The organism is Arthrobacter humicola (genome assembly GCF_022803015.1).
GTDB lineage: Bacteria > Actinomycetota > Actinomycetes > Actinomycetales > Micrococcaceae > Arthrobacter > Arthrobacter humicola_A.
The window spans coordinates 115,344-172,226 of sequence record NZ_JAFKON010000006.1 but is presented as its reverse complement, the minus strand read 5'-3'; the positions used below and the strand labels follow the sequence as shown (position 1 = coordinate 172,226).

General features: G+C 65.4%; 57 protein-coding genes (2 of these 57 running past the window's edge). 29 read left to right on the top strand and 28 right to left on the bottom strand.

The window, feature by feature from the left end; genetic code table 11:
• The 9 genes from map to truA form a co-directional block, all read left to right on the top strand.
• Positions 1–774, top strand: the 3' portion of a protein-coding gene (map, locus tag ARTB_RS13580; RefSeq protein WP_243181086.1) for a type I methionyl aminopeptidase. 54 nt of this gene lie to the left of the window's left edge; only the last 774 of its 828 coding nucleotides appear in the window; the start codon falls outside the window, past its left edge; its stop codon occupies positions 772–774.
• Between the two features lie 119 nt (positions 775–893).
• Entirely contained in the window at positions 894–1,844 is a 951-nt protein-coding gene (locus ARTB_RS13575; RefSeq protein ID WP_243181085.1) for a P1 family peptidase, read from the top strand.
• Between the two features lie 188 nt (positions 1,845–2,032).
• Positions 2,033–2,254, top strand: a complete 222-nt coding sequence (infA, locus tag ARTB_RS13570) for a translation initiation factor IF-1 (RefSeq protein WP_009358723.1) — start codon at positions 2,033–2,035, stop codon at positions 2,252–2,254.
• A 69-nt stretch (positions 2,255–2,323) separates the two neighbouring features.
• Positions 2,324–2,437: a 50S ribosomal protein L36 gene (gene rpmJ, locus ARTB_RS13565; protein ID WP_009358722.1), complete on the top strand. Its 114-nt coding sequence runs from the start codon at positions 2,324–2,326 to the stop codon at positions 2,435–2,437.
• A 174-nt stretch (positions 2,438–2,611) separates the two neighbouring features.
• Positions 2,612–2,986, top strand: coding sequence for a 30S ribosomal protein S13 (rpsM, locus tag ARTB_RS13560; protein WP_028275004.1), 375 nt, complete (start codon positions 2,612–2,614; stop codon positions 2,984–2,986).
• A 100-nt stretch (positions 2,987–3,086) separates the two neighbouring features.
• Positions 3,087–3,488 (top strand): 30S ribosomal protein S11, encoded by a 402-nt coding sequence (gene rpsK / locus ARTB_RS13555; RefSeq protein WP_018773682.1) that lies wholly within the window; start codon positions 3,087–3,089, stop codon positions 3,486–3,488.
• A gap of 133 nt (positions 3,489–3,621) precedes the next feature.
• Positions 3,622–4,632, top strand: coding sequence for a DNA-directed RNA polymerase subunit alpha (locus tag ARTB_RS13550; RefSeq protein WP_018773683.1), 1,011 nt, complete (start codon positions 3,622–3,624; stop codon positions 4,630–4,632).
• A 76-nt stretch (positions 4,633–4,708) separates the two neighbouring features.
• A complete protein-coding gene (gene rplQ / locus ARTB_RS13545) occupies positions 4,709–5,281 on the top strand; it encodes a 50S ribosomal protein L17 (protein ID WP_028275005.1) in 573 nt (190 codons plus the stop codon).
• A gap of 31 nt (positions 5,282–5,312) precedes the next feature.
• The gene (gene truA / locus ARTB_RS13540; protein ID WP_243181084.1) at positions 5,313–6,203 is read left to right on the top strand and encodes a tRNA pseudouridine(38-40) synthase TruA; all 891 of its coding nucleotides are present in this window, start codon (positions 5,313–5,315) and stop codon (positions 6,201–6,203) included.
• A 19-nt stretch (positions 6,204–6,222) separates the two neighbouring features.
• Here the strand turns inward: truA and ARTB_RS13535 are convergent, their stop codons facing one another.
• Positions 6,223–7,290 carry a sensor histidine kinase gene (locus ARTB_RS13535; protein WP_243181083.1) on the bottom strand — a complete coding sequence of 356 codons (1,068 nt, stop codon included), beginning with the start codon at positions 7,288–7,290 and terminating at the stop codon, positions 6,223–6,225.
• A 464-nt stretch (positions 7,291–7,754) separates the two neighbouring features.
• Between ARTB_RS13535 and ARTB_RS13530 the strand changes: the two genes are divergently transcribed.
• On the top strand, positions 7,755–8,525 hold the full coding sequence (locus ARTB_RS13530) for a response regulator transcription factor (RefSeq protein ID WP_243181082.1): 771 nt from the start codon (positions 7,755–7,757) through the stop codon (positions 8,523–8,525).
• Here the strand turns inward: ARTB_RS13530 and ARTB_RS13525 are convergent.
• The 19 genes from ARTB_RS13525 to ARTB_RS13435 all read right to left on the bottom strand — a co-directional run bounded on the left by ARTB_RS13525 (position 8,522) and on the right by ARTB_RS13435 (position 24,614).
• On the bottom strand, positions 8,522–8,983 hold the full coding sequence (locus tag ARTB_RS13525; RefSeq protein WP_243181081.1) for an Hpt domain-containing protein: 462 nt from the start codon (positions 8,981–8,983) through the stop codon (positions 8,522–8,524). The genes ARTB_RS13530 and ARTB_RS13525 overlap by 4 nt on opposite strands.
• 130 nt (positions 8,984–9,113) lie before the next feature.
• Positions 9,114–9,998 (bottom strand): type II secretion system F family protein, encoded by an 885-nt coding sequence (locus ARTB_RS13520; RefSeq protein ID WP_243181080.1) that lies wholly within the window; start codon positions 9,996–9,998, stop codon positions 9,114–9,116.
• Positions 9,999–10,004: 6 nt separating this feature from the next.
• Entirely contained in the window at positions 10,005–10,940 is a 936-nt protein-coding gene (locus ARTB_RS13515; RefSeq protein WP_279294251.1) for a type II secretion system F family protein, read from the bottom strand.
• Positions 10,941–10,947: 7 nt separating this feature from the next.
• Positions 10,948–12,300, bottom strand: a complete 1,353-nt coding sequence (locus ARTB_RS13510) for a CpaF family protein (RefSeq protein ID WP_243181078.1) — start codon at positions 12,298–12,300, stop codon at positions 10,948–10,950.
• A 134-nt stretch (positions 12,301–12,434) separates the two neighbouring features.
• Positions 12,435–13,628: an AAA family ATPase gene (locus tag ARTB_RS13505; RefSeq protein ID WP_243181077.1), complete on the bottom strand. Its 1,194-nt coding sequence runs from the start codon at positions 13,626–13,628 to the stop codon at positions 12,435–12,437.
• Positions 13,625–14,398, bottom strand: coding sequence for a Flp pilus assembly protein CpaB (gene cpaB, locus ARTB_RS13500; protein ID WP_243181076.1), 774 nt, complete (start codon positions 14,396–14,398; stop codon positions 13,625–13,627). The genes ARTB_RS13505 and cpaB (ARTB_RS13500) overlap by 4 nt, the downstream gene beginning before the upstream one ends.
• A 2-nt stretch (positions 14,399–14,400) precedes the next feature.
• Positions 14,401–15,324: a pilus assembly protein TadG-related protein gene (locus tag ARTB_RS13495; protein ID WP_243181075.1), complete on the bottom strand. Its 924-nt coding sequence runs from the start codon at positions 15,322–15,324 to the stop codon at positions 14,401–14,403.
• A gap of 35 nt (positions 15,325–15,359) precedes the next feature.
• A complete protein-coding gene (locus tag ARTB_RS13490; RefSeq protein ID WP_243181074.1) occupies positions 15,360–15,752 on the bottom strand; it encodes a TadE/TadG family type IV pilus assembly protein in 393 nt (130 codons plus the stop codon).
• A gap of 135 nt (positions 15,753–15,887) precedes the next feature.
• Complete coding sequence (locus ARTB_RS13485; protein ID WP_243181073.1) at positions 15,888–16,106, bottom strand: Flp family type IVb pilin; 219 nt, start codon at positions 16,104–16,106, stop codon at positions 15,888–15,890.
• 269 nt (positions 16,107–16,375) lie between these two features.
• Positions 16,376–17,266 (bottom strand): type II secretion system F family protein, encoded by an 891-nt coding sequence (locus ARTB_RS13480; protein WP_243181072.1) that lies wholly within the window; start codon positions 17,264–17,266, stop codon positions 16,376–16,378.
• A gap of 10 nt (positions 17,267–17,276) precedes the next feature.
• A complete protein-coding gene (locus tag ARTB_RS13475) occupies positions 17,277–18,194 on the bottom strand; it encodes a type II secretion system F family protein (protein ID WP_243181071.1) in 918 nt (305 codons plus the stop codon).
• 26 nt (positions 18,195–18,220) lie between these two features.
• Positions 18,221–19,672: a CpaF family protein gene (locus tag ARTB_RS13470; protein WP_243181070.1), complete on the bottom strand. Its 1,452-nt coding sequence runs from the start codon at positions 19,670–19,672 to the stop codon at positions 18,221–18,223.
• Entirely contained in the window at positions 19,672–20,865 is a 1,194-nt protein-coding gene (locus tag ARTB_RS13465) for an AAA family ATPase (protein WP_243181069.1), read from the bottom strand. The genes ARTB_RS13470 and ARTB_RS13465 overlap by 1 nt, the downstream gene beginning before the upstream one ends.
• Entirely contained in the window at positions 20,862–21,575 is a 714-nt protein-coding gene (gene cpaB / locus ARTB_RS13460) for a Flp pilus assembly protein CpaB (RefSeq protein WP_243181154.1), read from the bottom strand. Before cpaB (ARTB_RS13460) ends, ARTB_RS13465 begins: the two co-directional genes overlap by 4 nt.
• Positions 21,576–21,659: 84 nt before the next feature.
• Positions 21,660–22,694: a pilus assembly protein TadG-related protein gene (locus tag ARTB_RS13455; protein WP_243181068.1), complete on the bottom strand. Its 1,035-nt coding sequence runs from the start codon at positions 22,692–22,694 to the stop codon at positions 21,660–21,662.
• Entirely contained in the window at positions 22,682–23,125 is a 444-nt protein-coding gene (locus tag ARTB_RS13450) for a TadE/TadG family type IV pilus assembly protein (protein ID WP_243181067.1), read from the bottom strand. Before ARTB_RS13450 ends, ARTB_RS13455 begins: the two co-directional genes overlap by 13 nt.
• Positions 23,125–23,328 (bottom strand): Flp family type IVb pilin, encoded by a 204-nt coding sequence (locus ARTB_RS21610; protein ID WP_308197243.1) that lies wholly within the window; start codon positions 23,326–23,328, stop codon positions 23,125–23,127. The genes ARTB_RS13450 and ARTB_RS21610 overlap by 1 nt, the downstream gene beginning before the upstream one ends.
• A 129-nt stretch (positions 23,329–23,457) precedes the next feature.
• Positions 23,458–23,649, bottom strand: coding sequence for a Flp family type IVb pilin (locus ARTB_RS13440; RefSeq protein WP_223980166.1), 192 nt, complete (start codon positions 23,647–23,649; stop codon positions 23,458–23,460).
• A gap of 269 nt (positions 23,650–23,918) precedes the next feature.
• Complete coding sequence (locus tag ARTB_RS13435; protein WP_243181066.1) at positions 23,919–24,614, bottom strand: prepilin peptidase; 696 nt, start codon at positions 24,612–24,614, stop codon at positions 23,919–23,921.
• Between the two features lie 319 nt (positions 24,615–24,933).
• On the opposite strand from ARTB_RS13435, the gene rplM reads away from it, so the two are divergent.
• Together rplM and rpsI are read left to right on the top strand one after the other, a co-directional pair.
• Positions 24,934–25,377: a 50S ribosomal protein L13 gene (gene rplM / locus ARTB_RS13430; protein ID WP_015937805.1), complete on the top strand. Its 444-nt coding sequence runs from the start codon at positions 24,934–24,936 to the stop codon at positions 25,375–25,377.
• Between the two features lie 36 nt (positions 25,378–25,413).
• The gene (rpsI, locus tag ARTB_RS13425) at positions 25,414–25,923 is read left to right on the top strand and encodes a 30S ribosomal protein S9 (protein WP_018773707.1); all 510 of its coding nucleotides are present in this window, start codon (positions 25,414–25,416) and stop codon (positions 25,921–25,923) included.
• Between the two features lie 83 nt (positions 25,924–26,006).
• Here rpsI and ARTB_RS13420 read toward each other — a convergent pair whose 3' ends face one another.
• Both ARTB_RS13420 and ARTB_RS13415 read right to left on the bottom strand, forming a co-directional pair.
• Positions 26,007–27,758, bottom strand: a complete 1,752-nt coding sequence (locus tag ARTB_RS13420; protein WP_243181065.1) for a glycosyltransferase family 39 protein — start codon at positions 27,756–27,758, stop codon at positions 26,007–26,009.
• Positions 27,759–27,931: 173 nt separating this feature from the next.
• On the bottom strand, positions 27,932–29,149 hold the full coding sequence (locus tag ARTB_RS13415) for a glycosyltransferase (protein WP_439954131.1): 1,218 nt from the start codon (positions 29,147–29,149) through the stop codon (positions 27,932–27,934).
• Positions 29,150–29,306: 157 nt separating this feature from the next.
• On the opposite strand from ARTB_RS13415, the gene ARTB_RS13410 reads away from it, so the two are divergent.
• The 3 genes from ARTB_RS13410 (at position 29,307) to glmM (ending at position 31,973) form a co-directional block, all read left to right on the top strand.
• Complete coding sequence (locus tag ARTB_RS13410) at positions 29,307–30,230, top strand: hypothetical protein (RefSeq protein ID WP_243181063.1); 924 nt, start codon at positions 29,307–29,309, stop codon at positions 30,228–30,230.
• A gap of 148 nt (positions 30,231–30,378) precedes the next feature.
• A complete protein-coding gene (locus tag ARTB_RS13405; RefSeq protein ID WP_243181062.1) occupies positions 30,379–30,516 on the top strand; it encodes a hypothetical protein in 138 nt (45 codons plus the stop codon).
• Between the two features lie 95 nt (positions 30,517–30,611).
• Positions 30,612–31,973 (top strand): phosphoglucosamine mutase, encoded by a 1,362-nt coding sequence (gene glmM, locus ARTB_RS13400; RefSeq protein ID WP_243181061.1) that lies wholly within the window; start codon positions 30,612–30,614, stop codon positions 31,971–31,973.
• 175 nt (positions 31,974–32,148) lie between these two features.
• On the opposite strand, the gene ARTB_RS21780 is transcribed toward glmM, so the two are convergent.
• On the bottom strand, positions 32,149–32,718 hold the full coding sequence (locus ARTB_RS21780) for a M15 family metallopeptidase (protein ID WP_308197242.1): 570 nt from the start codon (positions 32,716–32,718) through the stop codon (positions 32,149–32,151).
• Between ARTB_RS21780 and ARTB_RS21775 the strand changes: the two genes are divergently transcribed.
• Positions 32,708–33,097 (top strand): hypothetical protein, encoded by a 390-nt coding sequence (locus tag ARTB_RS21775; protein WP_308197241.1) that lies wholly within the window; start codon positions 32,708–32,710, stop codon positions 33,095–33,097. The two genes, ARTB_RS21780 and ARTB_RS21775, sit on opposite strands and share 11 nt — an antisense overlap.
• 10 nt (positions 33,098–33,107) lie before the next feature.
• Here the strand turns inward: ARTB_RS21775 and coaA are convergent, their stop codons facing one another.
• Positions 33,108–34,073: a type I pantothenate kinase gene (gene coaA / locus ARTB_RS13390; RefSeq protein ID WP_243181059.1), complete on the bottom strand. Its 966-nt coding sequence runs from the start codon at positions 34,071–34,073 to the stop codon at positions 33,108–33,110.
• A 145-nt stretch (positions 34,074–34,218) separates the two neighbouring features.
• Here coaA and glmS point away from each other — a divergent pair, with 145 nt between their 5' ends.
• The 8 genes from glmS to ARTB_RS13350 all read left to right on the top strand — a co-directional run bounded on the left by glmS (position 34,219) and on the right by ARTB_RS13350 (position 47,024).
• Positions 34,219–36,111 carry a glutamine--fructose-6-phosphate transaminase (isomerizing) gene (glmS, locus tag ARTB_RS13385; protein WP_243181058.1) on the top strand — a complete coding sequence of 631 codons (1,893 nt, stop codon included), beginning with the start codon at positions 34,219–34,221 and terminating at the stop codon, positions 36,109–36,111.
• A gap of 4 nt (positions 36,112–36,115) precedes the next feature.
• Positions 36,116–36,463, top strand: coding sequence for a holo-ACP synthase (locus ARTB_RS13380; protein WP_018773713.1), 348 nt, complete (start codon positions 36,116–36,118; stop codon positions 36,461–36,463).
• 68 nt (positions 36,464–36,531) lie between these two features.
• The gene (locus tag ARTB_RS13375; protein WP_243181057.1) at positions 36,532–38,070 is read left to right on the top strand and encodes an NAD(P)H-hydrate epimerase; all 1,539 of its coding nucleotides are present in this window, start codon (positions 36,532–36,534) and stop codon (positions 38,068–38,070) included.
• Positions 38,071–38,162: 92 nt separating this feature from the next.
• Complete coding sequence (glgX, locus tag ARTB_RS13370; RefSeq protein ID WP_243181056.1) at positions 38,163–40,529, top strand: glycogen debranching protein GlgX; 2,367 nt, start codon at positions 38,163–38,165, stop codon at positions 40,527–40,529.
• Positions 40,526–42,850, top strand: coding sequence for a malto-oligosyltrehalose synthase (gene treY / locus ARTB_RS13365; RefSeq protein ID WP_243181054.1), 2,325 nt, complete (start codon positions 40,526–40,528; stop codon positions 42,848–42,850). The genes glgX and treY overlap by 4 nt, the downstream gene beginning before the upstream one ends.
• Before the next feature lie 51 nt (positions 42,851–42,901).
• On the top strand, positions 42,902–44,707 hold the full coding sequence (gene treZ / locus ARTB_RS13360; RefSeq protein ID WP_243181052.1) for a malto-oligosyltrehalose trehalohydrolase: 1,806 nt from the start codon (positions 42,902–42,904) through the stop codon (positions 44,705–44,707).
• A gap of 15 nt (positions 44,708–44,722) precedes the next feature.
• Positions 44,723–45,763 (top strand): L-glyceraldehyde 3-phosphate reductase, encoded by a 1,041-nt coding sequence (gene mgrA / locus ARTB_RS13355; RefSeq protein WP_243181051.1) that lies wholly within the window; start codon positions 44,723–44,725, stop codon positions 45,761–45,763.
• A gap of 175 nt (positions 45,764–45,938) precedes the next feature.
• Positions 45,939–47,024 carry an inositol-3-phosphate synthase gene (locus ARTB_RS13350; protein ID WP_018773719.1) on the top strand — a complete coding sequence of 362 codons (1,086 nt, stop codon included), beginning with the start codon at positions 45,939–45,941 and terminating at the stop codon, positions 47,022–47,024.
• 84 nt (positions 47,025–47,108) lie between these two features.
• Here ARTB_RS13350 and ARTB_RS13345 read toward each other — a convergent pair whose 3' ends face one another.
• The 3 genes from ARTB_RS13345 to mshA all read right to left on the bottom strand — a co-directional run bounded on the left by ARTB_RS13345 (position 47,109) and on the right by mshA (position 51,217).
• The gene (locus ARTB_RS13345; RefSeq protein ID WP_243181050.1) at positions 47,109–48,026 is read right to left on the bottom strand and encodes a DUF559 domain-containing protein; all 918 of its coding nucleotides are present in this window, start codon (positions 48,024–48,026) and stop codon (positions 47,109–47,111) included.
• Between the two features lie 123 nt (positions 48,027–48,149).
• A complete protein-coding gene (locus tag ARTB_RS13340) occupies positions 48,150–49,862 on the bottom strand; it encodes a formate--tetrahydrofolate ligase (protein ID WP_243181049.1) in 1,713 nt (570 codons plus the stop codon).
• A gap of 89 nt (positions 49,863–49,951) precedes the next feature.
• On the bottom strand, positions 49,952–51,217 hold the full coding sequence (mshA, locus tag ARTB_RS13335) for a D-inositol-3-phosphate glycosyltransferase (protein WP_243181048.1): 1,266 nt from the start codon (positions 51,215–51,217) through the stop codon (positions 49,952–49,954).
• A gap of 132 nt (positions 51,218–51,349) precedes the next feature.
• Between mshA and ARTB_RS13330 the strand changes: the two genes are divergently transcribed.
• The gene (locus ARTB_RS13330) at positions 51,350–51,877 is read left to right on the top strand and encodes a GNAT family N-acetyltransferase (RefSeq protein WP_243181047.1); all 528 of its coding nucleotides are present in this window, start codon (positions 51,350–51,352) and stop codon (positions 51,875–51,877) included.
• Positions 51,878–51,938: 61 nt separating this feature from the next.
• On the opposite strand, the gene ARTB_RS13325 is transcribed toward ARTB_RS13330, so the two are convergent.
• Positions 51,939–53,363, bottom strand: coding sequence for a family 4 glycosyl hydrolase (locus ARTB_RS13325; RefSeq protein ID WP_243181046.1), 1,425 nt, complete (start codon positions 53,361–53,363; stop codon positions 51,939–51,941).
• Positions 53,364–53,456: 93 nt separating this feature from the next.
• On the opposite strand from ARTB_RS13325, the gene ARTB_RS13320 reads away from it, so the two are divergent.
• The 4 genes from ARTB_RS13320 to tsaB form a co-directional block, all read left to right on the top strand.
• Positions 53,457–54,548, top strand: coding sequence for a carbohydrate kinase family protein (locus ARTB_RS13320; RefSeq protein ID WP_243181045.1), 1,092 nt, complete (start codon positions 53,457–53,459; stop codon positions 54,546–54,548).
• A gap of 435 nt (positions 54,549–54,983) precedes the next feature.
• On the top strand, positions 54,984–56,204 hold the full coding sequence (alr, locus tag ARTB_RS13315) for an alanine racemase (RefSeq protein WP_243181044.1): 1,221 nt from the start codon (positions 54,984–54,986) through the stop codon (positions 56,202–56,204).
• Positions 56,201–56,863 carry a tRNA (adenosine(37)-N6)-threonylcarbamoyltransferase complex ATPase subunit type 1 TsaE gene (tsaE, locus tag ARTB_RS13310; protein WP_243181043.1) on the top strand — a complete coding sequence of 221 codons (663 nt, stop codon included), beginning with the start codon at positions 56,201–56,203 and terminating at the stop codon, positions 56,861–56,863. The genes alr and tsaE overlap by 4 nt, the downstream gene beginning before the upstream one ends.
• Positions 56,863–56,883, top strand: partial view of a tRNA (adenosine(37)-N6)-threonylcarbamoyltransferase complex dimerization subunit type 1 TsaB gene (gene tsaB, locus ARTB_RS13305; RefSeq protein ID WP_028275754.1) — the beginning only. The gene runs 651 nt beyond the window's last position; 21 of the gene's 672 nt are visible here — the first part of the coding sequence; its start codon is at positions 56,863–56,865; the stop codon falls past the right edge of the window. The genes tsaE and tsaB overlap by 1 nt, the downstream gene beginning before the upstream one ends.

Genomic DNA, 56,883 nt, shown 5'->3' with positions numbered 1-56,883 from the left:
ATGCACGAGGCCGGACTGGTCCTGAGCCGGGCACTGGATGCAGCGGTGGCCGCCGCGGCCCCCGGCGTCACCACGGCCCGGCTGGACGAGGTTTTCGCCGCTGTGCTCCAGGACGCCGGCGCCAAGTCCAACTTCCTCGGCTACCACGGGTTCCCGGCCACGATCTGCACCTCGGTGAACGAAGAGGTGGTGCACGGCATCCCCGGCGGCCGGGTCCTGGCGGACGGCGACATCATCTCGATCGACGGCGGCGCGATCGTGGACGGCTGGCACTCCGATTCGGCGCGGACTGTGGTTGTCGGCACCGCCGATCCCGAAGACGTACGCCTCTCCGAGGTTACCGAGGAGGCCATGTGGCGTGGCATCGCAGCCCTGGCCACCGGGAAATTCGTGGGCGATATCGGCAACGCCGTGGACGACTACGTCTCCTCCGTGCCGGGCAAACCGCTGGGCATCCTGGAGGACTATGTAGGGCACGGAATCGGCTCCGAGATGCACATGGCTCCGGACGTGCTGAACTACCGCACCGGCCACCGCGGGCCGAAGATCCGCCCGGGGCTGTGCCTCGCAATCGAGCCCATGCTGGTCCGGGGCAGCATCGAGACCGCAATCCTGGACGACGACTGGACCGTCGTCACCACGGATGGCAAGCGCTCCTGCCAGTGGGAGCACTCGGTCGCTGTGCACGAGAAGGGGATCTGGGTCCTCTCGGCACCTGACGGGGGAGCGGCGAAACTGGCGCCGCTCGGCGTCGTGCCCGTCCCGATTCCCTAGGCCCGAACTACACGGCGACTCGCGGGTTTTCTGGCGACGCGCAAAATCCCTGGCGACGGAAGACCCATAGCGCCAGGGATTTTGCGTGTCGCGGGTCAGCGGGGGCGCACAATGGAGCCATGGGAGCAACGGGAGCCATCACAGACGTGGCCGGGATCCGGGTGGGGCATGTCCAAAAGTCCGGCGACGGCTGGCTGAGCGGAGTGACTGTGGTTCTCCCGCCGCCGGGCACCGTCGGCTCGGTCGACGTCCGGGGCGGCGGGCCCGCGACGCACGAGACGGACTCACTGGATCCCACTACGCTGTCCCAGACCGTGGACGCCGTGGTCCTGACCGGGGGCAGCGCCTTTGGCCTTGCAGCCGCGGGCGGCGCCATGCGCTGGTGCGAGGAGAACGGCCGAGGCTTCACGGTCCCCGGCGGGCTTGTTCCGATCGTGCCGGCGGCCGCGATTTTCGACCTGGGCCGCGGCGGCGATTTCTCCGCCCGCCCCGGAGAGGCGATGGGCTACGCGGCGACGGCCGCCGCCGCCGGGCAGCCGGAAGGGCACGACGTCGAACGCGGCAACGTCGGCGCCGGCACAGGAGCGGCAATCGGCAGGGGCACCTACAAGGGGGGAGTGGGCACAGCCTCCCTCACCCTAAACAACATCTCCAAAGACGGGCCGGTGGTGGTAGGAGCCATAGCGGTAGTCAACGCGCTGGGGTTACCTTTTGGGGCGAAAGCCGCGCAGGTCCCCGAGCCGGCGCCGCCGCTCAACACCACACTTGTCGTCGTCGCCACGGATGCCGTCCTGGACAAGGCGGACTGCAAACGCACCGCCTCCGCGGCCCATGCCGGACTGGCCAGGGCTTTGAATCCAAGCCACACCCTCGCCGACGGCGATACCGTGTTCGCGCTGGCGACGGGCGCCGTCGCGCTTGACCGCAGCACCCCGGCAGCCCGGCAGATCAGCCTCATTACCCTGCAGAGCGCGGCCGCCGACGTCGTCCGGCTGGCCATCCTCGACGGGATCTCGCGGGCGGAGGCAGTGACGACGGCGGCCGGGACGCTAGGTGCGTACGGACGCTGAGTGCGCTACGATGGGCGGATTTAACTTCGGATTTAACAATCGGGCCGCGATGGCGTAGTGTTGTCTGTTGGTTGTCTGCCCCGTTGTGCCCTTTTGGGGTCGGGTGGCACCAACCAATCAATCAAAAACGTCCGCGGTCATGACCGGTGCAAACCGGGAGGCTGCGGCAACAACAGTTAGCGGAGGGTATGGCCAAGAAGGACGGGGTCATTGAGATCGAGGGCGTTGTGACCGAGGCGCTGCCCAACGCGATGTTTCGCGTTGAGCTCACCAACAAGCACATCGTTCTGGCACACATCTCTGGAAAGATGCGCCAGCACTACATCAGGATCCTCCCCGAGGACCGCGTAGTGGTGGAGCTGAGCCCTTACGACCTGACACGTGGTCGTATCGTCTACCGCTACAAGTAAACACTGGGCGGCCAGGGCGACAGCCGAGGGCCGGTCCAGCTGACCAACTGCAACACGCAAAGGAACGCCATGAAGGTCAAGCCGAGCGTCAAGCAGATCTGCGAAAAGTGCAAAGTGATCCGCCGTAATGGCCGGGTCATGGTGATCTGCGAGAACCCGCGCCACAAGCAGCGCCAGGGCTAATTTCCTTCACAGGAAATCCTGGGTTGCTAACCCACGCAAGTAAATAAAGGCAGCACAAGCTGAACTGGGACGTATTGAGCCCGGACAGCTAACCCCCGGTCGGAGGCTGGGGCCGCACTGTAAGTGCGGGTGTACTGCCTACGACCTCCGGTTTATACAAGGAGTACTGCCAATATGGCTCGTCTCGCTGGCGTAGACATTCCCCGCGAAAAGCGGTTGGAAATTGCGCTTACTTACATCTACGGCGTGGGCAAGACCCGTGCACACGAAACCCTGGCTGCTACCGGCATCAGTGCAGACGTTCGGGTCAAGGACCTGACCGACGCACAGCTGGTTGAGCTGCGTGACTACATTGAAGGCAACTACAAGGTTGAGGGTGACCTTCGCCGCGAAGTGGCCGCTGATATCCGCCGCAAGGTTGAAATCGGCAGCTACGAAGGTATTCGCCACCGCAAGGGCCTGCCAGTGCGTGGACAGCGTACGAAGACGAACGCGCGTACCCGCAAGGGTCCGAAGCGCACCGTCGCAGGCAAGAAGAAGGCCCGCTAAACCCCAGTTGCCCCCTAGGATCGCTTACGCGATTTCTGGGAACCCGGCAAGTGTGGGCCAAGCGTAGGCTTTCCCCCAATAACTTTCTGTAGGAGAAAAAATGCCCCCGAAGACTCGTGGCGCGGTTCGCAAGCCGCGTAAGAAGGACAAGAAGAATATCGCGCTGGGCCAGGCGCACATCAAGAGCACCTTTAACAACACCATCGTGTCCATCACGGACCCGAACGGTGCTGTCATCTCCTGGGCTTCGTCCGGTGAGGTTGGCTTCAAGGGCTCGCGTAAGTCCACCCCGTTCGCTGCCCAGATGGCCGCCGAAGCCGCCGCAAAGCGTGCACAGGAGCACGGCATGCGCAAGGTTGACGTGTTCGTCAAGGGACCGGGTTCCGGACGCGAAACCGCCATCCGCTCGCTGCAGGCCGCTGGCCTCGAGGTTGGCTCCATCCAGGACGTCACCCCCAGCGCCCACAACGGCTGCCGTCCGCCGAAGCGCCGCCGCGTCTAAGGCTTTCCAGCGCCCAGGAGCTTGCCCGGACCCTCACCGGTCCGGGCAGGCCCGGCCGCGTTAAGTCTTCAGACCGATCTTTCCACCACCTGTGTTGCGTCATATAGCGGATGCTCGCCGAAAGGAAACCTAAGTGCTCATTGCACAGCGCCCCACCCTCTCCGAAGAGGTCGTCTCCGAAAACCGCTCACGGTTCATCATCGAACCGCTGGAGCCGGGCTTTGGTTACACCCTCGGAAACTCCCTCCGCCGTACCCTGCTCTCCTCCATCCCCGGTGCCTCTGTAACGAGCATCCGGATCGATGGCGTGCTGCACGAGTTCACCACGGTTCCGGGTGTCAAGGAAGATGTCACTGAGATCATCCTGAACATCAAGAACCTGTCGGTTTCCTCCGAGCACGACGAGCCGGTTGTTGCTTACCTGCGCAAGCAGGGACCGGGAGTCGTCACCGCCGCGGACATCGCTCCGCCGGCCGGCGTCGAATTCCACAACCCGGATCTGCACATTGCCACGCTGAACTCGAAGGGCAAGTTCGAACTCGAACTGACCATCGAGCGCGGTCGCGGCTACGTTTCGGCAGCTCAGAACAAGTCCGGCGACTCCGAGATCGGCCGCATCCCGGTCGACTCGATCTACTCGCCGGTCCTGAAGGTTACTTTCCGCGTGGAAGCTACCCGTGTTGAGCAGCGCACTGACTTCGACAAGCTCATTGTCGACGTCGAGACCAAGCAGGCAATCGCCCCGCGCGACGCCGTTGCTTCGGCAGGTACCACCCTGGTGGAACTGTTCGGTCTGGCCCGCGAGCTGAACACCGCAGCTGAAGGTATCGAGATCGGTCCGTCGCCGACGGACGCTGCCCTGGCAGCCGACATGGCACTGCCGATCGAGGATCTGGACCTGACGGTCCGTTCCTACAACTGCCTCAAGCGTGAGGGCATCCACACCGTGGGTGAACTCGTTGCCCGCTCCGAGGCTGACCTCATGGACATCCGCAACTTCGGCGCGAAGTCCATCGATGAGGTCAAGGCCAAGCTGGTCGAACTGGGCCTGTCCCTCAAGGACTCCCCTCCCGGTTTCGATCTCGCAGCACGTGCCGCAGCCATCGAAGAGGACGACGCCGCGTTCAGCGACGACGAGCTCTAACCAACAGATCTTGGCCGGCTGGCTGGATGCACCCTGGTGTGCGCAGCCCAACGGCTTCCAATGAGGAGAAACTATAATGCCTACCCCCGCTAAGGGTCCGCGCCTCGGAGGCGGAGCGGCTCACGAGCGTCTTATGCTCGCGAACCTGTCCGCCGCACTTTTCGAGCACAAGCGGATCACCACCACGGTGACCAAGGCCAAGCGCCTGAAGCCGTACGCCGAGCGCCTGGTGACTTTCGCCAAGCGTGGCGACCTCGCGTCCCGCCGTCGTGTACTCGGCCTGATCAGCAACAAGGGCGTCGTCCACGAGCTGTTCACCGACATTGCACAGGCAGTGGAAAACCGCGATGGCGGCTACACCCGCATCACCAAGATCGGCAACCGCAAGGGCGACAACGCTCCCATGGCTGTCATCGAACTGGTTCTCGAGCCGGTTTCGGCAAAGCAGGCCGTGGTAGCAGAGGCTACCTCTGCTGCCAAGCGCGACGCCGACAAGAAGGACGCCGAAAAGGCCGAAGCAGCTCCGGTTGCCGAGACCGAAGAGGCTGCTGAGACCGAAGAGGCTCCGGTCGCTGAGACCGAAGCCGCTACCGAAGAGGCTCCGGCCGCTGAGGAAGCAGCCGCTGAGTCCGAGAAGGACGCGAAGTAATTCGCTAAGTCTTTCTTATAGACTTAAGTCTATGAACGAGCTCAAACCCGCTGCCCCCGTCTTGGGGGGCGGCGGGTTTTTGCGTATCCGGCTGGATGTGGCGTACGACGGCGGCCCGTTCAGCGGGTGGGCCGTGCAGCCGGGACTGCGCACCGTCCAGGGCGTCCTGGAGGAGGCCCTCGCGCTGCTGATCCGCCGCCCCGTCCGGGTCACGGTTGCCGGGCGCACCGACGCCGGGGTGCACGCCCGCGGCCAGGTAGTCCACCTGGACCTCAGCGAGGCGGAGTGGCTGGGCCTGAACCGGGGCGCCGAACTGGATCCCGCCGTCGCCCTTCTCCGCCGCATCCGCGGTGCCTTGAGCCGTGGCCTGGGCGACCTCAGCGGCGCCATCGAGGTGCACCGGGTGAGCGTGGCACCCGTTGGCTTCGATGCCCGGTTCTCCGCCCTCTGGCGCCGCTATTCCTACCGGATCGCGGACGGCCCCGCGCTGTGGGACCCGCTGGGACGCGCCTCGACCCTGTGGCACAAGGTGCCGCTGGACGTCGGTCTCCTCAACGAGGGCGCCGCGCCGCTGCTGGGCCTGCAGGACTTCCGCTCGTACTGCAAGCCCCGCGAGGGGGCCACGACCATCCGTGAACTGCAGCGCTTTGAATTCGCGCGCGGCACGGACGGGGTCATTGTCGTCACCGTTCAGGCTGACGCGTTCTGCCACAACATGGTCCGCTCCCTGGTGGGCTCGGCGTTGTACGTGGGGGAGGGCGAAGAGGCCCCGGAATGGCTCTACGAGCGGCTCCTCGCCCGGCAGCGCGACGCCCGCTCCGTGCTCGCAGCCCCGCACCCGCTGGTCCTCGAGGAAGTGGCCTACCCGACAGAGAGCGGCATGCTGGCCCGGGCCGAACTGACGCGGGCACTGCGGGCCTAAATCCAGACCTGGAACGCGGCTATGGGAACGCCGGCTGGGAGTAAGCCGGCGCGGTGCCTTTCGCAGGGAGCTCCAGCGTGAAGGTGCTTCCGGATCCGAGGAGGGTGTTGCAAGAGATGGAGCCGCCATGGCGCTCCACGATCGCCTTCGTGATCGACAACCCGAGCCCGGCCCCGGGGATGGAACCGTCCCGCACCGCAGGGCTTCGGAAGAACCGTGTGAAGACTCGTTCGGCGTCGGTGGCTGTCATCCCCAATCCGTCATCTTCCACGTGCAGCAGCACCCGGTCTCCCTCGGTGCTGGCGGAGACGCGCACATTGCCGCCATTGGGGGAATATTTGATGGCGTTGGAAATGAGGTTATCCAGCGCCTGGCTGATCCGGAGCGGGTCTACGTGCGCCCATAGCGGCGCCGGCACCTCCATCGAGAGCGTGACCTGGGAAGCCTGGGCGTGTGCGTGAGCCGAACCCAGGCTCGCCTCCACGAGGCTCGCCAGGTCGGTCCGCAGGGGATGGACATGGACAGCCGAGTTGGCGGACATCAGCAGATCCGAGACAAGGGCGAGGAGTCGTTCGGCGTTTCGTTGCGCAACTTCGAGGCGGCGGAGGGCCTGAGCGGACAAATGTTCCGAGTCGCTGAGGGCTAGATCCAAATTGCCGATAATCGATGTCAAGGGGGTCCGGAACTCGTGGGAGACGGTGGAAAGCACGTCGTCCTTGGCCGCCAGGGCATCGATCAGGCCGGACACTTCGTCATTGAGCAGTCGTTCGCGTTCGCAGCCGGCGTGGAGTTGGGTTGTCAGGCGCCCAGTCAACTGTTGCCGAGTAACCCGCAGAGCAATGGCCACTGCCAATGTGATGAATGGCAGGAGAACGGCGGCCGCGATTCGGTCCGGGGTTGAGCCGCCGTTGAGCAACCACGGCAGGCCGGTCAGCAGGGGCCCGAAGAAGCTGATCGAGAGGATCGCCGGACCGGACAAACGGGAGGCCGTGACCCAGAGGACCGGAAGGACGGCCAAGATGCCGAGATCGGGCAGGCCTTCGACGCTGCCACTGCGGACGAGGCAGATCGCGGCTAAGTCGAGCACAGGGATTGCGAGCGGAGCATAGGGCCCGAACCGCTGCCAAGGCACCAGAAGGCAGGCCATGAGGAGGGCCAGAAGGAGCGCAAAGGCAGCCCGGCACACGCCACTCTCGAAGAGGCCGGGCCAGCCACCGGGCGCTGCAAGCGCCACAGCCGTCATCGCCAGTGTGAGCGGAAGCTGGCATAGGGCCACCTGCACACGCCGCGGGAATCCCGCAAAGTAACCTGCCGGGTTCCGGACCAGTTGCTGTTCACTCAATGAAGCCGCGCCCCTTCCTCGCTACTCCAATTTAACAGCATTCGTCACGTTAACTTGACAAGTTACGAAAATATATTGCCGCGACTGTGCCTAAACGTTCATTGGCGCTATAGCGTGGGTATTCTAGCAATGCTGGCGAATCATCATTGCACAGCAGTACCGACGCGGCCGCTATGGGGGTAGGTGTCGCATCAGATGTGAGGGGGACCATGACTGACTTGGGAGTCGCCGTAGTTGTGGAGGACGACGACGATGTGCGTCATCTCGTGGAAGCGGTATTGAGCCAGGCGGGATTTGACGTCCACGGCGCAGCGAGCGGTCGCGAGGGGGTCGAGGTCGTGCGGAATCAGAAGGCCAACGTTGTCACCTTGGACGTTGGCCTCAACGATATTGACGGCTTTGAAGTCCTACGCCGAATTCGACAGTTCAGCGATGCCTACGTCGTCATGCTGACGGCGAGGACGGACGAGTTGGACACGCTGACCGCGCTGCATACCGGTGCCGATGATTTCATGACCAAACCGTTCCGGCCGCGCGAGCTCCGAGCCCGGGTGTCTGCGATGATGCGCCGGCCTCGGCAGGACGGCCCTGAGGCCAAGTCCTTGGATCCGGGAACGGCACCGTCAAAGGCCCTTGTCCTGTCCCACGCTTCGGAATTCCGGCACAACGGCCTGGTACTGAACCCGCACACGCGTTCGGTCACTGTTGACGGCATTCCTGTCAGCCTCACGCGTAGTGAGTTCGATCTCCTGCATGCCCTGTTGAAAGGGGCAGGTGCCGTCCGGTCGAAGACTGATCTGGTGCGGGTAGTGCGGGGTCAGCATTACAGCGCGGATGCCTACATCAGTGAATCCGACGAGCGTGCCGTCGAAGTACATATTGGCAACATGCGTCGCAAGCTGGGGGAGGATCCACTGCAACCGCGTTGGCTCCAGACCATCCGCGGCGTTGGGTACCGGCTCACGCCAGCCGTGGACTAGTGATCCCCGAGGTTGTGCCTGAGCTGCAGTTCGTCCACGGTGTCGTTTCCACTCTCCGCGACTTCACGCAGGAGCAACCGCGCCAGGCGGGCGTCGTGGACGCGGATTGCGTCCTCAAGTTCTCTGGCGAGCTCGGCCAGACGGACGCCACCGACCATCGCAGAGGACGTCTTCAGGCTCAGGACGGCGTCCAGTGCTGCGGTCTCGTCACCGCTGTCAAGGGACGTCGCGAGGGACTGATAGCGCTGATCCCACATCCTTGTGTAGTCCCTGGCGAATCCTTTTGCCACGGCCGGGCTGTTCAGCTGTGATCCGAGGTCCTGGAGGGCGGAGGGGTCCACGATCGGGCTTGCAACTTCTTCGGCAGCCGTTTGGGCCGTGCCCGCACCAGGCGGGGAGCTGTCGGCGGAGGAGCCAGTGTTTGCATCGCCGTCGTCTGGCGCACCTAGGAAAGACATGTGCCCACGCTACTTGCTGCGTCGGCACCGTGTTTCCAACTCCGGTGTTTCCTGTGGCAAAATTGTGGCTTTTCGGGTGCATTGCCAGGTTCTGCCCTGCGGTTCGGACTCCTCAGGTGCCCTCATGCAGCTATCCGCCGCTGAAGGTCGCCACGGCATTGATGACGGCGGGGCCCAGAATGGCGATGAAGAGCACGGGGAAGATGAAGAACAGCAGCGGGAACAAGATCATGACAGGGAGCTTCATTGCCTTCTCCTCGGCTCGCTGCCGACGCTTGACCCGCATGACTTTCGCCTGGATTCGAAGCACTGTGCTGACGGCGATTCCGTACGTGTCCGCCTGAACGACGGCCTGGACGAAGCTACGCAATTCCGGGATGCTGGTCCGTTCCGCGAGCGCCATGTACGACTCGCGGCGGCTCCTGCCCACTTGCATGTCTTGCAGGGTCCTGACGAGCTCCTCGGCGAGCGGTCCCTTCCCGTTTTCGCCAGCGCGCGCCATGGCTCCCTCGAACCCCAGCCCTGCTTCCACAGAAATGAGCATCTGATCCAGGGTGTTGGCCAGTTCCAGTTGCATTACCTTCTGGCGTTCCTGTCCCTTGCTGTAGAGCAGGAGGTCGGGGATGAAATAGCCGAGCAGTGCTACAAAAATTCCCACGGCCTTGAGGATCGGCATCGATCCTGAGTTGCCTAAGTAAAGGCCGACGAGCGCACCCACAAGGCCCAGCAAAGGCTTGGCCGCGAGCACGCGCCCGAGCGGCAGCGACGCCGGACGTCCCGCCAGGGACACAAGCCTGTCGAGCTTCCTGATGTAGCCGGCCGGCGTCAGCCGGTAGCCGATGCGCTCCAATAGCTTGCTTTGCTCCTGCCCGGAGGGACCGGTCGTGTCGCTGCCAAGGGCCAGGAGTTCCCGGGCTGCACGTTCGGACTTCCGGTCCACGGAGAGCCATGACCAGGCCAGGAACCCGAGCGGAAGGGACACCAGCAGTAGCGCGAGCAGAAGAATCGGGTCCATGGGGTCTCAGAACTTCAGGTCGATGATCTTGCGCATCCACAGACCACCGATAGTCATCATGACAGCAGAGGCCGCGATCATGGCCCAACCCAGCGGGTGCGAAAACATGACGTTCATGTAACCAGGGTTGACCATCATGAGCATTATTACGATGCCAAACGGCATGGCCATCAGGATGTAGGCAGAGAACTTGCCCTCCGCGGCCAGGGACTTGATGTGGCCCTTGATTTCGCTGCGCTCGCGAATCGTCTCGCTGACCTGGTCCAGGACCTCTGCTAGGTTTCCGCCCACCTCCCGGTTGATCTGGATTGCCTGCGCGATCCAGACAAAATCCTCATTCTGCATTCGTTGCGCCGTGTCATTGAGGGAGGCCAGCAGATCGCGCCCCAAACTCGTCTCCGTCACCACGCGGCGCATCTCTTCCGATGTCGGGCTTAGGGATTCCGTGGCTGCCGCGTCAATGGCGCGCAGAATGCTGTGACCGGCCCGAAGGCCGCCGGAGAGCAGCTGGAGGGTGTCTCCGAGTTGTTGATCAAACAAACTCCTGCGCTTGCCCGACAGGAAGCTCAGGACAAGGTGACCCGTCAAGGGCGCCAGCAGAATGAGAAGGATTGCCAGCAGCGGTCCCGAGATGGCGAAGCCTGTCAGCGCACCCACGAAGGCTCCCGCCAGAACCAGTACCAGGAAATCGGACTGGCTCAGTCTGAGTCCTGCGTTTTCGAGCGTCTCCCGGTTGAAGAGCCTGAGTCGCCGCTGAGCGGAGAATCGGTCCACGAGTTGGACAGCCGAACCCGCGAACCGGGTCAACGGGGAGTCGGGCTGGTTCTGGACGGGCCTCCGCCGGTCCAGCGGCACCGTGGCCTTCCTCGGGGCAAGCAACGCACCGGCAAGGAGCAGAAGCGCGGCGAAGACAAAGGCAACTCCAAGGGACAACAATGTCATGTCCTCCTCACGGTCTCAGAGCCGAGGCTGGGGGAGCGGCGAACACGCTGGGCGAAACACGAATGCCCAGATCCTCGAAGCGATCAATGAAACGCGGACGGATCCCGGTGGGGACCGGCTTGCCGAGAAAACGACCGTGAGCGTCCACACCGGCCGAGTAGTCGAAGACGAAGGCATCCTGGAGCGTGACGATGTCCCCTTCCATGCCTTGGACCTCAGTGACATGGGTGATTCGGCGGGTGCCGTCGCGGAGCCGGGAAATCTGGACGATGAGATTGACTGCCGAAGCGATCTGCTCCCGAATGGCGCGCAGCGGCAGGTCCATGCCGGCCATCAGCACCAAAGTCTCCAGACGCGCGACGGCGTCGCGGGGTGAATTCGAGTGGACCGTGGAGAGCGAGCCGTCGTGGCCAGTGTTCATGGCCTGGAGCATGTCCAGTGACTCGCCGCCGCGGACCTCGCCTACCACGATGCGGTCCGGACGCATACGCAGGGAGTTCCGCAGCAGTTCCCGGATGGTGACCTCGCCCTTGCCTTCGGTGTTCGGCGGCCGGCTTTCCAACCGCACCACGTGCCGCTGCTGGATCTGGAGTTCGACGGCGTCCTCGATCGTCACGATGCGCTCGTCAGATGGCAGGAATGATGACAGGACGTTCAGCAGCGTTGTTTTGCCAGTGCCGGTACCGCCCGACACGATGATGTTGAGCTTGGCCTTCACGCATGCATCCAGCAGCTCGGCCATTTCGGGCGTCAGCGTGCCGAACTCGATGAGGTTCCGGACTGTCAGTGGCACCTTGCTGAATTTTCGGATGGTCAGGGATGAGCCGCCCACTGCGAGCGGGGGAATGACGGCGTTGACGCGGGACCCGTCCTCGAGCCGGGCATCGACGAGGGGCGACGACTCGTCGATGCGGCGGCCCACCTTGGAAACAATGCGCTCGATGACCTTGCGAAGGTGGTCCTCGGAACTGAATCTTGACTCCGTAAACGTGAGCTTGCCGTGCCGCTCGACATAGATCTGGTCCATCCGGTTGACCATGATTTCCGTGACGGCCGGGTCGTCGAGGAGCCGCTGCAGGGGGCCGTAGCCGAGCACATCGTCTGCCACGTCGCGGACCAGCCGTGAGCGCTCCTCTGCAGAGAGCGGGACTTGCTCACCATCGACGATCCGGATGAGCTCTTCCCGTGCGGCTGAACGGAGATCTTCCTCTTTAACAGCGGAATCGTTGAAGCGGGCGCCCATCCTTTCAAACAGGGCCGTGGCGGCGCGTTCCTTGAGCGCAGCAAAGGCATCCACCGGCTGTTGGCCGCTGGAACGAAGGGCGTCTGGCTGATCCCCGAATGTAGGGGCGGACTGCATGAGGCCCGGTTGTTCAAAAGTTGAAGGCACCACAGCCGAGTGTGGATCAACGTGAGAGGCGCGGCGGCCGGCGGGTGCGGCCTTAACCTCAGGGGCAAACCCACCCTCAGCGGCGGAAAGCCGTTCGGAAAGTTTCACTGGACCACCACCCTTCGGTGCAGTTTCTTTTTCGCTCTGGCCCGCCACGCCGGATCAAACCGTTCCACGAGCTGGCGCAGGCCCTTGACCGCAGGGTCTTTGCGTCCGTCCTGAAGCACCGGTATGCCCCGGTTAGTGGAGAAGGCTACGGCCTTCGAACGGGGAATGCTGATGTCAACGGGCGCACCTATGGTCGCCTCAACGTCCTGGACGCTGAGGCCGGATTTGGAGTCTGCCATGTTCAGGACCACATGACGCGTCTCAGGCAGGACGTCCAGCCGGCCAAGGATTTCGAGGCCGGACCGGAGTCCTCGGATGCTGGGAACATCCATGGCGGTCACCCAGACAATGTCCGTGCATTGCTCCATCGCAGCCAGACCTATTTCAGGCAATCCCGGGGCTGTGTCCACGATGACGTACTGGAATTGTTCCGCGAGCTGCTGCAACATTCGGGTGACTTGCTCCGGTGTGACGAAGTCGGCTTCCACCGGACTATGCGGGGCGCAGAGCGCATAGATGTTGCCGGAATGCACGGTCAGGAAGGCCTTGAGCACTAGAGAATCGTGGCTCGCCGCGGAGGAGACGGCGTCCGTGACAGTGTGCTCCGGGTGGAGGTATAAGCCCGAGGCTACATCTCCGAACTGCAGGTCCAAGTCCACGATCACCACACTCATGGGCGCGATTTGCCCGAGTCCTATGGCGATGTTCGTGGCGATTGTCGTCTTGCCTACTCCGCCCTTGGGCGAGAAGACGCCGATCACTTGGCCACTCGAACCCCCAGGCTCCTGACCGGCCTCTGTCCTGTACTTGCTGGCAAAGGACTGGCAGGCGCGCTCCAGCAAAATCCGGATCTGGGCATCTTCGGCGTTCGGGCTGAGAAAATCCCGGATGCCGGCGCGCATGGCCAGCAAGACAATGTCTGGATCAGGTTCGCTGACCAGAATGATGCTTAACTCCGGCAATTGGACGTCAAAGACCATAGCCAGCCGCAACGCGTCTTCGAACGGCAGGTCCGGCCCAAGTATCAGCACCTCGGGGCGCTCCTGGTTAAGGTTCATGAACAGTGCCCCAGGGTCGGACGGATCGACGAAGGCGAAGGTCTGCAGGCCGCCGGGCAGACCGCCTGCCAGTGCCCGGCGAACCCGCGCGTCGAAGTCGGTATTGGGCGTGATCATCACGAAGCGGCTCATTTGTATACCTCCGGTTTCGTCATAATTCCAGGGCGGCCGCTGTCCACGGCGTTAAGCGGTTCTTTGCTGAGCCAGAGGGTGCCGAATTCGCTGCCATAGACGATCCTGCTGGCGTCCACATCGTTCACGGCCACGGTGAGGATCAGTGGCCCGGCGGGAACAGGGGGAGCCGCAGCGGGGGCCGCGGCCGAGCCGCTATCCGAGGGCTGGGGAGTTGCCGTCGGGATTGGGGCGCCCTGCACCGCGGTCAGCAGGACTTTGTGGAGGGTCAGTTGCGTCGTCTCCTTCTCCGGCGAGGCCTCGATGCCGCCGCCCTTCAGCGAGATGAAGATGCCGATGTGATCGCCGGGCGCCAGTTGGCCGCCGACGACTCGTTGGGGCTCGAGTTGGAAGGAGATTTCCTGCAAGCCCTCCGGTACAGGTATGGCGCCGCCGCTGGATTTGATGGTTTCCGGGGCGGCCAGACGCTCCGCAACGAGCTGCTCCCCGGGCAATAGGTCAACGGCGGTGACCTTTCCGGCTTGGCCGTCGAGACTGGCCAGAGCGCTCTTGGCTACAGCGGTGCCCGGGAGCTTCTGACTGGTCAGGAAGGGCAGGAGGCTCTCTACGGAGGTGCCTGCCGGCACAGGCTTTGCCACAATGAGGACGTCCAGGGGCTCAAGATTCTTCACAGCCCGCGCGTCCGCGCCGCTGGCGTAGGACACCACGAGGATGGCGCCGACGACGGCCAGGACGACCGCTGCTACTCCGGCGAGTAGTCGGGACTTCATGCTTAGGGTGCTCCAATGCTGAGGCGGACGACGGACGCACCGTAGTCCGCGGTGCCGCCGAGTTCGAGGGCTTGAGACAGGGAGACAAATTTGACGAAGTATCCGCGGATGGACTTGTTGGCAAGTCCACCAGAATTCCAGCTGTCGCTGGAAAGGCGATAGCCGGTTACGTGAAAGGCCGCAAACCCCTTGACGTAAAACTTGCCGCCGGAGCCCGTTCCCGTGGCGACAGCGTAGAGCGGAAGCAGAACCGTTTGATCTTGTAGGGCACTGATGTCCGCGGCTGAGCATACGGAGGGTCGGGGGGCGCCGGTGTCGCTGTTGAACCAGATCCCTGGGTCACTTGATGCGCCGGCGCTAATCGTGACGCTGCATTGGCTGTCTTTTACGTCGGTGATCCAGCCGAAGCCGCCAGGAATCCCGCCGCATCCGTTAACGTCCATAGTGAGGACTTGCACGAAAGTGGGGTCTGGAGAGAATTTGCATTCAGCGATCGCCAACGGCACGATCACGGTTCCCTTTGACGGGGCACCCCACTGGGCCCGAGACGTGGCACCCACCTCGGCGCTGGTGATGCCCAGGGCCCTGGCGAAGAACAGCGAAATGCTGTTGGCGGGGCTTCCCGTCTCTTTCGCCCCGGTGTTTACCGAGACGGTACCCTTGGTCTTATCGAGGGTGATGGATTTGATGTTGGTCAGGCCGTCCGCGGCGTTGCCGTTGGCCAATTTGGCGGCAAGCTCGGTGGGCCGCGGCCACGTGGCGGAGCATTCCGGATCAGCGACACTCCTGGCGCACTTCTGGGCCACCATCAGTGCCACCGCGTCCGAGCTATTCTGCAGCTGGGCCCGCTCGGCGTAGAGTACCCCGACGTCTACGGCCAGGGCGGCGAAACCCAGCAGGCATACCATCACGATGGCGACGATCACGCTGATAGCGCCACGCTGACGGGTGTCTTGACGTCCTACCCCCCGCACAGCATGGCTCCTTGGCCCTGCATGGCGAAGGGGCCGGCAATGCCAGTCATCGTGCTGAGCGTGTAGGCCACGGTCACGGACATTTGAGCTCCTGCCGAGCAGGTCTTAGCGCCGGCAGGCGTGGAGGCAGTGAAGACGATATTGTTGTCGGCCAGTACCGGTACGAGCGTTCCGAGTGCGCCCCGGACGGCACTTCGGGCAGCAGCCGGGTCGTTGCTGACTGCCATGACGCGCGCGCCTTCGCGGGCCGCATTGGAAAGAGATATCTGCACGTTATAGGCCCGGCCGAACTCCGTGATGCCAAACAGCAACAGAATCAGGACCGGCGCCAGCAGCGCAAACTCAACGGCCACAGCACCGCGTTCCGAGCGCTCGCGCATACGTCGAGACCCTTCCTTTTTGTGGAATCCTTGGCCAGTCATGGAGGACGCGCCAGGATTAGAAAATGCAGGCGGTGCGGTGAAGGGCTCCCGCCCTTCACCGCACCGCCGACTGTATCTGGGTGGCGAAGTTAGCTAGCCCGCAGCAGGCGCAGCAGGCTTTGGCAGCTTTCCGGTGATGGTGTTGAAGGCGTCGTTGATCTGGGTACCCAGCAAAGAGACGGCAACGATGATGACTACGGCGATGAGGGCGACCATGATGCCGTATTCGACAGCGGTTGCGCCCTTCTCGCTGCGAAGGCGGTCCTTGGCGGCGAAACCGAGGGTCTGGAGGGTTGCAATGAGTGAAAGCATGTGAGACTCCTGAGCGAGCGAAGGTAAGCTGGCCAATCGCCAGCTCTGCCAGAAAGCTAGCAACGCGATTCGTCAAAAGTTACGCTGCTTGCCACATCCTGTGCCAAGGCTTCCCAAACTGCACGTTTTCTGTTCATTTTCTGCGCGGATTCTGCGCTTGAACTGCGGAGGCATAAGTCGGGACACATGACGGACCCCCTCGGCTCTGGGCGCCGAGGGGGTCCTGTCTATGGGGATGAGGCCCGTGTGGCGGGCCGGGTGTGCGGGGCTTAGAACGCCCCGATGTAGTTGTTCATCACGTTGATTGCTGCGGGACCTATGACGACGATGAACAGCACAGGCAGGATGCAGAACATGAGGGGGAACAAAACCTTGACGGGCAGTTTCATTGCCTTTTCCTCGGCACGTTGCCGCCTCTTGACTCTCATCTGCTTTGCCTGGGTTCGGAGGACGCCTGCCAGCGCAATTCCGTACGTGTCTGCCTGCACCACGGACCGAACGAAGCTCCGGAGGTCCGGAACATCGGACCTTTCTGCCATGGCCAGATAGGAATCTTTGCGGCTTCGACCGATCTGCATATCTTGGAGCGTGCGAACGAGTTCTTGCGCCAGCGGGCCCTTTCCGTTCTGGCCCGCGCGTGCCATCGCCGCTTCGAATCCCAAGCCTGCTTCGACCGAAATCAGCATCTGGTCGAGGGTGTTTGGCAACTCCATCTCAATGGCCTTCTGGCGCTCCGCTCCGCGACCATGGATTAGGATGTCCGGAACGAAATAGGCGAGCACCGGCAGGAGAAGCACTAGCAGGAGAAGAATGCCGCTCGGAGACTTTGCCAGGAACAGCATGCTGACGAATGCCGCCACCAAGGCCAGGGCCGGCTTCGCAACGAGGAGACGATCGAGGGGCATGCCGGCAGGTCTCCCCGCCTTGGCAAGGAGTTTGTCCAGCCACCCTGCATAGCCCTTGGGGGTCATCCGGATGCCGAGGCCCGCCGGTCCGCGTGACTCTGCGGTCGAGGTGCTTTCCTGCGCCAAGCGAAGGCCGCGGCCGAGGTTGCCTCGAACCGCAGCCAGGCCGCCGCGGTCGACTGCGATCAGTGAAAAGATCATTGCCGAAATCGGAACGATGATGAGTCCGACCAATAACCACGCCATTACACTCACAACGAGCCTCCTAGAACTTGATCTTAACGACGCGGCTGAGCCACCAGGAGCCGAGGGCCAGCAGCACGACGGACATGCCCACCATTACCCAGCCGATGAAATTCGAGTACAGAACGGCCATGTAGCTTGGGCTCGCTGCACTGAGATACAAGAACATGCCAACCGGCAGGGCGATCAGGATGTAGGCAGAGAGCTTCCCCTCGGCGCTAAGAGCCTTAACCTGCCCTTTGATCTCAGAACGTTCCCGGATGGTTTCTCCCACATGGTCCAGAACTTCTGCCAGGTCTCCGCCCACCTCGCGGTGGATCTCTATGGCCTGCCCGGTCCAGTCGAAGTCGTCGCTCTTGAGGCGTTTGGCGGCATCAAGCATCGAGTCCTTCAAATCCCGCCCGAGGCGTGTTTCATTGACCAACCGGGCGAATTCCTCGGACGTCGGGGATTCTGCCTCCTGGGCAACTGCGTCCACGGATCGCAGAAGGCTGTGCCCGGCCCGCAACCCGCCGGCAAGCATCTGCAACGTATCCCCCAGCTGATCCTCAAATTTCGATCGTCTGCGGCCGGCGAGGATCCGCAGGAAGAGCATCGCAAGTAGAGGCGTGGCCACGAGGAATAGCAGACCCATGAGGACGCCGCCCAGAATGAACCCGACAAGGCTTGCCGTGACGCCGATGCAACAAACCAAGAGGATGAAGTCAGCCTGCCGGAGTTTAAGTCCTGCCTGCTCCAGCGATTCCCTCGTGCCGAAACGGGCATTCTTGCTGACGTTCCGATCCACGAAGGTTACGGCGTGGTCCGTCACCCGGGTCAAGAGAGAAGTTTCGTCCTTGACTCCGGGCCGCCGCCTGGACAAAGCAATTCCGGCTTTGCCCATGCCCATAGTGGAAAATAGGAGGATGCCGAGTGCCACGAGGCACAGGCCGATGCCCAAGGCGAAGAAAATGGGGCTTGTGGCGGTCACCGGTGTCCACCGCCCATGTGCACGCCGCCGAAAACAGCGGGTGAAAGCTGGATGCCCAGCTCCGCAAAATGGTCGGCAAAGCGAGGCCGGACCCCGGTGGATGTCGGGCGGCCGAGGAACCGTCCGTTAGCATCAAGGCCGGCGCTGTAGTCGAAAGTGAATGCGTCCTGCAGGGTGACGATATCCCCTTCCATTCCCTGGACCTCGGTCACGTGGGTGACACGGCGCGTCCCGTCCCTGAGCCGCGAGATATGCACGATGAGGTTTACGGCCGATGCAATCTGTTCGCGAATTGCACGCAGGGGCAGGTCCATGCCGGCCATGAGCACCAAGGTCTCAAGCCGCGCGATGGCATCTCGGGGGGAGTTGGCGTGCACGGTGGATATTGAACCGTCATGTCCGGTGTTCATTGCCTGCAACATATCGAGTGATTCGCCGCCGCGGACTTCGCCAATGACAATCCGGTCGGGCCGCATACGAAGCGAATTTCGAACCAGGTCGCGGATGGAGATCTCGCCTTTGCCCTCAATGTTGCGCGGCCGACTCTCCAGCCGCACGACGTGCTCCTGCTGCAGCTGGAGTTCCACGGCGTCTTCGATGGTGACAATCCGCTCGTCGGCCGGCAGGAAGGACGAGAGCACGTTCAGCAGTGTCGTCTTTCCGGTGCCGGTACCACCGGAGACCAGGATGTTCAGCCGGGCCTGCACACAAGCGTGCAGGAGCTCGGCCATCTCCGGCGTCAGGGTTCCGAAGGTGATCAGATTGTCGACGGTCAAAGGCGTCTGCCCGAACTTACGAATTGTCAGCGATGCCCCGTTAACTGCAAGGGGGGGAATGATCGCATTGACGCGCGAGCCGTCGGACAAACGGGCATCAACCATGGGCGACGACTCATCGATACGCCGCCCGACCTTCGTGACGATACGTTCAATGATCCGGCGCAGGTGGTCTTCCGAACTGAAGCGGGCGTTCGTGAGGTACAGTCGCCCGCCACGTTCCACGTAGACCTTGTCCGGCCCATTGACCATGATTTCCGTAACGGCCGTCTCATTCAGGAACTTCTGGAGCGGTCCGAGCCCCAGCACATCGTCCATGATCTCCTGAACGAGACGGTGCCGTTCAGGGGCAGTAAGCGGAATTTCATCTTCGTCCACGATGGCCCGAAGCTCGTCCTTGACGTAGCTTTGCAGCTCGGCCTCGTCAAGGGACGCATCAGTGATCCGGCTACCCATGCGTTCGTAGAGCGCGGTGCCCGCCCGATCCTTGACGGCGGTCAAGGCTTCGTTGGCATCTGTGCCGAGGACCTTCGGCTCGGGTGCCATGGACGGTGACTCGGCTGCCAATGCTGGCCCACTCGACCAGGGTCCGCTTGCAGCCACCGGATTCGTCGAAGCTACCGTGTCGACACCGCCGCCCCGAAGAGATTCAAAACGCTTGGTGAGGTTCATTAGACTACTGCCCTTCTGTGAAGTTTCTTGTGGGGGCGAGACTCCCAGTTGGCGCTGAACCGTTCGACAAGCTGGCGGAGGCCCTTTGTCACCGAATCCCTGGTGCCGTCCTGGAGCAGCGGCGCGCCTTTGTTCGTGGAAAATGGCACAGCGCGGGATCGCGGAAGCACCACATCCACGGGACAACCGATCGTGGCCTCAACGTCCTGCAGCGTCAGCCCCGTACGTCGATCCGCGAAATTGAGCACGACGTGGCGGTTGTCAGGTACGAGGTCGAGTTCCGCGAGGATTCCGAATCCAGTTCGAAGCCCGCGGATGCTGGGAATGTCCATGCCGCACACCCACACAGCATCAGTTGCCATTTCCAGCGTGGCCAGGACATGCTCGCCCAGGCCAGGTGCTGTATCGACCACCACGTACTTGAATTCGTTGGCCAGTTGGCTCAGGAGTCGTCCTACCTGTTCGCCCGATATCTGGTCTGCATCGGTTGGGCGCAGCGGGGCACAGAGGGCGTAGATGCCTGAGGGATGCAGCGTCAAGTAGGACTTCAGCACGACGCTGTCCAGGACTGCGGCGCCGACGACGGCATCAGCAAGTGTTCGCTCCGGTTCCAGCATGAGCCCTGAAGCAACGTCGCCGAACTGGAGGTCGAGGTCGACCACCACGACGCCCATGGGGGCCTCCTTGCCCAGCCCCACAGCGAGGTTGGTGGTGACAGTTGTCTTGCCGACCCCGCCTTTGGGCGACATGACCGCGATGATCCGGCCGCTCCTGGCCTGTCCTTCCACGGAGTTTCCCAGTCCACGGCGCCGGCCGGCTGCTGCGAGACTTGCCCGTTCCAGCAACGAGCGGATGGTGTCAACATCCGAATCCGGCTGGAGCAAATCCCTGATGCCGGCCCGCATTGCGGGAAGGGCGATGCCCTCCTCACTTTCGGTAACCAGGACAACGCTTATTTCCGGGTATTGGAGGTCGAAGAGACTGGCCAGACGGATGGAGTCCTCTGTCTGCAAACCGGGGCCAAGCAGAATGACTTCCGCAGGGTCGCCGCTCAGGACCCGGAGCAGGTCATCGGGACCCTGGGGGAGGCTGTCGGCCACGATCGCGTGGAACGTGCCATGCAGTCCTGAGGCTGCCTGCCTCACACGGCGTTCAAACCCTGGATCTGAGGTGATCAGTACGAAGCGGCTCATCGGTACAGTCCCGGCTTCTTGACCACGACGGGGGCGCCCTCTGTGGCGGTGGATGGCTCCTTTGTGAGCCATAGGCTCCCAAAGTGGGCACCGAACGCGATTTTCGCGGAATCGGCGTCGTTGCGGGCAAACGTGACGATCAGCTGTCCCGTAGGCAGTTCCGTGTTCGCCTGCGTTGCGGGGTCACTGGCGGTTGACGCCTTCGCCGTCGACCGCTGAACACTGGTGACCAGAACCTTGTGGAAGACCTCCTGGCCGGTTTCGACATCGGGGGAGTCCTTCAGCGCGCCCTTGTCGAAGAGGACGACGATGCCCACGGTGTCGCCGGCCGCGATGCGTCCGCCCACCACCCGCTGAGCTTCCAGCTGCACTGAGATTTCCTGCATCCCATTGGGGACAGGGACGGAGCCTGGCGCTGAGAGGCTCTCAGGGTCGGCCAATCGGGCGCCCAGCAGGGGCTCTCCGGGCAGCAGCTCTACACCTGCGACCTTTCCGTTTAGTCCGTCGAGGCTTTTGAGTGCTCCATTGGGAACGGAAGCCGCCGGAAGCGATGTCAGCTTGACGGCGGATTTGATCTTTTCAACATCGGATCCCCTGGGGATCTGCTCCTGAACTACCAGTACCTCGACGGGCTGCAGGTCCTGTTGGGCCCTGGCTTCTGATGCTTGAACATATGAGACCAATAGCAGAGTGCCAACGATTGCCAGCACAAGTGCGACGATGCCTCCCAGTAGGCGAGTTTTCACTGTGACTTTCTCCTTTTGCCGAATAGAACTCGTTTTGCGTGGTCGTTGCTACTTGGAGAGTTGGACCCCCAGCGCTCCGTAGGTTGTCGGGCCGCCCATGGCTGCTGCTTCGGCCAGGGTGACTTTTTTGATGAATCGCCCAAAAATTCCGTTGTCGCTGTTCTTGAGCTTCAGTGATTTGGACAGTGTGGTTGCCTCTGCAGTCATGAAGTCCCCGGGCAGCGAGCTGCCACCTTTCAAATTCCATCCCCGAAGGGATATTTGGGCGAAGGCCTCGATGTGGAATTCTGCGCCGGCTCCAATGCCACGGACGTCGTCAAAGATCGGCACGAGTATGTCCACGGTTTTCGAAGGATCAGCCAGAACGGCCCCCCAATTGTTCAGAGCGGTGGCACAATCACTGTCATAGTTTTGGCCGGTATTGGTTCCCACCCACGGATTCAGGATGTCCACGGTCACCTTGCATACCCCTGGGGTGTGATCTAGCCAGCCGAACCCTCCGGGAACTTCAAGCCCCGATGAGGAAGTCGTTATGCATTCATAACCGGGATCGTCTGCCAAAGAATTGCCGTGCTCCGGGAAGAACTGCAGACCCTTTGTAAACCCTGGATCCGCCTCACATTTGGAGAACGAAAGCGGAAGCACATTGCCAGTCGAGTAACCACCAAACTTCGCCTCTGCCGAGGCCTGGATGTCGGTAACCTGGATGCCCAGCACGCGTGCGAAAACGAGTGAAAAGTGATTGTTTCCCGAGGAATCCTGGGCCTGGGTTGTGACGTTCACCGTGCCGGCACCAACCGCGGCACTGAGTACGTTGGTGTGCCCGTCGAGGGCGTTGCCATCTGCAAATCCCGTTGCGTAGGACATAGGCGCGGTACAGGACGCATCCGTAGGTGTCTTGGCGCAGGATTCTGCAATGGCCAAGGCGGCGGAGTCCGCACCATTTTGCAGCTGCGCATGTTCGGAATACATCGTTGCGACATCAACTGCGAAGGCCGCCATTCCAAGCATCGCCACCATGAGGATCGCGGTCAGGGGTGCAATGACACCTCGTTCGGGATCATCGCGCCTCAGCCGCCGCATCGCATTACACCTTTACTGGAGATGTTGAGGCTGGCTGGCATGCCCGGGATGAGTGCGGGAAATCCAGTCATGTAGGGCGTGGCCACGTTAACTGTGACAAAAACGCTGTCGCCAGCTGCGCAAGCGCCGCCGCCGGAGTACGAAATGTTGATGTTCCCAGGTGCCAGGGCCGCGGTTGGTGCAGCGCTGACGCCTACATCCTGGGCGGATGCCGTGCTGAAGCCGGCGTCGGCGTAGTGAATCGCCGTATACCGTGCAGTCTCCCGGGCGGCCTCTGAGAGCGACACCTGGATGTTATATGCCCTGCTGAATTCGACGATTCCCAAGACGAGAACGAGGAAGATCGGCAGAACCAGCGCGAACTCGACTGCGACCGCGCCCTTTTCCTTTTCGGATCCGGGGCGTACGGCCGCCCGATGCCGGGCAGTCATCAGAGACCGTCAACTACGGATTGAAAGCCAGGAATTAGCTGACCTCCAAGAGTGCCGACAATGCCTATGATCACCGCAGCGATGAGTGCCACCAAAAGGCCGTATTCGACCGCAGTCGCTCCCGCTTCGCTTGAAAGTTTTCCCCATCGGCCGGCTCCCGCCGCCCGCCGCAGGGTCAAGCTATATCTACTGAGACCTTTCACAACTCCTCCAACACTTGAGACCTGGCACAACCGTGATAATCGAAAAGCCCAGGGCCGGAGGCGATGGCAGCGGAGCTATCGCCCGAACTACCTCCGCCCCCCGCCCTGGGCTTTTCTGCATGTGCGCGGCTAGAGCTTGCCCGAGATCGTGGTGAACGCGGTGTTGATCTGAGTGCCGAGCGTTACGACGACGCCGATGATTACTGCCGCGATGAGCGCCACGAGCAGCCCGTATTCAACAGCCGTTGCGCCCTTCTCGGAGGAGAGGCGATCCTTGGCGCCGGCGATGAAAGCGAGCATTGAGACCATGAGACCAGTCATTTTATTTGTCCTTTTCAGAGTTTCGAATGTGAAACGAAATTCCAGCAAATCCCCTTTTGCTAAACCCCCTGGAGTTCCGCTGAGACAACATTTGCATGGCGATTAAGGCCCCTGCAATGGCGCGGGATACTCGACTTTTTGAAGGAAATTTGGGGCACCACCTGCCCACAAATGAGAGGTGTACTCAGTTTTCAAGTAGGAGCAGGGCTCGACTACTTGGTTTGATAAGCCGTCTTACTTAATTCGCGTCCCACGGGGACGTAGACCACTTAGGGGAGCAGCAGGATAATTGCCAGGCCGGCAGCCAGCATCGAGGGCCCGTAGGGGACTTCCTTCTGCTTGTTTCCGCGGTTCTTGAGGACCAGGAGCAGGGGAGCGACGCCACCTGCGACGAACCCCAGAGCTCCGCCATAGAACAAGTGGGACCAGCCTAGGTAGCCCAAGTACAGGCCAAGTGGTGCAGCAAGCTTCACATCGCCCATTCCGAGGCCGTTTCGGCTGGTCAGGGCAAGAAAAAGGTACAAAACGAACAATATTAAGGCGCCGGCCATCCCGCGCAGTAGGCTACCTACCTCGCCGGACACCCCTGCAGCGGCTCCGAGTAGCACGATTCCGGCCGCCAGCAGGGGCAGGACCATCCGGTTGGGCAGCAGGTGGTGCTGCAGGTCGATCCGTGCCAGCTGGACGCCGGCCACTGCCAGCAGGATGTACGCAAATAGCTCGGGGGAGAGCCCGAAGCGCCAGGCCAGCATGGTGGACAGCGCGAACGTGGCTGCCGCCGTCGTAATTCTCATGCGTACAGTCAGGGGTCCGCCAAGGCGGGGGAGCGTGCGCCGGATAAGGAGTTCGGCCAGCAGGGACAGGCATGCGCCGGCGAGGCCAACACCCGCCATGAAAAGGACGCCAGTGAACGATCCGGAGGGCTGTGCAAGCAGCAGGGAGCCGGCGGCGGCGGGATCGGACACGGTTCCTCCAAGGATGCGACGGGCCGGCACAGGACACTCTGCGAAGCAGAGAGCAAACAGGATGCATCCGGACACCCCATTTTGACCCAAGAGGCCGTGATCGGCTATTCTTGGTAGTCGTTGTGCGTGTCCTATCTCGATGGTGCGTGCCCGCTTGAGAATCCGGTTGCAGGATAGCTACTCAACGTGCACATTCGAGACTTCAGGATGACTGGTTACATGGAGCCCTCACCTCTGTTCCGGTAGCGCATAGATAGTAGGTGCACCGTAAGAGTGACGCCTAAAACAAGAACGCCAGAACAAGAACGAGGCAAACACCGTGCGTACGTACACCCCGAAGCCCGGCGATATCAACCGCCAGTGGCACGTCATTGACGCCACCGACGTTGTCCTTGGTCGTCTTGCCAGCCAGACCGCAATCCTGCTGCGCGGCAAGCACAAGGCCACCTTTGCGTCCCACATGGACATGGGCGACTTCGTCATCATCATCAACGCTGAAAAGGTTGCCCTCACCGGCGCCAAGCTGGAGCAGAAGCGCGCATACCGCCACTCCGGCTACCCGGGCGGCCTGACCTCCGTCAACTACGCGGAGCTGCTTGAGTCCAACCCGGTTCGCGCCGTGGAGAAGGCCATCAAGGGCATGCTCCCGAAGAACTCCCTCGCTGCACAGCAGCTGGGCAAGCTGAAGGTGTACCGCGGTGCAGAGCACCCCCACGCCGCCCAGCAGCCCAAGACTTTCGAAATCACCCAGGTCGCCCAGTAGTCCTGGCCACCAACCAACTTTTTATCAAGGAGAATCGTGGCTCAGAACGAAGAACTGACCACCGAAGCCGTTGAGGCTGAGGAAAACCTGACCAGCTACACCTCGGAGAGCGGTGCTGCGGAAGCAGCTGCGCCGAAGAAGGAACGCCCGGCACTGACCGTTGCCGGCGCTGCAGTTGGCCGTCGTAAGGAAGCCGTTGCACGCGTTCGCGTTGTGCCCGGCTCCGGCAAGTGGACCATCAACGGCCGCGAGCTGGCGAACTACTTCCCGAACAAGCTGCACCAGCAGGACGTCAACGAGCCCTTCAAGATCCTCGATCTTGACGGCGCCTACGACGTCATCGCCCGCATCCATGGTGGCGGTATTTCCGGCCAGGCCGGTGCCCTGCGCCTCGGCATCGCCCGTTCACTGAACGAGATCGACACCGAGAACAACCGCGCCACCCTGAAGAAGGCCGGTTACCTGCGCCGTGACGCCCGCGTCATCGAGCGTAAGAAGGCCGGTCTCAAGAAGGCCCGTAAGGCTCAGCAGTACTCGAAGCGTTAATCCCGCTTCCAAGCGCTTCTGGCGCTTGCACGAAAGCCCGTTCCGCCACTCGGCGGGGCGGGCTTTCGCCGTTTCAAGAGCTCTTATTTGGCGAGTTGAAAGTACTGTGCCCCGTCGACATCCTCGGCTACGAATCGCTGCCTCACCCATTCGACGATTCGAGCTGACTCGCCGCGGCCTTCCAAGGTCTGCGGCGGCAGGTTCTGTACGACTAATGATCCCACTCGTCCTTCCGCGACGAGTACCTCGAACTGTTCCAGGGTCGGGAACGGATCCGTCCCGTCGAACCCACCCAGCGGCAGCACCGCATGACCGGATTCGAGCTGATAGTTGGCGGAAGTCTCGGATCCGACTATGGCAGCCGCCCACGTCGTGGACGCCGGCTGGTTGCTCAAGCGCTCAAGTACGCCGGCCGACGGCAGATCACCGTACATGACGGCCAAGTAACTCGGGTGAGTGTCCGGAGACGCGCGATTGCGCTCGTCGGTGCGCATGCCGAGGATACTGGGCCCAGCAACCACTCCGGCCCCGATGTGGGGGGCCAGGACCGTGTTCAGCGACCACAGCAGGGGCCCAAGGAACAACGCAGCAAGCAGGAACACTGCGCTTGCCCGTGCCACTGCGGGTTTTGGTGCAGGGATAAGGACTCCGGCGATCGCGATGCCCCAAATTAGCAGCATGACGTAGGGCAAACCCGGGAAATCCGCCGTCGAACGGGCCGCGGTGACATAGGCAAAGATCATGCTCGCTGTCAGCGTGATAATGGCTGCCCAACGCGTGCGGGGGGCGGCGAGCCCATGCAGAAAGTACACCAGGGCAACGGCCGCCAGGCAGCACATGGGCGGGACAGCGGTCAGGACGTAATACGGGTGCACGATTCCAGACATGAAGGCGAGAACGGTGGCGGAGCAGGCGAACCACACGCAGCAAAGCACGAGGAGCGCACTTGCGGCGCGGGGCACTCGGCGCCGGACGATGCACCAGAGTCCAATGCAGAGACCCGCTGCAGCCAACGGGAGGAACCACCCGCTCTGTCCGGAGAACTGTGGCTGGAGGAAGCGCTGGAAGCCGACATCGAGTTGGTCGGCCGCGCCCGTGATACCCGCCGCCATGGTTCTGCTGGCGTCTTCCCCGGTCAGGCGGTCGAGCCCGTTATAGCCCAAGGTGAGCTCCACGACGCTGTTCTTCCTGGAGCCGCCGATGAACGGTCGTCGGGCCGGGTCCGTGATTTGAACTAACAGGAACCACCAGCCGCCTGCCACCGCGGCCGCGCCGAGGGCAGCGAGAAGATGCAGGCACCGCTTGAATACTGAGGCGCGCGAGAACAGAAAGTATGCTGCCGCAATGGAAGGCAGCAGAAGCAGGACCTGAAGCTGTTTCGTGAGAAGAGCCAGGCCAGTGAGCAGGCCGGCCAGCAGCAGCCATCTAACTTGGCCACCATCGATGGATTCCAGGGCAAGAAAGGCAATTCCAATCATGAGCAGCGTCAGGAGCGCATCAGGGTTGTTGTAACGAAACATGACTGTAGAGACGGGCATGACGGCCATAAATGCAGCGGCCAGCAGGCCCACAGCTGAATTGAAGCGTTTTTGGACCATTCGGTAGAGAAGATAGACGCCAGCTACGCCCATGAGCGCCTGCGGAAGCAAAAGGCTCCAGGAGTTGAGTCCGAACACGCGGACGGATAGCGACATGACCCAGATGCTGAGAGGGGGTTTGTCCACGGTGATCGCATTCCCCGGATCGGAGGCGCCGAAGAGAAGTGCCGTCCAATCGAGGGATCCAGACATGGCAGCCGCAGAGTAGTAGGAGTTCGCCCACCCGTTGCGATCCAAGCCCCATGTGTAGAGCAACGCTGTGAGCGCCAGCAGGGCCAACAGAGCAGGACGTTGCCACCGGCCGCTGTGGAACAGCGTGCGTGGCCACTCGGCCAGGAGACCCCTGTCTAAAGCTGATGTTCGCTCGCTACGGACAAGCGCGGGCTTCAGTGAGCGGGTGTGCGCGGAGTTCAAAGCGCAGGTCCCTCAACCGGCTGGGGGGAGATACGAGCGCCGCGTTGGGCGATATGACCGACCCTGAAAACCCAAGCCCGAAGCAGGACAAACCTGAGGAGGGTGGCCACAATGTTGGCACCAGTCAGGACCAGGAGCTCGTGGCTCGGAGCGGCATCGACACTGACGGCATGAAGAATCATCAGCGAGGAGGAAGTGATGGTCCAAGCAAGGAGGAAGACCACAAGTCCTTGGAATTGCTGAGTGAAGAGCCTCACCGGACCACGGATGCCAAACGTGAACCGGCGGTTGGCTGCAGTATTACCGACGGCGGTCAAAAGCAGTGCTATGAAGTTCGCCTGTTGGGCGCCAAAGGGAGCTTGAAGGGTCAGATAGAGCAAGGCAAAGGCGATGGTGGAAGCCCCGCCCACCAATCCGAACCGCAGCACCTGCCCGAAGAAGCTCGGCCGCCGCGGAGCCACGATGGGCCGGCGCCCCAGCTCTGCGTAGATTGCCTGGACAGGAATGCTTCCCTTCAAAAGCGAGCCTGCTACGCGGACCAAGCCCCGGAGATCATCCACGGCCGTCTGCCTGATATCAACTCTGCTGTCGGGATCGTCAACCCAGTCCACGGGAATTTCATGGATCCGCAGGCCGGAGCGCTCGGCAATGATCAACAACTCCGTGTCGAAAAACCAGCCATTGTCCTCAATGTGGGGAAGGATCCGCTTGGCGACATCCGCTCGGATGGCTTTGAAACCGCATTGGGCATCTGAGAATCTCACCTGCATGGTCCGTCTGAGCAGAAAATTGTAGGAGCGTGAAATGAACTCGCGCTTCGGGCCGCGGCTGACCCTGGAACTCTGCCCCAGCCTGGTCCCGATGGAAACATCCGAATGGCCCGACAACAGCGGCGCCACAAGTGGTGGCAGCGCGGCCAGGTCCGTTGACAGATCGACATCGAGATAGGCCAAGACCTTGGCTGAGGATGCGCCCCAAGCGTCCCTCAGCGCGAACCCGCGTCCCTTGACCTCGAGTCTGCGGTGAATCACATTCGGCAGCTGCTCCGCCAAGCGCTGGGCAATACTCGAAGTATTGTCCGTGCTGGCATTGTCCGCGATGGTGATTTGCCATGTCGAAGGCATTTCTTGCAATAAGTAATTCGCGAGCTTTGTGATGCTTTTTTCGAGTACCGCCTGTTCATTAAAGACCGGTACCACAATTTCAAGCGCCAAGCCCCCAGAGCTAGGTGTCATGCCACGAAGCCTAAACGCATCCTGGAAAAGGCAGTAGGTGTTTGGGGAAAATAGAGTACAAGAAACCTCAAAACCAAGTAGTCGACCGATCTTTCAGTCGAATGTGGGTCGGCCCGGGCCGGGTTGAGTCCCCCGAATGTTGGCAGAGGAATGGGGTATCTTCGCCGAAGAGCAGTTGCACCGCGTGAACGAGGGGGATCGTATGCCGGAGCCCGGCGTCGAGGTTGTGTGGGGCGCGTTATCGAGGACCTGGCGGAAGGCCCAGTACGAGGAGTTGTGGCTTCAGTTTCGGCCCAGCGGTTCCAAGGACGTCTTTGATGCCGTCGACGTCGCGGTTCAGGTCGCGAACCAGGAAGTCGAGGACGCCGGGTGGGGCGACGCTGTCTTCACCGAGGGCGTCTCGGACTCGGACGCCGGACCGGTGGCGCTTATGAGCAGGGCCGGACCGGAGGAGGGCGTGCGCGCCTGGCTGGATGCCTTCGCCCGGCATTTGCAGGCACTCGGGATGTCCGGGCGGGTCACGGTCGCGCCGGAGGCGTTTTTCCCGGACTGGTTGAGCGGCGAAGTCGAGCTGCCGCGGCAGCTGACGGCGTCCGTGTCTTACCAGACCATTGACCTGGCCCTGCCGGAGACAGACGAACAGCAGCGTGGCTGGCATGTCGCGGCCGCCGTGACGGCGAAGGGGGCAGATGCCGCTACGGCGTGGGGCCGGTTCAGCGGTGCGGACGTGTACCTGCTGCGCAACATTCACCAGACCCTACGCAGAACCCCGACGTGGGTCCGGCGATGGCGGCCGCTGCCGCGAAATTCGGACAGGCTGGCGCGACGTATCTGCGGTCGGAGCCGCGCCGGTTGGCCTGGGCGTCGCTTGGCACCCTGGGCCGGCCCTGCTATGAGGTCATGGATGACACGGCCTCCTGGAAGAACTGGCTTGCGCAAGTCACCCGGGCGACGGTCGCGTTCCCCGGGGACACCGATCTGGCGTTTGCGCAGTACGCCAATCCCCTCAGCAGCACCTGGAGCGAGCTTGCCGTCGTCAGACCGCCACTGCCGTACGTGAAGGAATACCAGATCCGCTACAACAGGCACCTGGATGCGCAGTACATCGCCGACGAGCACGGGCTCCAGCTCCTCACCGACGCCCATCTGGCGCAAGCGAACGACCTGTCCGACTGGATCATCGAACCTCTCGGCGGGGGAAAGCACTCGTGCGGGCCAAAGACCTGGAGCCCTGCTACGCCAACATCGACCCCGACCCGGCAACACTCGCGAAGGCGCGCGCCGACTTCGGAGGCATGCTCCTCACCCCGGAGATCATCGCGGACAACCCGCCACCCTGGCGCTGACCAAACGATGGCGTGTGGCCGGGACGATCGCGGAGAAAAATGATCGCCACGGGCGCACCACCGCGTACGGCCGGCCATCGACTAAACTTGGTCCGATGTCTAGATTATTTGGAACCGATGGAGTCCGGGGCCTGGCGAACGGGTTGCTGACCGCCGAGCTCGCCTTGCAGCTGGCCCAGGCCGCCGCCGTCGTACTTGGCCATGACCGCAACACGACCGGGAAGCGGCCGATTGCCGTGGTGGCACGGGACCCGCGGGCCAGCGGTGAGTTCCTCGCGGCTGCCGTGGAAGCGGGGCTCTCCAGCTCGGGAATCGACGTCTACGACGCCGGCGTGCTGCCCACCCCGGCCGCCGCCTACCTCGTGGCGGACCTCAACGCCGACTTCGGCGTGATGATCTCCGCCTCGCACAACCCCGCGCCGGACAACGGCATCAAGTTCTTCGCCCGCGGCGGCCAGAAGCTGCCCGACGACGTCGAGGATGCCATCGAAGTGCAGCTCGGCAAGGAGCCCTTCCGGCCCGTCGGCGGTGAGGTGGGACGGATCCAGCGCTTCTCCGACGCCGAGGACCGCTACATCGTGCACCTGCTCGGCACGCTTCCGCACCGCCTGGACGGCTTGAAGGTCGTCCTCGACTGCGCCCACGGCGCGGCCAGCGGCTGCTCCCCGCAGGTGTTCAAGGACGCCGGCGCCAACGTGATCGTCATTGGCGCCGAGCCGGACGGGCTCAACATCAACGAAGGGGTCGGCTCCACGCACCTCGGCCCGCTCAAGCGGGCCGTCCTGGACCACGGGGCGGACCTCGGCATCGCGCACGACGGCGACGCCGACCGCTGCCTCGCCGTGGACCACGAAGGCAACGAGGTGGACGGCGACCAGATCATGGCCATCCTGGCCGTGGCCCTCAAGGGCGCCGGAAAGCTTAGGAACGATGTCCTCGTGGCCACCGTCATGAGCAACCTCGGCCTGAAGATCGCCCTGCGCGACGCCGGGATCAGCCTGCGCGAAACCGGTGTGGGGGACCGCTACGTCCTCGAGGAAATGCGCAACGGCGGCTACAGCCTTGGCGGCGAGCAGTCCGGGCACGTAATTTTTGCCGAACACGCCACCACCGGCGACGGCGTACTGACCGGACTGCAGATTGCCGCCCAGGTGGCACTCACCGGCCGCCCGCTCAAGGAGCTGTCAACGGTGATGACCAAGCTGCCCCAGGTCCTCATCAACGTCAAGGGCGTGGACCGTACCCGGGTCAAGGGCGATGCGGTGGTGGCGCAGGCGGTATCCGCCGCCGAAACCGAACTCGGCGACACCGGACGCGTCCTGCTGCGCCCCTCGGGCACCGAGCCGGTGGTGCGCGTGATGGTGGAGGCCGCAGACCACAAAACCGCCCAGGGTGTCGCGGAGCGACTGGCCCAGGTGGTCCGGACCGAACTGGCTTTGGAGCTCGTCCCCGAATAGTCGGCCAAGCCGGTTCCGTCCGCGAATCGCTGTGTCCGGCGAAGCTGGGTTTCCCCACCTATGTCCGCGTCCGACGGCGTGTGGGCCGGTTGCGCCGGCGTGTACCGGCGTCGTGGTGGCAAAGATGGGAAAATCCGCGCGGACCGACGCCGCCCCACGGGTAGCCCGGCGCCGCCTACAAGTACGCCGGGGCGGCTTCCACGCCGAAGTATTCCTCGAGCGTGCCGATGCCGCGGGCGCGCATGTCCGCGGCCGCCTCCTTGCCGATGAAGCGCAGATGCCATGGCTCGTAGAAATACCCGGTGATTTCGTGCAGCATCCACGGGTAGCGGACCACGAAGCCGAAGCGGTGGGCATTCGCCTTGGCCCAGATCGCCGCCGGGCGGTCCTTGAACTGGGGCGTGAAAGAGTCCGCCCCGCTGCCGTCGCCGATGTCGAACGCCCAGCCCGTCTGGTGCTCTGAGTAGCCGGGCCGGGCCGATGCGGTGTCAGCCTCCGCCTGACCGCGGGAATTCACGTAGCTGCCGTAGGTTGCCCGCTGCGTCGCGAACGAACGGTACCCGCTGGCCAGGGTGATGATGACGCCGTCGGCAGCCGCTGCCGCGAACATCCTCTCAGCCGCTGCCGCCGTCGTGCCGTTCACCAGCGCCGCCTCGCCCGACGTCGCCAAACGGACGGCCGGGCGGGCCAGATCGGGCGGCACAAAGGTGGCGGGGGAGAGCGGGCGGTGCTTGTTGACGATCACCCACGGGCTGGTGGGGTCCGAGAGGGAATGTTGCGGCCCCGGCGCCGCGGCCGATGGAGGGCGAGCAGCGGCCGACGGCGGGACAGGCGACGCCGCCGACGGCGCCTGCGCCGCCGCAGTGGTGCTTTCCGGAACGGGCGCCGACGATGAGCTTGGCGGCGGGGTCGACGCCGCGGCGGCGGCGGTCGGCGTCGAACTGCCAGTGCCTGTGCCCGGCGTCGGCCCCGGCGTGCCGGAAGGCGTGAAGGACTGGGCCGGGGTGCAGGCGGACAGCGCCGCGAGGCCCGTGCCCGCCAGCAGGAGGCGGCTGAAGGCCCGGCGGCTCGGCGATTCCGGGCCGGCCTCCCGCCGTCCCGCCGTCCCGTCAGCGTCGTCGTAGCACATCTGTGCTAGACCTTCCTCAGCAGCATCCGGCGGATGGAGTGGTCGGCGTCCTTGGTCAGGACCAGTTGCGCGCGGCCCCGGGTGGGGAGGACGTTTTCCTCGAGGTTGGGCTCGTTGATGCGCTTCCAGATCTCACGGGCGGTCTCTTCGGCCTCGGCATCGGAGAGGGTTGCGTAACGGTGGAAGTACGATTCCGGCTGGGCGAACGCCGTGCTCCGCAGTTTGCGGAACCGGTCCACGTACCACTCCTCGATATACGAGGTCTTCGCGTCGACGTAGATGGAGAAATCGAAGAAGTCGCTCAGGGCCAGGCCCTGCCTGCCGTCCTGCCGCGCCCGGGCCGGAGCCAGGACATTCAGCCCCTCGACTATCAGCACGTCCGGGCGGCGCACCACCACTTCCTTGCCGGGGACGATGTCATAGGTGACGTGGGAATACCAGGGGGCCCGGACCTCCTCGGCGCCGCCCTTGATCTCGCTCACGAAGCGCAGCAGGGCACGGCGGTCGTAGGACTCCGGAAAACCCTTGCGCTCTAGTAATTGCCGGCGCTTGAGCTCGGCGAGCGGGTAGAGGAATCCGTCCGTGGTGATGAGCTCCACATTGGGGGTGCCGGGCCAGCGCCGGAGCATTTCGCGCAGGACGCGGGCAATGGTGGACTTGCCCACGGCCACCGAACCGGCCACGCCGATCACGAACGGCGTGCGCTGGGTGCTTTCGCCGAGGAAGGTGGTGGTGGCAGAGTGAAGCTGGCCCGCGGCTTCCACATAAAGGTGCAGGAGCCGGGACAGCGGCAGGTAGACCTCGCGCACTTCCTTGATGTCAAGGGGGTCCCCGAGGCCGCGAAGGCGGAACACATCCTCTTCATTAAGGGGCTGCTCCATCTGGGCAGCGAGCCGGGACCAGGTCTGCCGGTCCAGCTCCACGAACGGGGAGACACCTTCCCCGTTCGCTTCATTGCGTTGCAAAGTCACCCTAGAGATTCTGCCCTTCACAACGCCGAGAGCGAAATGGACTGGCCGGTGGAAGCCGGGGCCGGCCGTCCTGAGCCCCGCGCAGGGGCCGTCACGCCCCGCCGTCCCACGTCCTCCCTCCCGGAAACCCGCTAGGCTTATGACCATGTGTGGAATCGTTGGATATGTGGGCCACTCAGATGGCCGGGTAAATGCGGGACACGATGCCTTGGACGTTGTCCTTGAAGGATTGCGGCGCCTGGAGTACCGCGGCTACGACTCCGCGGGTATCGCTGTAGTGGCCGACGGCACGATTTCTTCCAGGAAGAAGTCCGGCAAACTGAGCAACCTCATTGCGGAGCTGGACGCCCGCCCGCTGCCGGAATCCCTCACGGGAATTGGCCACACGCGCTGGGCGACGCACGGCGGCCCGACGGACCAGAACGCGCACCCGCACCTGGCCGACGGCGGCAAGCTGGCCCTGATCCACAACGGCATCATCGAGAACTTCGCCGAGCTCAAGCTCGAGCTCCAGCGCAAGGGCGTCACCTTCGAATCCGAGACCGACACGGAAGTGGCGGCCGCCCTGCTCGGGGACGTGTACCGGAACCAGCTCGGCGGCGACGCCAGCAACGGCGGCCTGACCCTGGCCATGCAGCTTGCCTGCCAGCGGCTCGAAGGCGCTTTCACGCTCCTCGCCGTCCACGCCGACCAGCCCGACGTTGTGGTCGCCGCCCGCCGGAACTCCCCGCTCGTCGTCGGCCTCGGCGAAGGCGAGAACTTCCTCGGCTCCGACGTCTCCGGCTTCATCGACTACACCCGGCGCGCCGTGGAACTCGGCCAGGACCAGATCGTCACGATCACCGCCGACTCCGTGGAAATCACGGACTTCTACGGAGCCCCCGCCGAGGGCAAGGAATACCAGGTCGACTGGGACCCGGCCTCGGCGGAAAAGGGCGGCTTCCCGTCCTTCATGGAAAAGGAAATCCACGACCAGCCGGATGCCGTGCTCCAGACGCTGCTGGGCCGCTCGGACATCCACGGCAAGCTGACGCTTGACGAGCTCCGCGTGGACCCGCAGCTGCTCAAGAACGTCAACAAGATCATCGTCCTCGCGTGTGGCACCTCCGCCTACGCCGGGCAGGTGGCGAAATACGCCATTGAGCACTGGTGCCGGATTCCCACCGAGGTCGAGCTCTCGCACGAATTCCGCTACCGGGATCCGATCGTGGACGAGAACACGCTGATTGTCTCCATCTCCCAGTCCGGCGAGACCATGGACACCCTCATGGCGGTCCGCTACGCCAAGGAACAGGGCGCCAAGACCGTCTCCATCTGCAACACCAACGGCTCCACCATCCCGCGCGAATCGGACGCCGTGCTCTACACGCACGCCGGACCCGAAATCGCCGTGGCCTCGACCAAGGCGTTCCTGGCCCAGATCACGGCCGCCTACCTGCTGGGCCTTTATTTGGCACAGCTGCGCGGCAACAAGTTCCAGGGCGAGATCAAGGACATCCTGGCCGACCTGGGCAAGATCCCGGCCAAGATCCAGCGCATCCTCGACAACGAGGCCCAGATCAAGGAACTCGGCCAGTCCATGGCTGACGCCAAGTCCGTGCTGTTCCTGGGCCGCCACGTCGGTTTCCCGGTGGCGATGGAGGGCGCGCTCAAGCTCAAGGAGCTCGCGTACATCCACGCCGAGGGCTTCGCCGCCGGAGAACTCAAGCACGGCCCGATCGCGCTGATCGAGGAAGGCCAGCCCGTCTTCGTGGTGGTCCCGTCCCCGCGCGGCCGCGACTCGCTGCACTCCAAGGTGGTCTCCAACATCCAGGAAGTCCGTGCCCGCGGCGCCAAGACGATCGTGATCGCCGAAGAAGGCGACGAGGCCGTCAAGGCGTACGCCGAACACGTCTTCTACATCCCGGAGACCCCGACGCTCCTGGCGCCGCTGCTCGCAACGGTGCCGCTGCAGATCTTCGCCCTCGCACTCGCCTCGGCCAAGGGTTACGACGTGGACCAGCCACGCAACCTGGCCAAGAGCGTGACCGTAGAATAACGCCATGATTGTTGGCATAGGCGTAGACGTCGTAGACATTGAGCGGTTCGGGCGCCAGCTCGAACGCACCCCCGGGCTGCGCGACAGGCTGTTCGTCCCCGCCGAGCGGGAACTGAACACGCGGTCCCTCGCCGCGCGGTTTGCCGCGAAGGAGGCCGTGGCCAAAGTGCTGGGGGCGCCGGCCGGCATGAACTGGCAGGACTGCTGGATTGGGCTGGACCAGAACGGCCCCACCGTCCAGGTCAAAGGCACCGTACTGGCCGTGGCGGAGTCCAAGGGCGTCAAGCGCTGGCACTTGTCCATGAGCCACGACGGCGGGATCGCCACCGCGACGGTTGTCGCCGAAGGCTGAGACGGCCGTCCAGGCAGAACCGGCCCCAGCGCCGAGCATTCCCCAGCGACCGCGAATGGACTGAAACCATGATCAGCGCCTACACCGGAACCCAAGTGCGTGAGGCCGAAAAGCCATTTCTCGACGACACCCTGGGCTCCGGTGCGGGCGCTGTTCTTATGCAGCGGGCCGCGTACGGCCTCGCCAACGCCGTGATCCGCGAACTGCGGAGCCGCGGGCAGCGGCTGTACGGCTCCAGCGTGGCCGTGCTGGCGGGCAAGGGCAACAACGGCGGAGACGGGCTCTTCGCCGCCGCGCTGCTCGCCCGCCGCGGCATGCGCACGACGGCGGTGCTCACCGCGGGTGCGGCCCACGACGCCGGGCTGGCGGCGTTCCGGAAGGCCGGCGGGCAGGCCGTGGCCCTCACCGGGGACAACGCGGCCGAACTCGCCGCGCTGGCCGGCGGCACCGACGTCGTGATCGACGCAGTCCTCGGGACCGGAGCCCAGGGCGGGCTGCGCGGACCGGCCGCCGAACTGGTCGCGGCCCTGGAACGTTCCCGGCCTGGCTCCCGTTCCCCCTTGGTGGTGGCCTGCGATATCCCCAGCGGGGTAGACGCGGACACGGGGGAGGCGCACGCGCCGGTGCTGGCGGCCGACATGACGGTGACTTTTGGGGCCGCCAAGGCCGGCCTGCTGGCGGACCCGGGCGCGGACTTCGCGGGCGCCATCCGGGTGGTCCCGATCGGAATCGAGCAGGCGCTGCCATGGCCGTCCCTGCGACGGCTTGAGGCCGCAGACCTGTCCGCCCTCCTGCCACGCCCGCAGCGGCGGGCGCACAAGTACTCCCGGGGGGTGCTGGGGGTGGTCGCGGGCTCCGGCGCTTATCCCGGCGCCGCGGTGCTGGCCTGCCAGGGCGCCCTGGCAGCCGGCGTCGGAATGGTGCGTTACCTGGGGCCGCCGGACGTCGCCGACCTGGTCCGCCGTTCCTGCCCCGAGGTGGTGTGCAGCGCCGGCGCCGTGGCCGACACGCACGTTCAGGCCTGGCTCGTCGGCTCCGGACTGGATGACTCCGATGAGGAGCAGCTGCAGCGCGCCCGCGACGCCGCAGACTCGGGCCTGCCGACGATCGCCGACGCCGGCGCGCTGCCGGCCCTGCCTGATGTGCTGGCCCCGCAAGTGATCCTGACACCCCACGCGGGCGAACTGTCGGCATTGCTTCAGCGCCTCGGGGCTGTGTTGGACCGCTCCGCCGTCGAAGCATCCACCCTCAGCGCAGTGCGGCGGGCTGCGGGCCTGACCGAAGCCACCGTCCTGCTCAAGGGCGCCACGACCCTTGTGGCCTCCCCCTTCCAGGACTTCTACAGCCAGTCCGAAGGCACGCCCTGGCTCGCCACGGCAGGCAGCGGCGACGTCCTGGCCGGAGTCATCGGCGCACTGCTGGCCCAGTTGGGCGCCGACGTCGGGCGCTTCGGTGCATATGACATCGACCCCGATGCCAGATGGGCGGCGATCGCGGCGATGGCAGCCAGCATCCACGGTCGTGCCGGAGTCCGGGCTTCCCGCGGGGGGCCGGTGACAGCAACGGCCATCGCGCATGCCGTCCCGGAGGTGATGCGGGAGCTGTAACAAAACGGGGGCGCCCCGGGCGCCCGGGCAAATACTAACCCTACTTACAAGTAGTCTGTCTAGAGAATATTCGTTCCGCACGAGGAGTACACATGGAAGTCTGGCCCGGATCGGCTTACCCGCTGGGAGCCACTTTTGACGGCACTGGCACCAATTTTGCCCTGTTCAGCGAGCGCGCCGAGCGGGTGGAACTGTGCCTCCTCGCCGACGACCTCACCGAGACCCGGATCGAACTGACCGAAGTGGACGGCTACGTGTGGCACTGCTACCTGCCGCAGGTCCAGCCCGGACAGAAGTACGGCTACCGGGTCCACGGCCCGTACGAACCCGAACACGGCAACCGCTTCAACCCGAACAAGCTGCTGATGGACCCCTACGCCAAGGCCGTCCAGGGCCAGATCGACTGGGACCCGGCGCTCTTCACCTACGAATTCGGCGACCCCGACTCGCGCAATGACAGCGACTCGGCCCCGCACACCATGCACGGCGTCGTCATCAACCCGTTCTTCGAGTGGGACGGCGACCGCCAGCTGCGGATCCCCTACCACCAGTCGGTCATCTACGAGGCGCACGTCAAGGGCCTGACCGAGCTCCACCCGGAAATTCCCGAAGAGCAGCGCGGCACCTACGCCGGCGTGTCGCACCCGGCCGTGATTGAGCACCTGAAGAAGCTCGGCGTCACCGCGATCGAGCTCATGCCCGTCCACCAGTTCGTCAACGACGGCACGCTCGAGGAGAAGGGCCTCAACAACTACTGGGGCTACAACACGATCGGCTTCTTCGCGCCGCAAAACACCTACAGTTCCTCCGGCGACGTCGGGCACCAGGTGCAGGAATTCAAGGCCATGGTCCGCGAGCTGCACAAGGCCGGCATCGAGGTGATCCTGGACGTGGTGTACAACCACACCGCTGAAGGCAACCACCTCGGCCCCACGCTGTCCTTCAAGGGCATCGACAACCAGGCCTACTACCGGCTGGTGGACGGCGACCTGAAGCACTACATGGACTACACCGGCACCGGTAACTCCCTCAATGTCCGGCACCCGCACTCCCTTCAGCTACTGATGGACTCCCTGCGCTACTGGGTGACGGAAATGCACGTCGACGGCTTCCGCTTCGACCTCGCCTCCACCCTGGCCCGCGAGTTCTACGACGTGGACAAGCTGTCCACCTTCTTCGAACTCATCCAGCAGGACCCGATCGTCTCCCAGGTCAAGCTGATCGCCGAGCCGTGGGACATCGGCCCGGGCGGCTACCAGGTGGGCAACTTCCCGCCCCAGTGGACCGAGTGGAACGGCAAATACCGCGACACGGTCCGCGACTTCTGGCGCGGCGAGCCCTCGACCCTGGGCGAATTCGCCTCCCGCCTGACCGGTTCCGCGGACCTCTACGAAAGCTCCGCCCGGCGCCCGGTGGCCTCGATCAACTTCGTCACGGCGCACGACGGCTTTACCATGCGCGACCTCGTGTCCTACAACGAGAAGCACAACGACGCCAACGGCGAAGGCAACAACGACGGCGAATCCCACAACCGCTCCTGGAACTGCGGCGAGGAAGGGGACACGGACAACGACCACGTCCTGACCCTTCGGGCCCGCCAGCAGCGCAACTTCATCGCCACCCTGCTGCTCTCGCAGGGCGTCCCGATGCTCCTGCACGGCGACGAGCTCGGCCGCACCCAGCAGGGCAACAACAACACCTACTGCCAGGACTCCGAGCTGAGCTGGATCCACTGGGACGCGATGGACCAGCCGCTGGTGGAGTTCACCGCCGTCGTCAACAAGATCCGGCACGACCACCCGACGTTCCGGCGCAGCCGCTTCTTCGACGGCCGCCCGGTGGTCCGCGGTGAGGGCGAGAAACTGCCGGACATCGTCTGGCTGAAGACCGACGGCACCGGAATGCTCCCGGAGGACTGGGGCAGCGGCTTCGGCCGGACCATCGGTGTGTTCTACAACGGCCACGGCATCCAGGAACAGGACTCCCGCGGACGCCGGATCACCGACGACAGTTTCCTGCTCGGCTTCAACGCCCACGACGACGACGTGGACTTCGCCCTGCCGGCCGAGGAGTACTCACGGTTCTGGGACGTGCTGGTGGACACCGCGGACCAGGCGGACACTGAGGCGCCGCTGAAAGCCGGGTCCGTGCTGAAGCTGGCGGCAAAGTCGATGGTGGTGCTCCGGGCCCACTCCGGCCCCGAGGTGGAAGTGGACTACTCCGCGGCAGCCTCCCTCGCCGCGATGGCCGAGCACGAGGACTCTACGGGTGCCGGTTCTGCGGCCCCGGCACCGGAAGCTCCGGCGGCCCCGGCACCGGAAGCTCCGGCGGCCGCGGCCGAGCCGGCTCCGGCTCCGGAGGCCCCGGCAACCGGGGCCTCCAAGGGCTCCGCGAAAGCCTCCGGCTCGAAAAAGGCGGGGGCCGACAAGCCGAAGACGCCGAAGGGCCGGGCTAAATGAGAACCCCCGTCTCGACGTACCGGCTGCAGATCCGGCCCGGGTTTACGCTGCAGGACGCCGCGCAGACCGTGCCGTACCTGAAGTCGCTGGGCGTGGACTGGATCTACCTCTCGCCGATCCTCACGGCAGAGCGTGGCTCGGACCACGGCTACGACGTCACCGATCCCTCCGCCATTGATCCGGACCGGGGCGGCGCGGACGGCCTGCTGGCGGCGTCGGCCGCCGCGCGGGAGGCCGGCATGGGCGTGCTGGTCGACATCGTGCCCAACCACGTCGGCGTCGCGACCCCGGCCCAGAACCCGTGGTGGTGGTCGCTCCTGAAGGAGGGACAGCAGTCCCGCTACGCGCAGGCATTCGACGTCGACTGGGACTTCGGCGGCGGCCGGGTGCGGATCCCGGTGCTGGGGGACGACTCCGACCTCGACGCGCTGGAAATCAAGGACGGGGAACTGCACTACTACGACCACCGCTTTCCGCTCGCAGAGGGCACGTATACCGCAGGTGACTCCACTGCCGACGATCCCCGCGAGGTCCACGACCGTCAGCACTACGAACTGATCGGCTGGCGCCGGGCCGACACGGACCTGAACTACCGCCGGTTCTTTGCCGTCAACAGCCTGGCCGGGATCCGGGTGGAGATCCCCGAGGTCTTCGATGAAGCCCACGCGGAAGTTGTGCGCTGGTTCCGGGAAGGGCTCGTCGACGGGCTGCGGATCGACCACCCGGACGGCCTCGCCGATCCGGAGGGATACCTGCACCGGCTGCGGGAGGCCGCCGGCGGCAGCTACCTGCTGATCGAGAAGATCCTGGAACCGGGCGAGGCCCTGCCCGCCGGCTTCGAGTGCGAGGGCACCACCGGCTACGACGCCCTCGCGGACGTGGACCGGGTGTTCGTCGACGCCGCGGGTCAGGGCCCGCTTGACGCGCTCGACGCCGAACTGCGCGGCGGCGCTGCCGACTACGAGGACATGATCCGCGGCACCAAACGCCGGATCACAGACGGAATCCTGCACTCGGAAATGCTCCGGCTGGCACGGCTGGTACCTGCCGCGGCAGGACTGGGCCAGGAAGCCGCGGCGGACGCACTGTCCGAGATCATCGCTGCATTCCCGGTCTACCGCAGCTATCTTCCGGAGGGTGCGGACGTCCTTAAAGAGGCATGCGAACTCGCGGTCCGCCGCCGCCCCGAACTGGAAGGCGCCGTCGGCGTGCTGCTGCCCCTGCTGCTCGACGCGCAGGCAGAACTCGGCATGCGCTTCCAGCAGACCTCCGGGATGGTCATGGCCAAGGGCGTGGAAGACACCGCGTTCTTCCGCTACACCCGGCTGGGCACCCTGACCGAAGTCGGCGCCGACCCCACCGAGTTCGCCGTGGCACCGGAGGAATTCCACACCCGGATGGCCCGGCGCCAGGCCGAGCTGCCGTTGTCCATGACCACCCTCAGCACCCACGACACCAAGCGCAGCGAGGACACCCGGGCCCGGATCTCGGTCCTGGCCGAACTCGCACCGGAATGGCAGGCATCCCTGCAGCGGCTGCAGACACTGGCGCCGCTGCCGGACGGCCCGCTGGCCAACCTGCTGTGGCAGGCCGTCGCAGGCGTCTGGCCCGCAGACCGCGACCGGCTGCAGTCCTACGCGCAAAAAGCCGCCCGGGAGGCCGGAAACTCGACCAACTGGATCGATCCGGACGAGGCCTTCGAGGCGAAACTTGCAGCCGCCGTCGACGCCGCCTTCGACACCCCGGAGGTGGCCGCCGAACTGGAGTCCCTCGTGGCCCTGCTGGAGCCCTACGGGGCCGCCAATTCCCTGGGCTCCAAGCTCGTGCAGCTCACCATGCCCGGGGTGCCGGACGTGTACCAGGGCACCGAATTCTGGGACCGCTCGCTGACCGATCCGGACAACCGGCGGCCGTTCGACTTCGGTGCCCGTCGGCGCGCCCTCGCCGCGCTCGACGCCGGTGAGCATCCGGCGTCGTTCCTGGACGAGGCAGCGAAACTCCTCGTCACCTCGCGGGCCCTGCGGCTGCGCCGGGACAGGCCGGAACTTTTCACCGGGTACACCCCGGTCACCGCCACGGGCACCGCCGCAGCGCACCTGCTCGCCTTTGACCGCGGGACTCCCGCAGCCCCGGGCGCGCTGACGCTCGCCACCCGGCTGCCCCGCGGCCTGGAGCAGCGCGGCGGATGGCAGGACACGACCGTCGAGCTCGCCGCGGCCATGGCCGATGAACTGACCGGTGCCACACACGGTCCGGGCACCGTGGCCGTGGGGGAGATCCTGCGGGACTACCCCGTGGCCCTCCTGGTGCCCACCGACTAAGCAGACCTTCGATATGGGGAATAGTACCGACATGGGGAACGGAAGAATGCCATGACCTTGCCTGCACACGGAAGCGACCGCTTCGATCTCTGGGCACCGGAAGCGCAGGCCGTCACGCTCCTCGCCGACGGCCGGAAGTACGACATGACCCGCCGCGGCGCGGAGGCGCCCGGCTGGTGGACCGCCGCCGGGGCGCCCGCCGACGGGGACGTGGACTACGGCTACCTGGTGGACGGGGATCCCACCCCGCTGCCGGACCCGCGGTCCCGCCGCCAGCCCGCGGGCGTGCACGCGCTCTCCCGCACGTTCGACGCCGGACGCCACCAGTGGGCTGACGGCCAGTGGGCGGGGCGGGAGCTCAAGGGCGCCGTCATCTACGAACTCCACGTGGGCACCTTCACGCCGGAGGGAACACTGGACGCCGCGGCAGGGAAGCTGGCGTACCTGGCGGAGCTGGGCATCGACTTCGTCGAGCTGCTGCCGGTCAACGGGTTCAACGGCACCCACAACTGGGGCTACGACGGTGTCCTCTGGTACGCCGTGCACGAAGGCTACGGCGGACCCGCCGCGTACCAGCGCTTCGTGGACGCCGCCCACGCCGCCGGCCTGGGCGTCATCCAGGACGTTGTCTACAACCACCTCGGCCCCAGCGGGAACTATCTTCCCCGTTTCGGGCCCTACCTGAAATCGGGGGAGGGCAACACCTGGGGCGACTCGGTTAACCTCGACGGCCCGGAATCGGACGAGGTGCGCCGCTACATCCTGGACAACGCCGCGATGTGGCTGCGGGACTACCACGTGGACGGTCTGCGGCTGGACGCCGTGCACGCATTCAAGGACGAGCGCGCCGTGCACCTGCTGGAGGACTTCGGCGCCCTCGCCGACGAAATAGCCGCCGAGACCGGACGTCCGGCCACGATGATCGCGGAATCGGACCTGAACAACCCGCGCCTGCTCTACCCGCGGGACACCAACGGGTACGGGCTGGCCGGGCAGTGGAGCGATGACTTCCACCACGCCGTCCACGTCAACGTCAGCGGCGAAACCACCGGCTACTACGCCGACTTCGACTCGCTCGGGGCGCTGGCCAAGGTCCTGGAGTGCGGGTTCTTCCACGACGGCAGCTACTCCAGCTTCCGCGCCCGCCACCACGGCCGGCCCATCGACCCGGCTCAGGTCCACCCGGCCGCGCTGGTGGTGTGCAGCCAGAACCACGACCAGATCGGCAACCGGGCCACCGGGGACAGGCTGTCCCAGACCCTGGGCTACGGGCCGCTCGCCCTCGCCGCCGTCGCCACCCTGACCTCGCCGTTCACGCCCATGCTGTTCATGGGCGAGGAATACGGGGCCACCACCCCGTGGCAGTTCTTCACCTCCCACCCGGAACCGGAGCTGGGCAAGGCGACGGCCGAGGGCCGGATCAGGGAGTTCGAGCGCATGGGCTGGGACCCCGCCGTCGTCCCTGACCCGCAGGATCCGGAGACCTTCACCCGGTCCAAGCTGGACTGGGCCGAGGCCTCGGGAGGGGACCACGCCCGCCTCCTGGAGCTGTACCGGGCACTCATCGCGCTGCGCCGCACCACGCCGGACCTGACTGAACCCGGCTTCGAGGACACCGCCGTCGACGTCAGCGAGGACGAGGGCTGGCTGCTGCTGCGCCGCGGCCGCACCGAGGTGGCGATGAACTTTTCCGCCGAGGCGCGGCGGGTCCCGGTCCGCGGGGCGGCCCTGGCCCTGGCAACCGACGACGGCGTCCGGCTGGACCCGGCTTCCGGCGCGGAATCCGCTGCTGGCGGCGCGGCGCCGGCCACACCACTGCATCTACCCGGCCACAGCGCCGCGGTACTCACCCACTAAGGCAGGATATGACGTATGACATATTTGGCAGCTGATACCCGCTACGACTCCATGCCCTACCGTCGCGTGGGGCGCAGCGGCCTGAAACTCCCGGCCATCTCACTGGGCCTGTGGCACAACTTCGGCGACGACAAGCCGTTCGAAATCCAGCGCGCCATCCTGCGCCGCGCCTTCGACCTGGGCGTCACCCATTTCGACCTCGCCAACAACTACGGCCCGCCCTATGGCAGCGCCGAGACCAACTTCGGCCGCCACTTCAAGGACGACTTCAAGCCGTACCGCGACGAGCTGATCATCTCCAGCAAGGCCGGCTACGACATGTGGCCGGGCCCGTACGGCAACTTTGGCTCCCGCAAGTACCTGCTGGCCAGCCTGGACCAGTCGCTGGGCCGGATGGGCCTGGACTATGTGGACATCTTCTACAGCCACCGCCCGGACCCCGAAACGCCGATGGAAGAAACCATGGGCGCCCTGGACCAGGCCGTGCGCTCCGGCAAGGCGCTCTACGCAGGCATTTCGTCCTATACCCCGGAACAGACCATTGAGGCCGCGGGGATCCTCAAGGAACTCGGCACCCCGCTGCTGATCCACCAGCCCAGCTACTCCATGCTCAACCGCTGGACCGAGAACGGCAGCCCCAACCTCTTCGAGGCGCTGGAGCAGGTGGGCGCCGGGTGCATAGCGTTCTCGCCGCTGGCCCAGGGTATGCTCACCGACCGCTACCTGAAGGGCATTCCGGCCGACTCCCGGGCCGCCCAGCACAAGTCCCTGGGCGAATCCATGATCACCGAGGAGAAGCTGGACCGGGTGCGCGGGCTCAACCGGATCGCCGAGGGCCGCGGGCAGACGCTCGCGCAGCTGGCCATCGCCTGGATCCTGCGCGATCAGGGCAAGGGCTCGTCGGTCACGTCCGCACTGGTGGGCGCGTCCAGCGTCCGGCAGCTTGAGGACACCTTGTCTGCGATCAACAACCTGGATTTCACGGCCGATGAGATCGACGCGATCGATGAGTTCGCCGTCGAATCAGACATCAACCTGTGGGCCCAGAAGTCGTAGGCATCCGCAGTTAACACAAGCGCCGGGGCCGCCGGGGAACAACCGCGGCCCCGGCGGCGTTGACTAGACTACTAAGGGCGCCTTACGGCGTCGTGTCCGCCTGCCGCCCGCACAACTGATGCATTAGATCAGAGTGCGGCCGCGCCGGTCACCCTTGTTTCTCAAAAGGAGTTCCGTGTCTTCACATCCGATTCGTGTTGCAATCGTCGGCGTAGGTAACTGCGCCGCTTCGCTGGTCCAGGGCGTCCAGTACTACAAAGATGCCGACCCCAAGGCCACGATCCCGGGCCTGATGCACGTGGAGTTCGGCCAGTACCACGTCGGCGACGTCCAGTTCGTTGCCGCGTTCGACGTCGACGGCAAGAAGGTGGGGCAGGACCTGTCCGACGCCATCCTGGCCAGCGAAAACAACACCATCAAGATTGCCGATGTCCCGCCGACCGGCGTCACGGTCCAGCGCGGCCACACCCTGGACGGCCTGGGCAAGTACTACCTCGAGACCATCGAGCAGTCCCCGGAGGAGCCGGTCGACGTCGTCCAGGCCCTCAAGGACGCCCAGGTTGACGTCATGGTGTGCTACCTGCCGGTCGGTTCCCAGCAGGCCGCCGAGTTCTACGCCCAGTGCGCGATCGATGCCGGCGTGGCGTTCGTCAACGCCCTGCCGGTCTTCCTGGCCGGCACCAAGGAATGGGCGGACAAGTTCACCGCCGCGGGCGTGCCGATCGTGGGCGATGACATCAAGAGCCAGATCGGTGCCACCATCACGCACCGCGTCATGGCCAAGCTGTTCGAGGACCGCGGCGTCACCCTGGACCGCACGTACCAGCTGAACGTCGGCGGCAACATGGACTTCAAGAACATGCTCGAGCGCGACCGCCTGGAGTCCAAGAAGATCTCCAAGACCCAGGCCGTCACCTCCAACGTCGAGGCCGAGCTCGCCGCCAAGGACGTCCACATCGGCCCGTCCGACTACGTCCAGTGGCTCGATGACCGCAAGTGGGCCTTCGTCCGCCTTGAGGGCCGCAACTTCGGCGACGCCCCGGTGTCCCTGGAATACAAGCTCGAAGTCTGGGACTCGCCCAACTCCGCCGGCGTGATCATCGACGCCATCCGTGCCGCCAAGATCGGCCTGGACCGCGGCATCGGCGGCCCGCTGGTCTCGGCGTCGAGCTACTTCATGAAGTCCCCGCCGGAGCAGTTCAACGACGACCTCGCCCGTGAAAAGGTCGAGGCCTTCATCCGCGGCGACCTGGAGCGCTAACCGCCTTCCCTTCCCCGGTTGCCCTGTCACTTAAGGCTCCTAAACCTCTGGTTTGGCCGCTGCAAGTGATAGGGCAACCGGCGTTTAACGGGGACGAAGAGCGGAGCGGACTCTTTGGGCCGCGCCGCGGAAGTCATCCGCAAGATCATCGGCGTTGAACTTGAAGTACCGCCAACCGGCCGCGTTGAACGATTCGTCGCGTCGATTGTCCCGGGACTGCTGTTCGCGCGTCAGGTGGTGCCCGCCGTCGTACTGGATGGCCACCCGCTGCCGGCGGTAGCCGAGGTCCGCGGCGGGGGAATGGGGGTCTCCCGGCGCAATCCGGAGCTGCAACTCCGGCTCCGGCAACCCGGCCGCGGTCAGCGCCAGGCGCAGGAACGTCTCGGGGGCCGAGTCGGCACCGGGCCGGATGAGTGCCGTCGCTTGGCGTGCTTTCACGATTCCCTTGAGCTTTGGGTGCCGTTTCAGCATCGCGGTCAGCTGGGGAAGTGTGGCCCACGGCTCCGTGCGGACTTCCAGATCAGGGCGTGGCCGGCGCACGAGTTGGTCGCCCACTGCAACGAGGTCGTCCAGCGGCAGGATGCGGGCAAGGTCCAGCCAGGTCCGGGCGGGTGTTGAAATGCGGATGCCGTCCAGAATCATCAGCTCGTCGTCGAACGCAAGGACGGTGTGCCCGACCACGCCCTCACGCCGGACCGGCGGCAGGGCCCTGCGTTTGCTGAGATGCAGTTCGCGGCAGCCGCGGTACCAGGATGGGAGCCACAGTCCCAGCAGTACTGCGGCAGTGAGGTGCGAAATCCACGCGCCCGGCGTCGCGGCCGACAGGGCACGGGCCAGGCTTCGGAGTTCAAATTCCCAGTCTGTGGGCACATGGATCAGCCGGCCCGCCGAGGTGATGTCGGAGGAACGGAGCCGTGCACTTCCCAGGCTCGCGGCCCGCGCCTCATAGACCGTGAATGGGGCCGCGGAAAGGTGGGCCGGCAGGGGTGCTGGTGGGTGCATGCGGACCATTCTTGTCCGAACCCCATGTCCCCGCTCCGGTTATCCACAGACCCCCGTTACGCTATCACTTGGAGCGGTCAAAGGGCCGGAATGGCAGCCCAAAGTGATAGATCAACGGGGGCGTTAGAAGAGGCCGACCGGGTTACCGGCGTCGTCGACGTCCATCCGCATCGCTGCCGGCACCTTGGGCAGGCCCGGCATGGTCATCACGGCGCCGGTGAGCGCCACGATGAAGCCCGCACCGGTCTTGGGGATGAGGTCCCGGACGTGGATGGTGAAGCCCTTGGGCGCACCGAGCCGGGTGGCGTCGTCGGTGAAGGAGTACTGGGTCTTCGCCATGCACACCGGCATCCCGGACCAGCCGTTCTTCTCGATCTCGGCCAGCCGTTTGAGCGCGGGCACGGAGAAGTCCACGCCGTCGGCGCCGTAGATCTCCTGCACGATGGTCCGGATCTTGTCCTCCACGGACATCTCCAGCGGGTACAGGTGCCGGAAGCCGTGCGGGGCGTCGATCGCGGCCGCCACCTTCGCCGCGAGCTCGTCGCCGCCGTCGCCGCCACCGCCGCGGCCCCACACATCGGCCACCGCGGCCTGGACACCCTCCGCGGCGCACCACTGAAGCAGCCAGTCCAGCTCCTCCGCGGTGTCCGTGGCGAATTTGTTGACCGCCACGACCGGGGTGATGCCGAACTTCTCGACGTTCCGGATGTGGCGCCGCAGATTGGCCACGCCGGCGGCCAGCGCCTCCACGTTGGGCTCCTTGAGCAGGTCTTTCGGCACACCGCCGTGCATCTTGAGCGCCCGGACGGTGGCCACGAGGACGACGGCGGACGGGGCGACGTCGGCCATCCGCGCCTTGATGTCCATGTACTTTTCGGCGCCGAGGTCCGCGCCGAACCCCGCCTCGGTGATGACGATGTCCGCAAGGCGGCGGGCAGTCTGCGTGGCGATGAGGGAGTTGCAGCCGTGGGCGATGTTGGCGAAGGGCCCGCCGTGCACCAGCGCCGGGGTGCCGGCGATGGTCTGCACGAGGTTGGGTTTGATCGCGTCCTTGAGCAGCATGGTCAGGGCGCCCTGGACGCCCAGGTCGGCCACGGTGACGGGCCGGCGGTCGTAGGTGTAGCCGAACGTGATCCGGCCGAGCCGGTCGCGCAGATCGTTCAGGTCCGTGGCGAGGCAGAACACGGCCATGATCTCCGAGGCCACGGTGATGTCGAAGCCGTCCTGCCGCGGCGTGCCCTGAGCCGGCCCGCCGAGGCCGATCACGACCTCCCGGAGGGACCGGTCGTTCATGTCCAGGACGCGCTTGAACGTCATCCGGCGCGGATCGATGTTGAGCTCGTTGCCCTGGAAGATGTGGTTGTCCACGAGGGCCATGAGGGCGTTGTTCGCCGAGGTGATGGCGTGGAAATCGCCCGTGAAGTGCAGGTTGATCTGGTCCATCGGCAGCACCTGGGAGTAGCCGCCGCCGGTCGCGCCGCCCTTCATTCCCAGGATGGGGCCGAGCGAGGGTTCGCGCAGCGCGATCATCACGCTGTGCCCGGCCCGGGCCAGGGAATCCGCGAGCCCCACCGTCGTGGTGGACTTGCCTTCGCCGGCGGGGGTGGGCGACATCGCGGAGACCAGCACCACCTTGCCGGGCGCGCGCACGGGGGCGCCGGCCGCGACGGTCAGCTTCGCAGGATCGATCTTGGCCTTGTAGGGTCCGTAGAGCTCCAGCGCGTCCGGGGTGATGCCGGCGGCCGCCGCAATCTCCCCGATCGGCTTCATGACTGCCCGCTGGGCAATTTCCAGGTCGCTGGGGACGTTGTTCCCGGCAGTGGTGGTCTCAGACATCGTTGTCCTTCGGCTCGTGGCGTCGGCGGGTTTGTCCCGGTCCGGTGTTGCCGGGCGGGGTTGGAGCGGTCGGGGTGGGTGGATCCGGTTCAGGGTGTGTGGCCCACCGGGATGGTCAGGCTTCCAAAATACTGGCTCACGGCGGTGTGGTAGCTCTCCAGCGTAATCGCGGCGGTGCGTTGCCAGCCGAACTCCTGGGCATGGATCGCGGCGGCGCGCCCCATGTCGGTGCGGGTTTGGGTGTCGTCGAAGAGCGACTCGAGGGCATCCGCCCAGTCGCTGGCCTTGTGGCCCTCGATCAGCATCCCGGTCCGTCCGTCCTGGACGGCGCGGGAGAGGCCGCCGACTTTCGTGGCGAGGACCGGCGTCCCGCAGGCCTGCGCCTCCAGCGCCACCAGGCCGAAGGACTCGCTGTAGGAGGGCATCACCACGACGTCGGCGGAGCGGTACCAGCCGGCCAGTTCCGGGGCGTTCACCGGCGGGTGGTGGGTGGCGACGTCGTCCATTCCGGCGGCGCTGATCAGCGTCTTGAGGTTGAAGTCCTTGGCGCCGCTGACGGCCCCCAGGATGGTCAGCTGCAGGTCGATGTCCGGGCGCCGGGAGCGCAGGAGCGCCGCCGCCTTGATCAGGATCTGCGGGCCCTTGAGCCGCTGGATCCGGCCCGCGAACAGCAGATGGAACTTGCCCGGGGCGATGCCGTGCTGGGCCCTGGCCCGGTTCCTGAAGGCCGGCGTGAAGACGGCCAGGTCCACGCCGGGCGGCGCGACGTCAATGTGGTCGATGTCGGCGTTGTAGTGCGAGACCAGCTCGGCCGCTTCGGTGCCGGTATTGGCGATCAGCCGGGTGGCGCCGTCGACAATCCGGTGCTCGCCGTCCTCACGCCGCCGCGGCTCGGGCTGTTCGCCGGACTCGAGGAGCTGGTTCTTGACCTTCGCCATCGTGTGCATGGTGTGGACGAGGGGCAGCCGCCACAGCTCCGCGAGCTCCAGCCCGGCCACCCCGGAGACCCAGTAGTGGGAATGGATGACGTCATACCGGCCGTGCGGCTGGAGCTGGCGGATCCGGTTGATCTCGGCGACCATGCTGTGCAGCAGCCCCGGAAGCTCCTCCTTGGGCAGCTTCCGGGGCGGGCCGGCGAGGACGTTGTGCACGCACACACCCGGGGACGGGTGTTCGACGGCGGGCTGCGTGGCCGAGGTGGACCGGGTGAAGATCTCCACTTCCACGCCGGTCTCGGCGAGGGCCGCTGCCAGCGCCCGGACGTACACGTTCATGCCGCCGGCGTCACCTGAGCCGGGCTGTTCCATGGGCGAGGTGTGCAGGGAAAGGAAGGCGACGCGGCGGATCAGCGACACGGTTCCCCTTTCCTCTGCCCATTTCTTTCTGCCCAATACATGTCGATAAAACATTACTCCTGAAGTGCCAGCCGGTTCACGGGACCGCACGCCCTGGTCCGCAGACCAGGGCGCGCTGCTAACGTGGCCGCTGTGAACACAACGACAGGACAAGGACCTGCAGCCGGCTGGACCATCCGGGAGGCTGGCCCGGAGGACTGGCCGGGCATCTGGGCGATCCTGGAACCCGTCGTCCGGTCCGGGGAGACTTTTACCTGGGACCGGGACACGGCCGAGGACGAGGCCCGCGCACGCTGGTTCAAGCAGGCGCCGGGCCGGACGTTCGTCGCGGTTGCCTCCGACACCGGCGCGATCCTTGGAACCGGCGAGCTGCACGCCAACCAGGGCGGCGGCGGCAGCCATGTGGCCAACGCGGGTTACATGGTCCACCCGGCCCAGGCCGGCCGCGGACTGGCCCGGGCCCTCTGCGCCTATTCACTCGACGCCGCGCGCGACGCCGGTTTCCGGGCCATGCAGTTCAACGCCGTCGTGGAAAGCAATGTCCGGGCCGTGGCTGCGTGGAAATCCATGGGCTTCGAGGTGCTCGCGACCATTCCCGAGGCGTTCAACCACCCAGAGCTGGGCTACGTGGGCCTGCACGTGATGTACCGAAAGCTGTAGGGTTTCCGGCCCCGGTACCGCGGGACGCTGATGTTGGCGGGCCGTTAAGGCCCACGGGCAGCTACGGCCCGCCGTGCCAGAGACGGCCCAGCTCCGGGAACGCTGCTTCATAGCCGGCCAGCAGTTTTCCGGCGAGGTCATCCGAATCCACGAGCGGATGCCTGGCGAACGCGGCGAGGGCAGCCTCCCGCCGGCCGGTCGTCGCTGCCTCCACGACGAGCCGTTCGACGTCCTTGACGCGCCGCAGCAGCCCCAGTTGCGCCGGTCCCGGACGGTCCTGCGGGACCGGCCCGGCGCCGTCGGGTGTCACCCGGCACGGAACTTCGACGACGGCGTCGGCCGGCAGCCCCGGGACAGCCGGCACCACCTGTGCTCCGGACCCGGCGCCGCCCGCTTCCGGGCCGGCGGACCCAACGGTGGTGACGGCGTTGCGCGTGTTGAGGATCAGGTCCGCCGCGCCGCCGCCAGAGAGGGCGCGCATGGCCGCCAGCGCCACCCGCTCGTAGCCCCCGCCGGCGAGGTCGGTCTCGTCGCGGCGTTCGCCCGAGGTGCGGGCCTCCGCGAGGTAGCCCTCCTCGCGGGACCTGCGGGCGTCCTCCCACAGCGCAAAAGCCTCGGCTCCGGCGGCAGCCAGCCGGGGATAGAGCTTGGCCTGCTGCCGGGCGATCGATTCCCCCCGGGTCTGACCTGCGGCGCGCATGCCGGCCACCGCCCGAACGGTGTCGTAGTAGTAGAAAAGATATTCATTCGGCAGGCAGCCAAGGCTGGCCAGCAACCCGGGGGAGAACAGCCGGCCTTCCTCGAATTCCGACAGCGCCGCAGGGTTCGCGAGCAGTGCCGGGAGGGCGTCCCGGCCCCCGGCCTCCAGCCGGTACAGCCAGCCGAGGTGGTTCAGGCCGTAGTAGCCCACGCCGTCGAGCGTGCCCTCGGGCAGCGCGACGCCGGCGGCCCGCGCCGCGCGGTGCACCAGGCCGCTGGCGGAGTCGCAAATCCCGATCACCTTGGGGCCGAGCACGGGGACCAGGGCCTCCGTGACCATGCCGGCGGGGTTGGTGAAGTTGAGCAGCCACGCCCCGGGGCAGCGGCTCCGCATTTCCTCTGCGAGCCGCAGCATCGGCGGAATGGAGCGCAGCGCGTAGGAGATCCCGCCGGCGCCGGTGGTTTCCTGGCCCAGGAGTCCGAGGTCCAGGGCGATCCGCTCGTCGGCGGTCCGGCCGGCGGTGCCGCCGGGCCGGATGGCGGCGAAGACCATGTCGGCGCCGTCCAAGGCCTCGGGGAGCGAGGACACGGCACGGATCTGCGGGCCGGAACCCGGCGGGCCCTGCCGGGCGAGGGAGGCCAGGACTGCCTCGATGGCCGCCAGCCTGGCGGGGTCGACGTCGTAGAGCACCAGCTCCCGCACCAGCCCTGCGAAAGGCCCGGCAGAGAGCGCCCGGTAGACCAGGGGGACGCGGAAGCCGCCCCCGCCGGCGATCGTGAGCCGCATGCGGACAGTCTATTCCCCGTCTTGTTCCCCGCCGGTTTGGGCCCCGCTTTCCCCTGGTATCCCTCGACGGCGGTACGGCGTAATGTGCCGTATATGGACGCGACCCCGGCGCGGAGATTTGATCCGCTCTCTGCCGTCCGCAGCCCGGCCGCGGACGGATTCGACCTGCTCCTGACCGGGACCGTGTTCCAGGACATCATCTTCACCGGGCTGCCCCACGCGCCGCAGCCCGGCACGGAAATCTGGAGCGACGGGATGGGCAGCTGCCCCGGGGGCGTCGCCAATCAGGCCATCGCCGCCTCCCGGCTGGGACTGCGGACCGGTCTTGCCGCCGTGTTCGGCGATGACGGCTACGGTGACTACAACTGGAAGATTCTGGCCGCCCAGGAACACGTGGACCTGTCCCTGTCCCGGCGTGTTCCAGGCTGGCATTCGCCCGTCACCGTGTCCTTGAGCGTGGAGAAGGACCGGTCCATGGTGACGCACGGGCACCCGGCGCCGGTGACTTCCACCGAGCTGGTCGGATGCCCGCCGCCGGCGCTCGCAGCCGTTGCGGAGCTGGGGGAGGAGCTCGAACCGTGGGCTGTCGACGCGCACAAGAACGGCGTCCAGCTGTTCGGCGATGTCGGCTGGGACCCCACCGGCGCGTGGTCCTCGACCCGGCTGGACCACCTGAAGTATTTCCACGCTTTCATGCCGAACCAGCACGAGGCCATGAACTTCACGGGCTGCGACGACCCCTGGTCCGCCCTGTACTCGCTTGCGGACCGGGTTCCGGTGGCGGTGGTCACCCTCGGCGCCCAGGGATCCATGGCCGTGGATTCGGAAACGGGGGAGGAGGAGTGGGTCCCGTCCCTGCCGGTCCGGGCCTACGATCCCACCGGCGCCGGTGACTGCTTCGGTGCGGCCTTCATTGTCGGCTCCTTGGCCTGCTGGCCGCTGGGAGACCGTCTCCGCTTCGCCAATCTGTGCGCCGCCCTGGCCGTCCAGGAGGTGGGCGGCTCGCTGGCGGCGCCCGGCTGGGGCGACATTGCCGACTGGTGGCAGCGGGCCAACGCCCGGAAGGAACGGCAAAGCAGCCAATGGCTTCGCCGCTACCGCTTCCTGGAAGAGATCGTGCACGACGTCCCGCCTGAGGCGCAGCGGCGCGCGACGGCGACCATCGCCCACCAGTCCGACGCGTAGACGGGCGGGCGCGGCTGGGCTTTCGTGGCTGGCACCAGTGGGCATGTCCTCCGCTGGGGTCTTGGCGTGGGCATGGACCCGTAGTGCGCGGGCTTGGGCGTGAAGATTGGGCATGTCCCGCGGTGGGGGTCCGGCCGGATTCGTGGCTGGCACCAGTGGGCATGTCCTCCGGTGGGGTCTTGGCGTGGGCATGGACCCGTTGTGCGCGGGCTTGGGCGTGAAGATTGGGCATGTCCCGCGGTGGGGGTCCGGCCGGATTCGTGGCTGGCACCAGTGGGCATGTCCTCCGGTGGGGCCGGGGCGTGGGCATGGACCCGTTGTGCGCGGCCTTGGGTGTGAAGATTCCGCATGTCCCGCGGGGAGGAATGGGCATGTCCAGCGGTGGCCGGGCCCGCCCGATTATTCGGCCCGCAGCGCCGCGCCTAGAATCGTTAGGTGACTTACCAAGCAGCAACAGGCGATCTCCTGCCCGGTTCGGCGGCAGTGCCGGCCCACGCTGAGGAGCGCTCAGCCGTAATCGATCTCGACGCCATCCGGCACAACGTCCGCCGTATCGCAGCGGTGGCCTCACCCGCGCAGGTAATGGCCGTGGTCAAGGCCGACGCCTACGGGCACGGCGCCGTCCACGTGGCCCGCGCGGCCCTCGGCGCGGGGGCCAGTTGGCTTGGCGTCGCCCACATCTCCGAGGCCCTCGCCCTGCGCGCCGCCGGGATTGAGGCGCCGCTGCTGGCCTGGCTGCACACCCCGGACAGCAACTTCGCCGCCGCAGTGGCCGCAGGAATCGACATCGGCTGCTCGGGCTGGGAACTGGACCGGATCGTGGCCGCGGCCCGCGAGCAGGAACGGCCCGCCCGCGTCCACCTGAAGGTCGACACCGGGCTCGGCCGCAACGGCGCCACCCTCGATGCCTGGGACAGCCTGGTCGGCGAAGCCATGGAACACCAGGACCAGGGCCTGCTCCGGGTCGTGGGGATCTTCTCCCACCTGGCCGTCGCCGACGAACCCGAACGGCCCGAAACCGACGAGCAGCTCGCCGCGTTCCGCCAGGTCCTCGCCGTCGCCCAGGACGCCGGCGTGGACCCCGAGGTCCGCCACCTCGCCAACACCCCGGCCACCCTCTCCCGGCCGGACACCCACTTTGACCTGGTCCGCGTGGGGCTGGGCCTGTACGGGCTGTCGCCGTTCGAAGGGCAAAGTCCGGCCGAGCTCGGGCTGCGCCCGGCCATGACGGTCCGCACGGTGGTCTCGCACTGCAAGGACGTGCCCGCCGGGCAGGGCGTTTCCTACGGGCTGAACTACCGCACGGACGGTGTCAGCACCCTCGGGCTCATCCCGCTGGGCTACGCCGACGGCGTGCCGCGCATCGCCACGGGTGGCCCCGTCCGGGTCGAGGGCGTGAACTATCCGGTAGTGGGCCGCATTGCGATGGACCAGATGGTGATCGACCTCGGACCCCGCCACGTGGCGGCTGGAGGCCCGAGCATCCTCGGCGCCGAGGCAGTGCTGTTTGGCGACGGCGCCGACGGCGGACCCACAGCCGATGACTGGGCCAAGGCCGCCGGTACCAACAACTACGAGATCGTCACCAGGATCAGCCCCCGCGTGCCGCGCCGCTACCTGAACGAAGAGCCCTCCACCGGCGAAGAGCGGCCGTGAGCGCGCCCGCGTGGGAACGGAGCCTTGAGGTCCACACGGCGGCGCAGACGCATGCGCTCGCCGCGGCCCTCGGCGCCGTGCTGGAAACCGGCGATCTGCTGGTCCTGACCGGCGAACTGGGTGCCGGCAAGACCACGTTCACGCAGGGGCTGGGGGAGGGCCTGGGAGTGCGGGCCGGCATCATCTCGCCGACCTTTGTCCTGGTGCGCATCCACCCCAACCTGCCCGGAGGACCCCGGCCGGGCGGACCGGACCTGGTGCATGTGGACGCCTACCGGCTGGAGTCGGCCGCTGAAATCGACGACATCGATCTTGAAAACACCATGGACAGCGCCGTGACGGTGGTCGAGTGGGGCCGCGGCCGGGTTGAGCACCTCAGCGACAGCCGGCTGGAGGTCGAACTCCACCGCACCCTCGGAGGCGCCGCCGCTTCCGCCGAAACCCCCGAAACCCCCGAAACCCCCGAAACCCCAGCCGAAACCGGCGCCAGTCCCGTTCTGGATTTCGACACGGACGACGACGACGAACCGCGGACCGTCGTGATCCGCGGCTTCGGCCCGCGCTGGGCCGAAGCGCCGACGCTGCCCGGCGCCGAGACCATGCCCGGCGCCGGGCCCCTGCCCGGGACCACGCCCCAGACCCCGGAACGGAATCCCTGATGCTGATCCTCGCCATCGAC

Bases quoted from the DNA above. Each gene is read 5' to 3' on its own strand.
- rplQ (WP_028275005.1), top strand. From the start codon at position 4,709: ATGCCTACCCCCGCTAAGGGTCCGCGCCTCGGAGGCGGAGCGGCTCAC.
- ARTB_RS13345 (WP_243181050.1), bottom strand. From the start codon at position 48,026: ATGCACCCACCAGCACCCCTGCCGGCCCACCTTTCCGCGGCCCCATTC.
- ARTB_RS13375 (WP_243181057.1), top strand. From the start codon at position 36,532: ATGATCAGCGCCTACACCGGAACCCAAGTGCGTGAGGCCGAAAAGCCA.
- infA (WP_009358723.1), top strand. From the start codon at position 2,033: ATGGCCAAGAAGGACGGGGTCATTGAGATCGAGGGCGTTGTGACCGAG.
- ARTB_RS13530 (WP_243181082.1), top strand. From the start codon at position 7,755: ATGACTGACTTGGGAGTCGCCGTAGTTGTGGAGGACGACGACGATGTG.
- glmS (WP_243181058.1), top strand. From the start codon at position 34,219: ATGTGTGGAATCGTTGGATATGTGGGCCACTCAGATGGCCGGGTAAAT.
- cpaB (WP_243181076.1), bottom strand. From the start codon at position 14,398: ATGAAGTCCCGACTACTCGCCGGAGTAGCAGCGGTCGTCCTGGCCGTC.
- ARTB_RS13470 (WP_243181070.1), bottom strand. From the start codon at position 19,672: ATGAACCTCACCAAGCGTTTTGAATCTCTTCGGGGCGGCGGTGTCGAC.
- ARTB_RS13410 (WP_243181063.1), top strand. From the start codon at position 29,307: ATGTTGGCAGAGGAATGGGGTATCTTCGCCGAAGAGCAGTTGCACCGC.
- ARTB_RS13455 (WP_243181068.1), bottom strand. From the start codon at position 22,694: ATGCGGCGGCTGAGGCGCGATGATCCCGAACGAGGTGTCATTGCACCC.
- glmM (WP_243181061.1), top strand. From the start codon at position 30,612: ATGTCTAGATTATTTGGAACCGATGGAGTCCGGGGCCTGGCGAACGGG.
- rpmJ (WP_009358722.1), top strand. From the start codon at position 2,324: ATGAAGGTCAAGCCGAGCGTCAAGCAGATCTGCGAAAAGTGCAAAGTG.
- ARTB_RS13450 (WP_243181067.1), bottom strand. From the start codon at position 23,125: ATGACTGCCCGGCATCGGGCGGCCGTACGCCCCGGATCCGAAAAGGAA.
- ARTB_RS13520 (WP_243181080.1), bottom strand. From the start codon at position 9,998: ATGGACCCGATTCTTCTGCTCGCGCTACTGCTGGTGTCCCTTCCGCTC.
- ARTB_RS13525 (WP_243181081.1), bottom strand. From the start codon at position 8,983: ATGTCTTTCCTAGGTGCGCCAGACGACGGCGATGCAAACACTGGCTCC.
- ARTB_RS13325 (WP_243181046.1), bottom strand. From the start codon at position 53,363: ATGCGGCTCACGATCGCCGGCGGGGGCGGCTTCCGCGTCCCCCTGGTC.
- treY (WP_243181054.1), top strand. From the start codon at position 40,526: ATGAGAACCCCCGTCTCGACGTACCGGCTGCAGATCCGGCCCGGGTTT.
- rpsM (WP_028275004.1), top strand. From the start codon at position 2,612: ATGGCTCGTCTCGCTGGCGTAGACATTCCCCGCGAAAAGCGGTTGGAA.
- ARTB_RS13485 (WP_243181073.1), bottom strand. From the start codon at position 16,106: ATGCTTTCACTCATTGCAACCCTCCAGACCCTCGGTTTCGCCGCCAAG.
- rpsK (WP_018773682.1), top strand. From the start codon at position 3,087: ATGCCCCCGAAGACTCGTGGCGCGGTTCGCAAGCCGCGTAAGAAGGAC.
- ARTB_RS13320 (WP_243181045.1), top strand. From the start codon at position 53,457: ATGGACGCGACCCCGGCGCGGAGATTTGATCCGCTCTCTGCCGTCCGC.
- ARTB_RS13490 (WP_243181074.1), bottom strand. From the start codon at position 15,752: ATGCGCGAGCGCTCGGAACGCGGTGCTGTGGCCGTTGAGTTTGCGCTG.
- ARTB_RS13505 (WP_243181077.1), bottom strand. From the start codon at position 13,628: ATGAGCCGCTTCGTGATGATCACGCCCAATACCGACTTCGACGCGCGG.
- ARTB_RS13380 (WP_018773713.1), top strand. From the start codon at position 36,116: ATGATTGTTGGCATAGGCGTAGACGTCGTAGACATTGAGCGGTTCGGG.
- ARTB_RS13515 (WP_279294251.1), bottom strand. From the start codon at position 10,940: ATGACATTGTTGTCCCTTGGAGTTGCCTTTGTCTTCGCCGCGCTTCTG.
- glgX (WP_243181056.1), top strand. From the start codon at position 38,163: ATGGAAGTCTGGCCCGGATCGGCTTACCCGCTGGGAGCCACTTTTGAC.
- treZ (WP_243181052.1), top strand. From the start codon at position 42,902: ATGACCTTGCCTGCACACGGAAGCGACCGCTTCGATCTCTGGGCACCG.
- ARTB_RS13340 (WP_243181049.1), bottom strand. From the start codon at position 49,862: ATGTCTGAGACCACCACTGCCGGGAACAACGTCCCCAGCGACCTGGAA.
- ARTB_RS13440 (WP_223980166.1), bottom strand. From the start codon at position 23,649: ATGACTGGTCTCATGGTCTCAATGCTCGCTTTCATCGCCGGCGCCAAG.
- mgrA (WP_243181051.1), top strand. From the start codon at position 44,723: ATGACATATTTGGCAGCTGATACCCGCTACGACTCCATGCCCTACCGT.
- ARTB_RS13575 (WP_243181085.1), top strand. From the start codon at position 894: ATGGGAGCAACGGGAGCCATCACAGACGTGGCCGGGATCCGGGTGGGG.
- ARTB_RS13510 (WP_243181078.1), bottom strand. From the start codon at position 12,300: ATGCAGTCCGCCCCTACATTCGGGGATCAGCCAGACGCCCTTCGTTCC.
- ARTB_RS13465 (WP_243181069.1), bottom strand. From the start codon at position 20,865: ATGAGCCGCTTCGTACTGATCACCTCAGATCCAGGGTTTGAACGCCGT.
- truA (WP_243181084.1), top strand. From the start codon at position 5,313: ATGAACGAGCTCAAACCCGCTGCCCCCGTCTTGGGGGGCGGCGGGTTT.